General features: G+C 37.2%; 53 protein-coding genes. 11 read left to right on the top strand and 42 right to left on the bottom strand.

The genetic code is table 11. The features are described 5' to 3' along the window. Positions 1-86 precede the first annotated feature (86 nt). Entirely contained in the window at positions 87-872 is a 786-nt protein-coding gene (locus K6V48_RS06380; RefSeq protein ID WP_105126973.1) for a helix-turn-helix domain-containing protein, read from the top strand. Between the two features lie 607 nt (positions 873-1479). On the opposite strand, the gene mutY is transcribed toward K6V48_RS06380, so the two are convergent. From mutY to yjbM, 8 genes are all read right to left on the bottom strand, one after another. Continuing rightward, positions 1480-2631, bottom strand: coding sequence for an A/G-specific adenine glycosylase (gene mutY, locus K6V48_RS06375; protein WP_222368595.1), 1152 nt, complete (start codon positions 2629-2631; stop codon positions 1480-1482). Positions 2632-2796: 165 nt separating this feature from the next. Next, positions 2797-3189, bottom strand: a complete 393-nt coding sequence (locus tag K6V48_RS06370; RefSeq protein WP_061512256.1) for a PaaI family thioesterase — start codon at positions 3187-3189, stop codon at positions 2797-2799. Continuing rightward, positions 3173-4915 (bottom strand): ABC transporter ATP-binding protein, encoded by a 1743-nt coding sequence (locus K6V48_RS06365; protein ID WP_222368593.1) that lies wholly within the window; start codon positions 4913-4915, stop codon positions 3173-3175. Before K6V48_RS06365 ends, K6V48_RS06370 begins: the two co-directional genes overlap by 17 nt. Then, positions 4902-6641 carry an ABC transporter ATP-binding protein gene (locus K6V48_RS06360; RefSeq protein ID WP_222368591.1) on the bottom strand — a complete coding sequence of 580 codons (1740 nt, stop codon included), beginning with the start codon at positions 6639-6641 and terminating at the stop codon, positions 4902-4904. Before K6V48_RS06360 ends, K6V48_RS06365 begins: the two co-directional genes overlap by 14 nt. Positions 6642-6650: 9 nt before the next feature. Beyond that, positions 6651-7631: a phosphate acetyltransferase gene (gene pta / locus K6V48_RS06355; RefSeq protein ID WP_105126977.1), complete on the bottom strand. Its 981-nt coding sequence runs from the start codon at positions 7629-7631 to the stop codon at positions 6651-6653. A 22-nt stretch (positions 7632-7653) separates the two neighbouring features. Then, on the bottom strand, positions 7654-8544 hold the full coding sequence (locus K6V48_RS06350) for an RluA family pseudouridine synthase (RefSeq protein ID WP_105126978.1): 891 nt from the start codon (positions 8542-8544) through the stop codon (positions 7654-7656). Beyond that, positions 8544-9362, bottom strand: coding sequence for an NAD kinase (locus K6V48_RS06345; RefSeq protein ID WP_024397504.1), 819 nt, complete (start codon positions 9360-9362; stop codon positions 8544-8546). Before K6V48_RS06345 ends, K6V48_RS06350 begins: the two co-directional genes overlap by 1 nt. Then, complete coding sequence (gene yjbM, locus K6V48_RS06340) at positions 9346-10017, bottom strand: GTP diphosphokinase (protein WP_024397503.1); 672 nt, start codon at positions 10015-10017, stop codon at positions 9346-9348. The genes K6V48_RS06345 and yjbM overlap by 17 nt, the downstream gene beginning before the upstream one ends. A gap of 86 nt (positions 10018-10103) precedes the next feature. Here yjbM and K6V48_RS06335 point away from each other — a divergent pair, with 86 nt between their 5' ends. The 7 genes from K6V48_RS06335 (at position 10104) to K6V48_RS06305 (ending at position 14937) form a co-directional block, all read left to right on the top strand. After that, the gene (locus K6V48_RS06335; RefSeq protein WP_105126979.1) at positions 10104-10679 is read left to right on the top strand and encodes a CYTH domain-containing protein; all 576 of its coding nucleotides are present in this window, start codon (positions 10104-10106) and stop codon (positions 10677-10679) included. Positions 10680-10799: 120 nt separating this feature from the next. Beyond that, positions 10800-11777: a ribose-phosphate diphosphokinase gene (locus K6V48_RS06330; protein WP_105126980.1), complete on the top strand. Its 978-nt coding sequence runs from the start codon at positions 10800-10802 to the stop codon at positions 11775-11777. Positions 11778-11788: 11 nt separating this feature from the next. Then, the gene (locus K6V48_RS06325) at positions 11789-12904 is read left to right on the top strand and encodes a cysteine desulfurase family protein (RefSeq protein ID WP_222368589.1); all 1116 of its coding nucleotides are present in this window, start codon (positions 11789-11791) and stop codon (positions 12902-12904) included. A gap of 1 nt (position 12905) precedes the next feature. Next, complete coding sequence (locus K6V48_RS06320) at positions 12906-13256, top strand: DUF1831 domain-containing protein (RefSeq protein WP_105126982.1); 351 nt, start codon at positions 12906-12908, stop codon at positions 13254-13256. Then, a complete protein-coding gene (locus K6V48_RS06315) occupies positions 13253-13456 on the top strand; it encodes a DUF4649 family protein (protein ID WP_172071038.1) in 204 nt (67 codons plus the stop codon). Before K6V48_RS06320 ends, K6V48_RS06315 begins: the two co-directional genes overlap by 4 nt. Before the next feature lie 143 nt (positions 13457-13599). Continuing rightward, positions 13600-14238: a redox-sensing transcriptional repressor Rex gene (locus K6V48_RS06310; protein WP_024403852.1), complete on the top strand. Its 639-nt coding sequence runs from the start codon at positions 13600-13602 to the stop codon at positions 14236-14238. A gap of 3 nt (positions 14239-14241) precedes the next feature. Further along, a complete protein-coding gene (locus tag K6V48_RS06305) occupies positions 14242-14937 on the top strand; it encodes a gamma-glutamyl-gamma-aminobutyrate hydrolase family protein (RefSeq protein ID WP_222368587.1) in 696 nt (231 codons plus the stop codon). On the opposite strand, the gene radC is transcribed toward K6V48_RS06305, so the two are convergent. The 3 genes from radC to gyrA all read right to left on the bottom strand — a co-directional run bounded on the left by radC (position 14934) and on the right by gyrA (position 18951). Further along, entirely contained in the window at positions 14934-15614 is a 681-nt protein-coding gene (radC, locus tag K6V48_RS06300) for a RadC family protein (protein ID WP_105126985.1), read from the bottom strand. The two genes, K6V48_RS06305 and radC, sit on opposite strands and share 4 nt — an antisense overlap. A 139-nt stretch (positions 15615-15753) precedes the next feature. Then, on the bottom strand, positions 15754-16503 hold the full coding sequence (locus tag K6V48_RS06295) for a class A sortase (RefSeq protein ID WP_222368585.1): 750 nt from the start codon (positions 16501-16503) through the stop codon (positions 15754-15756). A gap of 3 nt (positions 16504-16506) precedes the next feature. Further along, positions 16507-18951 carry a DNA gyrase subunit A gene (gyrA, locus tag K6V48_RS06290; RefSeq protein WP_222368583.1) on the bottom strand — a complete coding sequence of 815 codons (2445 nt, stop codon included), beginning with the start codon at positions 18949-18951 and terminating at the stop codon, positions 16507-16509. Between the two features lie 187 nt (positions 18952-19138). On the opposite strand from gyrA, the gene K6V48_RS06285 reads away from it, so the two are divergent. After that, positions 19139-20122: an L-lactate dehydrogenase gene (locus K6V48_RS06285; protein WP_222368582.1), complete on the top strand. Its 984-nt coding sequence runs from the start codon at positions 19139-19141 to the stop codon at positions 20120-20122. Between the two features lie 198 nt (positions 20123-20320). Here K6V48_RS06285 and K6V48_RS06280 read toward each other — a convergent pair whose 3' ends face one another. From K6V48_RS06280 to K6V48_RS06240, 9 genes are all read right to left on the bottom strand, one after another. Continuing rightward, positions 20321-20866, bottom strand: coding sequence for a dihydrofolate reductase family protein (locus K6V48_RS06280; protein ID WP_172084326.1), 546 nt, complete (start codon positions 20864-20866; stop codon positions 20321-20323). A 240-nt stretch (positions 20867-21106) separates the two neighbouring features. Next, complete coding sequence (locus tag K6V48_RS06275) at positions 21107-22060, bottom strand: ABC transporter permease (protein ID WP_172016263.1); 954 nt, start codon at positions 22058-22060, stop codon at positions 21107-21109. 1 nt (position 22061) lies between these two features. Beyond that, positions 22062-23123: an ABC transporter permease gene (locus tag K6V48_RS06270; protein ID WP_222368579.1), complete on the bottom strand. Its 1062-nt coding sequence runs from the start codon at positions 23121-23123 to the stop codon at positions 22062-22064. After that, positions 23116-24651, bottom strand: a complete 1536-nt coding sequence (locus tag K6V48_RS06265) for an ABC transporter ATP-binding protein (protein ID WP_222368576.1) — start codon at positions 24649-24651, stop codon at positions 23116-23118. The genes K6V48_RS06270 and K6V48_RS06265 overlap by 8 nt, the downstream gene beginning before the upstream one ends. Positions 24652-24867: 216 nt before the next feature. Next, positions 24868-25929, bottom strand: coding sequence for a BMP family lipoprotein (locus K6V48_RS06260; RefSeq protein ID WP_222368573.1), 1062 nt, complete (start codon positions 25927-25929; stop codon positions 24868-24870). A gap of 81 nt (positions 25930-26010) precedes the next feature. Continuing rightward, the gene (locus K6V48_RS06255; protein ID WP_172018666.1) at positions 26011-26400 is read right to left on the bottom strand and encodes a cytidine deaminase; all 390 of its coding nucleotides are present in this window, start codon (positions 26398-26400) and stop codon (positions 26011-26013) included. Beyond that, positions 26387-27049 (bottom strand): deoxyribose-phosphate aldolase, encoded by a 663-nt coding sequence (gene deoC, locus K6V48_RS06250; protein WP_024392092.1) that lies wholly within the window; start codon positions 27047-27049, stop codon positions 26387-26389. The genes K6V48_RS06255 and deoC overlap by 14 nt, the downstream gene beginning before the upstream one ends. Before the next feature lie 15 nt (positions 27050-27064). Continuing rightward, positions 27065-28342: a pyrimidine-nucleoside phosphorylase gene (locus K6V48_RS06245; RefSeq protein WP_160864290.1), complete on the bottom strand. Its 1278-nt coding sequence runs from the start codon at positions 28340-28342 to the stop codon at positions 27065-27067. Further along, positions 28339-28929 (bottom strand): class I SAM-dependent methyltransferase, encoded by a 591-nt coding sequence (locus tag K6V48_RS06240; RefSeq protein ID WP_172006703.1) that lies wholly within the window; start codon positions 28927-28929, stop codon positions 28339-28341. The genes K6V48_RS06245 and K6V48_RS06240 overlap by 4 nt, the downstream gene beginning before the upstream one ends. Positions 28930-29003: 74 nt before the next feature. Between K6V48_RS06240 and coaA the strand changes: the two genes are divergently transcribed. Both coaA and rpsT read left to right on the top strand, forming a co-directional pair. Next, entirely contained in the window at positions 29004-29924 is a 921-nt protein-coding gene (coaA, locus tag K6V48_RS06235) for a type I pantothenate kinase (protein WP_024392089.1), read from the top strand. A 58-nt stretch (positions 29925-29982) separates the two neighbouring features. Then, positions 29983-30231: a 30S ribosomal protein S20 gene (rpsT, locus tag K6V48_RS06230; RefSeq protein ID WP_012027069.1), complete on the top strand. Its 249-nt coding sequence runs from the start codon at positions 29983-29985 to the stop codon at positions 30229-30231. Between the two features lie 33 nt (positions 30232-30264). Here the strand turns inward: rpsT and K6V48_RS06225 are convergent, their stop codons facing one another. From K6V48_RS06225 to rfbA, 22 genes are all read right to left on the bottom strand, one after another. Further along, entirely contained in the window at positions 30265-31482 is a 1218-nt protein-coding gene (locus tag K6V48_RS06225) for a transglutaminase domain-containing protein (protein ID WP_222368571.1), read from the bottom strand. Between the two features lie 86 nt (positions 31483-31568). Next, positions 31569-32942: a sensor histidine kinase gene (locus tag K6V48_RS06220; RefSeq protein WP_222368569.1), complete on the bottom strand. Its 1374-nt coding sequence runs from the start codon at positions 32940-32942 to the stop codon at positions 31569-31571. Beyond that, complete coding sequence (locus K6V48_RS06215) at positions 32935-33606, bottom strand: response regulator transcription factor (RefSeq protein ID WP_024403838.1); 672 nt, start codon at positions 33604-33606, stop codon at positions 32935-32937. The genes K6V48_RS06220 and K6V48_RS06215 overlap by 8 nt, the downstream gene beginning before the upstream one ends. Positions 33607-33718: 112 nt before the next feature. After that, complete coding sequence (locus tag K6V48_RS06210) at positions 33719-34141, bottom strand: hypothetical protein (protein ID WP_222368567.1); 423 nt, start codon at positions 34139-34141, stop codon at positions 33719-33721. Positions 34142-34370: 229 nt separating this feature from the next. Then, the gene (locus tag K6V48_RS06205; RefSeq protein WP_222368565.1) at positions 34371-35720 is read right to left on the bottom strand and encodes a hypothetical protein; all 1350 of its coding nucleotides are present in this window, start codon (positions 35718-35720) and stop codon (positions 34371-34373) included. Next, positions 35717-37306: a hypothetical protein gene (locus K6V48_RS06200; RefSeq protein WP_222368563.1), complete on the bottom strand. Its 1590-nt coding sequence runs from the start codon at positions 37304-37306 to the stop codon at positions 35717-35719. The genes K6V48_RS06205 and K6V48_RS06200 overlap by 4 nt, the downstream gene beginning before the upstream one ends. After that, a complete protein-coding gene (locus tag K6V48_RS06195) occupies positions 37296-38282 on the bottom strand; it encodes a glycosyltransferase family 2 protein (protein WP_222368561.1) in 987 nt (328 codons plus the stop codon). The genes K6V48_RS06200 and K6V48_RS06195 overlap by 11 nt, the downstream gene beginning before the upstream one ends. 48 nt (positions 38283-38330) lie before the next feature. Beyond that, positions 38331-40796, bottom strand: coding sequence for an LTA synthase family protein (locus K6V48_RS06190; RefSeq protein ID WP_222368559.1), 2466 nt, complete (start codon positions 40794-40796; stop codon positions 38331-38333). A gap of 96 nt (positions 40797-40892) precedes the next feature. Further along, entirely contained in the window at positions 40893-41885 is a 993-nt protein-coding gene (locus tag K6V48_RS06185; protein ID WP_172016249.1) for a glycosyltransferase family 2 protein, read from the bottom strand. Further along, the gene (locus K6V48_RS06180; protein WP_222368597.1) at positions 41878-43110 is read right to left on the bottom strand and encodes a rhamnosyltransferase WsaF family glycosyltransferase; all 1233 of its coding nucleotides are present in this window, start codon (positions 43108-43110) and stop codon (positions 41878-41880) included. Before K6V48_RS06180 ends, K6V48_RS06185 begins: the two co-directional genes overlap by 8 nt. A 5-nt stretch (positions 43111-43115) precedes the next feature. After that, the gene (locus K6V48_RS06175) at positions 43116-44969 is read right to left on the bottom strand and encodes a rhamnan synthesis F family protein (RefSeq protein ID WP_222368558.1); all 1854 of its coding nucleotides are present in this window, start codon (positions 44967-44969) and stop codon (positions 43116-43118) included. A gap of 22 nt (positions 44970-44991) precedes the next feature. Then, a complete protein-coding gene (locus K6V48_RS06170) occupies positions 44992-46215 on the bottom strand; it encodes an ABC transporter ATP-binding protein (RefSeq protein WP_024403829.1) in 1224 nt (407 codons plus the stop codon). Then, entirely contained in the window at positions 46215-47021 is an 807-nt protein-coding gene (locus K6V48_RS06165) for an ABC transporter permease (protein WP_172019566.1), read from the bottom strand. The genes K6V48_RS06170 and K6V48_RS06165 overlap by 1 nt, the downstream gene beginning before the upstream one ends. Before the next feature lie 2 nt (positions 47022-47023). After that, a complete protein-coding gene (locus K6V48_RS06160; protein WP_172104010.1) occupies positions 47024-47953 on the bottom strand; it encodes a glycosyltransferase family 2 protein in 930 nt (309 codons plus the stop codon). Continuing rightward, positions 47950-49098: a beta 1-4 rhamnosyltransferase Cps2T gene (gene cps2T / locus K6V48_RS06155; protein ID WP_172019568.1), complete on the bottom strand. Its 1149-nt coding sequence runs from the start codon at positions 49096-49098 to the stop codon at positions 47950-47952. The genes K6V48_RS06160 and cps2T overlap by 4 nt, the downstream gene beginning before the upstream one ends. Positions 49099-49348: 250 nt before the next feature. Continuing rightward, the gene (locus tag K6V48_RS06150; RefSeq protein ID WP_315863156.1) at positions 49349-49906 is read right to left on the bottom strand and encodes a glycoside hydrolase family 73 protein; all 558 of its coding nucleotides are present in this window, start codon (positions 49904-49906) and stop codon (positions 49349-49351) included. Further along, on the bottom strand, positions 49900-53115 hold the full coding sequence (locus tag K6V48_RS06145) for a GBS Bsp-like repeat-containing protein (protein ID WP_315863155.1): 3216 nt from the start codon (positions 53113-53115) through the stop codon (positions 49900-49902). Before K6V48_RS06145 ends, K6V48_RS06150 begins: the two co-directional genes overlap by 7 nt. A gap of 263 nt (positions 53116-53378) precedes the next feature. Further along, positions 53379-54230 (bottom strand): dTDP-4-dehydrorhamnose reductase, encoded by an 852-nt coding sequence (gene rfbD / locus K6V48_RS06140; protein WP_222368556.1) that lies wholly within the window; start codon positions 54228-54230, stop codon positions 53379-53381. Between the two features lie 52 nt (positions 54231-54282). Then, positions 54283-55329 carry a dTDP-glucose 4,6-dehydratase gene (gene rfbB, locus K6V48_RS06135; RefSeq protein WP_105126637.1) on the bottom strand — a complete coding sequence of 349 codons (1047 nt, stop codon included), beginning with the start codon at positions 55327-55329 and terminating at the stop codon, positions 54283-54285. A gap of 198 nt (positions 55330-55527) precedes the next feature. Continuing rightward, positions 55528-56013, bottom strand: a complete 486-nt coding sequence (locus tag K6V48_RS06130; RefSeq protein WP_222368554.1) for a phosphoribosylanthranilate isomerase — start codon at positions 56011-56013, stop codon at positions 55528-55530. Further along, entirely contained in the window at positions 56013-56606 is a 594-nt protein-coding gene (locus tag K6V48_RS06125) for a dTDP-4-dehydrorhamnose 3,5-epimerase family protein (protein ID WP_105126639.1), read from the bottom strand. The genes K6V48_RS06130 and K6V48_RS06125 overlap by 1 nt, the downstream gene beginning before the upstream one ends. Then, positions 56606-57475: a glucose-1-phosphate thymidylyltransferase RfbA gene (gene rfbA, locus K6V48_RS06120; RefSeq protein WP_024392067.1), complete on the bottom strand. Its 870-nt coding sequence runs from the start codon at positions 57473-57475 to the stop codon at positions 56606-56608. Before rfbA ends, K6V48_RS06125 begins: the two co-directional genes overlap by 1 nt. Positions 57476-57671 lie beyond the last annotated feature (196 nt).

Below are 57671 nucleotides of genomic sequence, written 5' to 3'. Positions count from 1 at the left end.
TTTTCTATTTTGTCAAACATGTTAAACAATATTTGCAAACAGAAATATAAAATGGTATAATTGGTTAAACAAATAAGGAGACAACCATGATACTAGGCGAAATATTAAAGGAATACCGAAGTAAACATTCATTATCAATGGATAAATTTGCGGAGCTATCTGGTTTAACAAAGGGATATATTTCCATGTTAGAAAAGAACCAACATCCCAAAACAAAAAAAGCTCTTTTGCCGACAATGGATACTCTTGAAAAAGTAGCAAAAGGAATGTCCATATCTGTTGGGGAATTGATCGAACAGTTAGACACCAATCAAGACATTGCTTTGACAATAACTCCTGGACAGTTCAAGCTTTTTCAGCAATCTATCCATCCTCAGGTCCAGCTCTTGGATAAAGAGTTACAAGAACCATTTCACAGTCAATGGCTAGCCTATGGTCAAGAACAGTTACTGGCTATGCGGAAAACTAGTCAGACAAATGTTTTACAAATGGATGATTACCGTGATCGGGTTGAGTTAGCCGTTCCAGGTAAAGTCTCTGCTGGTACTGGTTATTGGCAGGATACTGATTTGAATAACCTAGTATCATTCTTCGGTGATGACATTCCCGACAGCCACACATATGATACAATCGCTCAAGTAGTTGGTGATTCCATGGCTCCACAAATTCAAGATGGAGATTATTTATTTATTCGATTAACCCCACATATTCCATTAAATGCCATTGGGATTTTCTCCGTAAATGGGGAAAATTTTGTTAAAAAATTCAAAGGAGATTACCTACAATCACTCAATCCAGACTATGATGATATATATTTTAATGCAGATGACGATATCCGCCCAATTGGTCAAGTGGTTGCAATTTATGAGTAAAAAAAGGAGGCTTACTCGCCTCCCTTTTCTTTTAACGGAAAAGTCTCTCATCTGATGACTGTTGATAATTGATACTCTTTTCAAAACCAAAATGAACCGGTGTCAACTTTTAATCTTGATAGAGTTGATTTAAGATGTAAATTTATTATTTAGCTACCCCTTATGTCGATTGATTGTCCTCTACTATTTTATTTAAAGTGTGGAGATTGCTTATTATTATTGAAAATCACTAGAGGTTTTGATTTTACTATTTCTCAACCTGTCTGCTGAAAAATGAATCGTTATAGTATGAAAATATTAGCCTTCATTTAGATTGAACTGGGTAGCTGGGCTAATGTCAGGTACAAATGCTACGCATTATAAAACACTACATTCCAAATTACATTTGGAAAACCGACGAAAGACTTTTCCCCTACTAGAATCTAAAACTTTTTGCAAAAGATTCAGAATCCTAGTAGTATATACAAACTTACTGAACGCAAATAGACTCCTTTCGATTCTACTAGATGGCGTTCAACATCTTAACTAACTATTTCCTTTTTTCAATTAGATTATACCACTATTGTAAAACGCTTTCAAATAATTATGTGCTCCAAATTCAATTTTTTTAACTTTCTTTTGCTTTTACAAAAGATTCCCACATTTTCTGCTGCGGTTTTGCAAATGGATAGGTTGGAAAATCTTCGACAGAGACCCATTTCAATTCTTTTGAATCTGGAAGTGTGCTTGAATCAGTTATACCTTCTATCAATTCGATTTGCCATTTGCGGTGACTAAAAATGTGCTGTACGGTATCAAATTCTTGCTCTTGCCAATCAACAGTCAGACCATAAAGTTCCGTAAAGCTCTGCCGAATATCTGGCTGAACAACTTCTTCTGCAACTTCAAAGAGAGAGACTTGTTTGCCAACGACTACTCCTTTTTCCAAAAGCGGAAAGGACCAAAAACCTGATAGAAGACCTGCTTCATTATTTTTTTCTAATAAAAATTGATTTTCTTTATTTCTAATGAGAAATCCTTGGTAGGCCACGGGAATCGGCTTTTTCTTTGGTGCTTTGATTGGATACTTATCCATTGTACCATTTAAGTAGGCTGCGCTAAAGGCTTTGACTGGGCTGTCCTGGGGACGTGGATTAACTGGCGATTCAATATCCGAACCCAGATCCATCAGGGCTTGGTTGAAATCACCCGGTCGCTCTGGATCAATCAATAGCTCCATCATCGCTTGGAAAATCTTGCGATTGGCAGGCAAACCAATATCATAATCAACCTCAAATAAACGGCTGAGAACCCGCATCACATTGCCATCTACCGCTGGTTCTGGCAAATCAAAAGCAATACTGGAAATTGCTCCGGCAGTATAAGGACCAATGCCCTTTAGGCTTGAAATGGCTGCATGCGTGGTAGGAAATTGCCCATCAAAATCTTCTACCATTTGCTGAGCCGCCTTTTGCATATTCCGCACGCGCGAATAATAGCCCAATCCTTCCCAGAGTTTGAGAATGACCTCCTCTGGCGCTTGTGCTAAATCACTAATCGTAGGCAAGTGATGGAGAAAACGTTCATAATAAGGAATGACAGTGTCAACTCGTGTCTGTTGAAGCATGATTTCCGACACCCATATAGCATAGGGATCCTTAGTCCGTCTCCAAGGCAAATCACGTTTATTGGCATCATACCAATCTAAGAGTGCCTTGCGAAACGCTTGAATCTTTTCCTCCGGCCACATTTCGATTCCATATTCTTTCAAATTTAACATACATCTAGTATAACACAAAGAAAGAGAGCCAGCTTTTGCCAACTCTCTTATCTTGTTAATAATAAAAATCAAATTAGCTCCACCTTTGGAGGTTGGAAATAGGGCGAACGAAGTTTTTTTCTCTCAATCTAGCCAAGACTGTTTATTTTTGATGTTCGTTGAGTATTATTCTACTTTACCTGTTACAAACATGGTAAAGCTTGCTGAAGCAAGTAGCTGTTTATCTTGATTTTCTATCTTCACTTCAACGACCTTTGTTCTACTTCCATCATGTGTGCAAGAACCAGTGACGGATAAGGTATCACCAAGTTTTGCCGCCTTCATATAATGGATATTGGACTGTAGGGTGACAGAATAAGAACCCCCTGCCACTGTTGTCAAGCCTGCTACTGAATCTGCTAAAGTAAAGAGAAAGCCTCCATGTGCCATACCATATGGATTGAGAGACTTTTCCGTCACCTTTGTAGTCAGTAGCACCTCTTTCTCATTGAGCATTGTAGCTTGATAGTCGTCTAAAACTGTAATCGGTTGTAAGTCTAATTTATCTAACACGTTCATCCTCCTCTGTCTGCTGACTTGTTTGCATTTGATAATAAACGCCTTGTTCAGCCATCAACTCTTCATGATTCCCTTGTTCAACAATTTTTCCATCCACCATGACCAAAATCAAGTCAGCTGATTGAATGGTTGATAGGCGATGAGCAATAATAAAACTGGTCCGTCCTTCCATCAATTTGGCAAATGCTTCCTGTACTAAAATTTCTGTCCGTGTATCAATAGAGGAAGTCGCCTCATCTAAAATCAGGATTTTAGGTATCTTGACAAAGACACGCGCAATAGACAAGAGCTGACGTTGCCCTTGGGATAAGCCTTCTCCTCCATCTGCCAAAACTGTATCGTAGCCCTGCGGAAGCTGACGAATAAAGAAGTCTGCATTAGCTGCCTTAGTCGCCTCAATGACCAATTCCCGCGTGGCATTTGGATAGCCATAGGCAATATTATCATGAATGGTACCAGATTTGATCCAGGTTTCCTGTAAAACCATCCCTATCTGTCTGCGAAGATCCTCACGACTGTACTGGCTAATCGGAACACCATCTAAGACAATCTGACCAGCCGTTACATCGTAGAAGCGCATAAGCAGGTTAATCATGGTTGATTTACCAGCACCAGTAGGTCCAACAATGGCTACCTTTTGTCCTGCTTTGACATCAATGTCCAGATGTTCTATCAGAGAACGGTCAGCACTATATGAGAAAGACACATTGTCAAAGGAAATAGCTCCCTTCAACTCCTCTGAATCGATTTTCCGCTCAGCCTGATCGTCAATGCTATCTAAAGCCAAGATAGCAAACAACCTGTCTGCACAAGCTAAGGCGCTCTGCAATTCCGATAGGACCGAGGAAATATCATTAAATGGCTTGCTGTACTGACTAGCATAATTGAGGAAGGTTGTCAGTGAACCCACTGTAAACTGCCCTGCCATAATTCTCAGCGCTCCAAGTCCTGCAAGTAAGGCATAAATAATAGCATTGATAAACCGCGTGCTTGGATTGACCGTTGAAGAGGCAAAGATAGCCTGTTGGGAATAGGTCGCATACTGGTCATTCACAACTTGAAAACCTTGCGTAAACTGCTCTTGAGCATTGAAAGATTGAACCAGTGTCAATTGACTGATGGACTCTTCCAAAAGTTGAGATTGCCTCCCACGTGCCTGTGTTTGTTTTCTATAATAACCATAGGATTTCTTAGCGATATAGCGTGCAACAAGCAGAGACACGGGAGTCAGGGCAACAACAACCAACATCATCGTCAAGTCAAGCCTAGCCATAGTGAAAATGGTTAGGAAAATGGTCAAGATACCTATGAAAAATTGATTGAAAACCATTAAGAGTCCGTTGGTTAATTGCTCACTATCACTTGAAAAACGAGCTACTAAATCACCAACTGAATGACGATCCAGATAAGACAAGGGCATGTGGTGCAGCTTAACATAAACCTGTTCACGCAAGTCGGACACCATTCCATAAACCAAGCGATTGGTTACTAGTGGGAGATACCATTGCACCAGCGTATTAAGCAAGATAACCATCACCATTTTGCCAATTATCCCTAGCAAGACCTGACCATCCGCTATCAATACTGCATCGACTGCCTGACCAATCAAGATAGGCAGATAAACTGTCAGAAGCACCTGCACCAAAGTTCCCACCAACATCAAGGACATTCGAAGGGGCTGATGTAAAACCAATCTGACCAGTTCCTTAAAACTAGATTGTTTCATGGCTGTCCTCCTCCCTATGTTGTGATTGATCGATTTCTTGGTAAATGGCAGAGCTTCTCAGCAAGTCTTCATGACGACCAAGTCCCACTTGACGGCCTTGATCCAAGACTAAAATCTGATCAGCTGTTCGTAAACTATTGGTTCTCTGAGATACCATTATTAAGGTTTGCTCAGGAAATGCACGACGAATCGCGGCCAATAACCGACTCTCTGTCAGATAATCCAAAGCAGAGGTCGCGTCATCTAAAACCAATATCGGTGCTTTCTGTAAAATAGCGCGTGCAATGGTCAAACGTTGACGCTGTCCGCCAGAAAAGTTCTTCCCAAAGGCTTCGACAGGACTATCCAAGCCACCTTTGTCCTCAATGAAGGACTTAGCCTGTGCGATTTCTAGCGCTGCCCATAACTCACTGTCCAATACACTTTCTAAGCCTAATGACAGGTTAGAACGCACAGTCCCAGCAAAAAGCTGAGCCTGTTGCGGAACGATAGCTAATTGCTGCCGCCACTCTTTCAAATTCCTAGGACTTTTCCCATCAATAAAGAAAGAGAGTTGGCTGGTCGGAATGGAATAAAGTGCCTGTAAAAGGTCTACTAATAAGGTTGATTTCCCTGAACCAGTCCCACCAATGAGACCCATAAACTGTCCCTTACCTAATTCAAAATCAATATCAATTAGTGATTCCTCAGCAGATTTTGGATAAGAAAAGGAAAGATGGTTCACAGAAAAAATCAATTCCTTGTCTCCACTATAAACTACTGGCAAATTGGCATCCACATCTTCAGATTTCTGCTCAAAAACCTCTTGAATACGCTGGGCTGAAATATAGGTCTGATTAAGAGTTGTCACAACCATAATCATTTTCACCAATTCAACTAAAATTTGAAGAAGATAATTGATTAGAGCAACCAGCATTCCTTGCTCCAAACGATTATCGGAAATAGCACTATTGCCTTGCCAGATGAGAAGAATCAAGGTCACATTAACTACAAAAAACGTCAAAGGCGATAAGAGACTGGACCAAAAACCAGCCTGTAGCTGTTGTTTCTTATATCCTTGATTGATCCCTTGAAATGTCTTGATTTCCCGCTCTCTCTGCCCAAAAGCCCGAATCACTCTCCAGCCAGTCACCGTTTCTCGAACCTGTCCTACCAAATCATCTAATTCCTTTCGAATAGATTGATAAATACGACTGGTCAGGACTGAAATCCCTGTTACGATGACCAATAAAAGTAGAATCATTCCTAGAAAATAGATTGATAGACTTGGACTAATATAAAAAGCCATGATCAGTGAACCAAATACGACAATCGGAGCCCGTAGGAATAAACGTAAAAAAGTATTAATACCTGTTTGAACCTGCAACGTATCACTCGTCAATCTGTTTAATAAACTGGCAGATGAAAGTATGTCTCGACTTGATTTTGGAAGAGAAAGGACTTTCTGATACAAATCATTCGTTAATGCTTTTGTCACTCCAACTGCTGCTTTGGCTGAGAAATATTGTGCTGTAATCGAGACAATAATTCCAATACAAGCGAGTCCAACTAGTAATAAAAGCATGGCAACCAGGTCTCCCCGGTTGCCATTTGGAATAATTGTATCTACGATATAGGCGATTATCAACGGAACAAGAAGTTCGAAGCTAGCTTCCAATAGCTTGAAAACTGGACCCAAAATCGATTCATTCTTATAAGGTTTGAAATATTGAAAAAATAACTTCATTTTAAATTATTATGAGATAGATTGGGCTGCAGTAATAATACCTAACTTATAGACATCTTCTGAACTACATCCACGGGAAAGGTCATTAACAGGCTTATTCAAACCTTGTAAAACAGGACCTACTGCTTCATAACCACCAAGACGCTCTACAACTTTATAGGTAATATTACCAGCTTCAATTGCAGGGAAAATGAAGACATTGGCCTGACCTGCAACCGGACTTCCAGGTGCCTTCAACCGAGCCGTATCTGGAACAAGGGCAGCATCCATCTGCAACTCACCATCAATCAACAAATCTGGTCTGAGCTCTTGTGCGATCCGAGTAGCCTCAACAACCTTATCAACACGAGGACCTGATCCAGAACCTTTTGTAGAATATGAAATCATCGCTACTTTTGGATCAATACCGAAGGTCTTGGCAGTTTCTGCTGATTGAATCGCAATCTCTGCTAGGGTTTCAGCATCCGGTTCAATATTAATAGCACAGTCGCCAAATACAAACTTATGTTGGTCCTTAACCATCAAGAAAACACCAGAAGTCCGTTTCACACCAGGTTTTGTTTTAATAATTTGAAGCGCTGGACGGACAGTATCTGCTGTGGAATGGATAGCACCAGATACCATCCCCTCAGCCAATCCAAGTTGCACCAACATAACCCCAAAGTAATTTACATCACGTAAAATTTCATCAGCTTGAGACTCATCTACTTTACCTTTACGAAGGGTAATAAATTCTTGTCTCATTGTATCAAAATTTGCATAGTTATTTGGATCAATCACGGTAATACCAGGGTTTGAGAAACCAAAATCAGTCAACAAAGTATGAACATCTTCTGGTACACCAAGAATAATTGGTTCAACCAACCCTTCAAATTTTAGACGAGCTGCTGCACGAACAACACGCTCATCAGTCCCTTCAGGGAAAACAATTCGCAATCGTTTACCTACGATTTTTTGTTTCATTTCACCAAATAAATTCCGAATTTCCATCTATATGTCTCCTTAAATTTTATTAACTTTTTAACTGATTGATAACAGCCTGAAAATCCTCCGGAAGCACTGCTTCCAAATCAACCCTTTCGGCTGAAAAAGGGTTAGTAAATACAAGATTGTGGCAATGAAGAGCCTGACGCTCAATACCACAATCTAAACTCCCACCATATAAATCATCACCAAGTAGTGGAAATCCAATATGGGAAAAATGGACACGTATCTGATGAGTGCGCCCTGTATGTAGTTGTATGTCCACAAGATGAATATTGCCCCAGGACTGGACAAGCTTATAAGAAGTATGAGCATACTTCCCATTCTGTGTTACACAGCGGGTAATAATACTATCCTCTGGTCGACCAATAGGGGCAATAATGTCCCCTTCTTGCTCTAACTCCCCATCCCCTCGAACCAAAGCGAAATATCTCTTACTAATTTGCTTCGACTGTAATTGTTTATCTAACCGGGCATGGGCATAGCCATGCTTAGCAAACAACATGAGCCCAGATGTATCTCGATCCAATCGCGTTACAATGTGAACCTGTTTGTTTTCATATTCTTGTTCGACTAAATATCCTTTAACGAAATTAGCAATTGTAGAAGAATGCAGAATCGAAGGAATTGATGCATAACCAACAGGCTTGTTGATGGCTAAAAAATGCTCATCCTCATAGACAATATCTAAAGGAAAAGAAATCGGTTTCAAACTTCCAGTGACATCTTCTTCTGGAGGTATGTTTATTGTAACGCTATCTCCAATTTCAAGCAAGTAAGTAGCATTCTGTTCACTACCATTAACCAAAATGCTACCACCAGTATATTTAATTTTTGCCAAAAGTCCTTTAGAAACACCCTGGGCCTTTAAAAAAGTTTTCACCTTTGTGTGCTGATCAGCAACAAAATCAAATCGCATTACTCCACCTCTCCAATAAAGGCATCCTTAACACGATTCCAAAAACTAGTGTGGCTAGGTGTCGCAACAAAATGGATTTTGCTATTGTCAATCTGATACTCAATGCAATCAATATTATCGTAGACAATCGTTTTATTATCCACCGCTATGGAGTAGCGATCACTATGTTTTGGTTCTATGACTATTTTGTCTTTTTTCGGCACAACGATGGAAGACCCAAGTGTCCTGTAAACACGATTGTTTAAACTAGCCACTTCAGCAATTTGCAAGGCCTCAATTGTAGGGTGCAATACTGCTCCACCAAGTGACTTATTGTAGGCTGTTGAACCAGTTGGTGTTGAAACTGAAATACCATCGCCACGAAAACGTTCAAATGGAACATTATTGATAATAATATCTGCTACCATCGTTTTAGACAAGCGCTTGATTGTCGCCTCGTTGAGAGCTTTCATTTCAACGATTCTTCCATCCGTCATTTTCACTTTTACATTTAAAATCGGATAAGAAACACGCGCTCCCGTATCTAATTTTAAATTTTCAACAAGATTTTCAACCTCGAAGTCCCGATAATCCGTATAAAATCCTAAATGCCCAGTATGAATACCGACAAAACGCACCCGATCTATCAACTTCTCATATTTATGAAAGGCCGATAAAAGCATACCATCACCACCGATTGAAATAACAATATCTGGATTTTTAGGTGTTAATATAAAATTTTCTTCTTTCAATCGTGTCCAGAGTTCTCTAGACACAGCCTCACTTTTCGGATTGCGACTGGCAAGCAATGCGACTTTTTTTCTACCTGTATTCTTCATCTGTATCATCGCTATTTCCAACGCCATCATTCAATTTTCTATATCCAGGATCAAATAGAGCCTGAGCTTCTTGAATGTCGTCGCGGATTTTTCGCATCTCCTCATCTAATTGATATGCTATCTTTGCTGTAACTTCTAATCGTTTTTTAATTTCTTCAGGAAAATTTCCTTTATATTTATAATTAAGCGAGTGTTCGATTGTTGCCCAAAAATTCATTGAAAGAGTACGGATTTGAATCTCCGCTAAAACCGTTTCGTTCCCATTAATAGTATCTACTGGATAAGCAATTACGACATGATAAGAACGATAACCGGAGGCCTTCATATTGTTGATATAATCGCGTTCATGAATAATTTGCATATCCTTACGCTTGCGTAGAATGGAAAGCACTTCTTCAATGTCATCAACAAATTGAACCATGATTCGAACACCTGCAATATCCTGCATATCTTGAGCCAAATGCTCAAGCTTAATGTGTCTAAGCGCCATTTTCTCTTGAATAGACTCAATTGGCTTAACTCGCCCAGTAACAAATTCAATTGGAGAATGACGATTGGCTTTGCGGTATTGTTTCCGAATCCCCCTTAATTTAATCTTTAATTCACCCACTGTCTGAATGTAGGGATCTAAAAATTCTTCCCAATTAAATTCCATAAAGCCCCCTTTCTTGTAAAAACTACTAATTTGTATTAAAATAACACAAAGACGAATCTATTATAACATATGAAAGGGTTTTCTGTATGAAAAACCATCTCGAAATTGAGTATAAAACCTTATTAACAAAATCAGAATACAATCGACTCCTCTCTGAATTTTCTGATGTTACCCCCATCTATCAAACAAACTACTACATCGATACTCCAAATCTTGACATGAAAAACAATCGCTTTTCCCTTCGCATTCGTACGTTTGAGGACAATGCAGAATTAACATTGAAAATTCCTCAAGAAATCGGGAATCAAGAATACAATCAATTATTAGACATTCAAACTGCACAGGGCTATATTGACCATTTTGAACTTCCATCCGGTCCAATAGCTGATATTATTACTAAAACTACAGTACCAATAAATCAACTAGCAGTCTGGGGACATTTGAAGACCAAGCGATTAGAAAAAGAAACCTCAATTGGATTGATGGCCCTTGACGAAAATGACTATTTGGGGCAAACGGATTACGAACTAGAAGTTGAAGTATCAGACGCTGAAGAAGGAAAAATACTATTTGATGAATTCCTAAAGAAAAAATCCATCCAATTCAAATACGCTAGTAGCAAAGTTGCTCGAACTGCAGCTCAAAAAAAATCAGCTCAATAAAGCTGATTTTTTTACTTTACTACTGAAAAAAATAGGATTTTTTGATAAAATAGAGTTATCTGTTGTTAAATTACTTTTATGATTTTTCATAAAAAAGCATTAAATAAGGAGTTTCTCACAATGGTTCAACCAACTGGTGATCATAACATTAAACTATTCTCGCTAAACAGTAACCGCGATATCGCTGAAAAAATAGCAGCCGCTGCTGGACTGCCTCTAGGAAAACTTTCTTCTCGCCAATTCTCAGATGGAGAAATTCAAATAAACATTGAAGAGAGCGTTCGTGGCGTTGACGTTTATATTATTCAATCAACTAGTTATCCTGTCAATAACCACCTCTGGGAATTGCTTATCATGATTGATGCATGTAAACGTGCGAGTGCAAACTCAGTAACTGCTGTCATTCCATATTTCGGCTATGCTCGTCAAGACCGCACTGCTGCACCACGTGAACCAATTACAGCGAAACTAGTTGCAAATATGCTTGTTAAAGCAGGAATCGATCGTGTATTGACCCTTGATTTACACGCTTCTCAAATTCAAGGTTTCTTTGATATTCCGGTAGATAACCTCTTGACCGAACCATTGTTCGCATCATACTACATGCAAAAAGGACTCTGCGGTGAGGATGTCGTCATTGTCAGTCCAAAAAATTCCGGTATCAAACGTGCTCGTAATATTGCAGAATTTTTGAATGCTCCGATTGCAATTATTGATTATGCTCAAGACGATTCTGACCGTGCAGAAGGCTATATCATCGGTGACGTAGCTGGCAAAAAAGCAATCTTGGTCGATGACATTTTAAATACTGGTCGTACATTCTCACAAGCCTCAAAAATTGTTGAAGAAGGCGGAGCTACTGAGATTTACGCCGTTGCCAGCCATGGTCTTTTCGCTGGAACTGCTGCGCAATTGTTGGATGAAACGTCTATAAAAGAAATTTTAGTGACTGACTCAGTTGCAAGTAAAGAACAACATCCAAAAAATATCGCTTTCCTAACTGCAAGTGACTTAATCGCTGATGCTATTCACCGCATTCAAGAGCATCGTCCACTCAGCCCTCTCTTTAAATTTACAAATCCAGAAAAAGAAAACTAGGAGTATACTCTTTGATATATTTAGATAATGCTGCTACTACTGCTCTGTCTCAGGCAGCCATATCAAGCATGTTTGAAGTTGCTCAACATCACTATGGAAATCCTTCCAGCATCCACGGATTTGGCCGTGAAGCTACTAAAGTACTCAGAAAAGCACGAGAAGACGTTGCTAGTGTATTTTCTGTCAACCCTGACACTATCATTTTCACTTCTGGTGGATCTGAAGCAGATAATCTTGCTATTCAAGGTTACGCATTAGCAAATATGCATCGTGGAAAACACCTTATTACCACAGCCATTGAACACCATGCTGTGTTGCATACCATGGAATACTTAGAGCAACGATTCGGTTTTGAAATTACATGTATAAAGCCAGAAAATCAAGAAATCACTGCTCAACAGATCAAAGAAGCCCTACGACCTGATACAATTCTTGTTAGTGTCATGTATGCCAATAACGAGACTGGGCAACTGCTACCTATTAGGGAGATCGGTTCTCTCTTGTCTCAGCATCAAGCTGTATTCCATGTCGATGCTGTTCAAGTAGTTGGGAAAATTCCAATCAAACCACAAGAACTTGGTATTGATTTTCTGTCCGCTTCTGCCCATAAATTCCATGGACCGAAAGGGATTGGTTTTCTCTACTCTTCAATCCACCAATTCGATTCACTGATTCACGGTGGGAAACAAGAAAATCAACACAGAGCAGGAACAGAAAATCTCCCTGCAATTGCAGGGATGGCTGCAGCGCTCGTCCATCAATCAACACAAATGATTCAAAATATTGAGTATATCCATGATCTGAAATCCTATACACTCAAAAAATTAAGTGAATTTGATTTTTATGTCAATCAAGCTGGTGCTCACTTACCACATGTACTGAATATTGGTTTTCCAGGACGACTCAACGAACAACTGCTAATGCGATTAGACTTGGCAGGAATCGCTATTTCCACTGGATCTGCTTGCACAGCAGGTGTCGTTGAAAATAGTCATGTACTTGAGGCAATGTATGGAAGTGACTCTCCTCGATTAAAAGAATCCGTACGTATTAGCTTTTCAGAATTGAATACCAAAAAAGAAATAGATATCTTACTATCAGCTTTAAAAATAATTATCGGAGGTTAGCATGGCATTCCAACAAACCGTAGCATTGAAAGATTGCGATTATATTTACCATATTAGTCCAACTGTAAAAAAATATACATTACGAGACAATACCTTTGAGGTAACAAAGGCTGGTCACTACCAACTCACTCGCTTATTAGAAGAGGTCCCAAATTCAAATCAAGGATTTCTACTAAAAATCATCATTAATCAAGATCTAAAAGGTTTTAAAATTAATATCACGGATCAATCTGGTCTCCACTTGGTGAATATTTTTAAACAAGACACTAATAAAGTCATTCAAGAAAAATTCTACTTCCTGATGGATAGTTTGGTAGATCGTGATATCTTCACTAAAGAAGGAAAATTATGATTACTATATCTTATAAAGATGCTTTTCAAATTGAGAGACATCAAGAATTTGACAATCTGGAAGCAGCAAGACTCGCATTTGCAGGTTGTCTCACTTTACCTGATTATTACCCAGTAACTCAAATTCTTAGAGATGGAATTCCATTGGATTTTCAAGGAAGAATTGGGGACCTCTATCAGTATCTACAATCCTTAGATTAGACAGCGGAACTGTTTAATCTTTTTCAATTCAATCTGTTGATTTTTTCACAAACTTACAATAGAATAGTATATAATAAATTAAATGATATACTCAACGATATATACCAATATGGTAACAAAAAAAAACTATCAAGGAGAAAATTGTGAAAAACGATAAAAATACTGAAATTCCACGCGCCACAGCTAAACGACTATCCATTTACTACCGCGTATTTAAACGATTCTATGCGGAGAAAATCGAAAAAGCAAGCTCAAAAGAAATTGCAGAAGCAATCGGAATTGACTCTGCTACTGTCCGCCGAGATTTCTCATATTTTGGAGAACTAGGCCGTCGTGGATTTGGTTATAATGTCAAGGACTTAATGGACTTTTTTGCCGATATTTTAAACGATAACTCGATTACCAATGTTATGTTAATCGGGGTTGGGAATATGGGTCGTGCCCTTCTTCACTACAAGTTTCACGAACGAAATAAAATGAAAATCATCATGGCTTTTGAAGCTGATGATAATCCTGCAGTCGGGACTATAGATGAAAATGTTCCTATCCATGCGATTTCAGAGTTAAAAGATCGCATCAAGGAAGCTAATTCACAAACTGCCATCTTAACGGTTCCAAGCGTTAAAGCTCAAGAAGTTGCTGATGTGTTGGTTGAAGCTGGCGTTAAAGGTATACTTAGCTTTTCACCAGTCAACTTGACCGTTCCTAAAGATGTTGTTGTCCAATATGTAGACTTGACAAGTGAACTACAGACACTACTTTATTTCATGCGCAAAGGATAGAAAATGAGTCAACCAATCATTGGAATTTCCGGAAATCATCATAAAACAGGGGATCATACAGAACCCCTGCTTTCTTATACTCAAACTTGCTTAGTGAATGCTATCGAAGATGCTGGTGGCATCCCACTAATTTTACCAGTCACTCGTCCAGAACTTGCTGTGCAGTATATGAAACTGGTTGATAAATTAGTATTGACTGGTGGACAAAATGTTGAGCCTATTCAATATCAGGAAAAATTACTCATTGATAGTAGCAATTATTTTCCTGAGCGAGATCGATTTGAACTAGCACTGATAGAAGCTGCTCACCATCAAGAAAAACCTATATTTGGCATTTGTAGAGGCCTCCAGATCTATAACGTCGCCCAAGGTGGCAATCTCCATCAAGAGATTTCAGGGCATTGGCAGGAAAATACCGGCAATCAACCAAGCCAAGACCTCTATTTCCCAATTGAAAGCCAATTATCACAGATCTATGCTCAGGAGCCCACTGTTAACTCATTCCATCGCCAAGCAATCAATAAATTAGCTCCCTCTTTGGAAATTATCGCCCTATCCCCAGATAAACAAACCATTGAAGCGGTACAGTCTACAAGAGACTCTCATACCTTTCTGGGTGTTCAATGGCATCCTGAATTACTCTACAGCGAACGAGAGACAGAAAATAGGCTATTTGATTACATCGTCAATCACCTTTAAAACAGCTCACTTTCTTCTCTAAAGGAATAATAATTTTTATTCCCCACAATTAAATGATCTAATAAGACCAGTCCTAGCACCTCGCAGGACTGTTTTAAATTTTCTGTAAAAAGTAGGTCATTCTTACTAGGGTGAACCGATCCCGAAGGGTGATTATGGACAATAATCACTGATGTGGCCATGCATTTGATAGCATGATGTAGGATTTCTCGCGGTTCTGCAATACTACGATTCACACTTCCAATAAATATTGTCTCCTGTTTGATGATTTGATTTTGTGTATTGAGATAGAGCGCAACCAAGTGCTCTTGTTTTTTATCTCCAATTTCTTGGATCATCTTGCGACCCAATTTTTCACTACCTAGTACTTGTTCATTTAGCTGCAAGTGGGATTGATTGATCCGTTTTCCGAGCTCAATCATGGCTTTAATCTCTATTGCTTTTACACGACCAATACCCGTTAAAGTCTGCAATTCTTCGATAGATAAATCTCTTAAACTTGCTAAATTCTCCAATTGATTCAATAATTTATTGGATAAAATAGTGACAGGTTCGTTTTTGGTACCTGTTCGTATAAAAATAGCTAATAACTCTTGATTACTTAGGCGTTCTGGCCCAACTTCAACTAAACGCTCACGTGGTAAAAGTGATTCTTCTTTAAAATCAATGTGATACATAATTTCCTCCTCACACATATATTCGGAAATTAGAAAAAAAGTTGAACACTACATATATTTTTATATAGCGTTCAACTTTTTATTACTTTTTACTGTAAATTGAAATATAACCTATTCTTAAATTGGTGTAATTCCGACTTTACTGACCATAATCATATTGATTATAACCTTTAGAGAATGCATCAAGAATATCATTGGAGGCTTTCTCATATGGAGTAGTAGATTCTAAAATTCCTTTTACGATAATCCGTTGCGTTGCATAGTAATCCGTACACGTAACCAGGGTAACTTCTGTTCGTCCTTCAACATCATCGATAACATAAACACTTTCAGGACTCACCACTTCGACACTATCTATCACATAAGTATAAACTGTATTTTTGTCTGTCAAGTATATCTTCATTCCATTTTCTGCACGGTCCAATGGAGAGAAAAGAACATCTGCAGAGCCTGCTACACCAAAGATATGGTGGCTAGCAAGGGCATAGTTACCTATTCCCATCTCTTGCGTTTCCTTCATCGTTCCTGCACCGTACATTAGAGATGTATTTCCAACTCCTTTAAAGATTGGAAGATTGATTCCTAACTCTGGTATTGCAATTCCACCAATTACAGGCAATTGCTGCGCTTCCCATTGAGCTTTAAGTATAGCTTCAGTCGAAACGGCTTGAACTTGTTCAAAGTCAAATGTCGACTCTACTTGTTTGTTCTTCTCAATTTCCTCGGTTGTAACATTCGTAATTTGATACTTATTTGTATTCCATCCAATAATCAAATTTCTGATTGAAGTATTAAAAATCAAGGCCAAGGAAATAATGATAAGAACAAATGCTAATAGATTTCTCCATAATCTACTCTTCTTTTTTTTCGTTTTTATATGCTTCGACATATTCTAGACCTCATCCTCTTTTTCTACCGCTGCATCTACTAATGCAAAGGTCATAATTTTTGCTTCTTCATCTAGTCGCATGACTTTAACACCCATTGTTGAACGACCGGTTTGTGAGATATTAGCAATACTTGTACGGATGATAACTCCTGTATCCGTAATCACCATAATATCTTCATCGCCCTGTACCGTTGTCAAACCAGCAAGTGGTCCGTTCTTTTCAGCTACTTTCAGAGTGATGATACCTTTACCACCACGACCTTTCGTTGGATATTCAGAGGCTGGTGTACGTTTTCCATAACCATTTTCTGAAAGGACTAACACTTCCTGATCATCAGAAACAATGGTCGCACCGACTAAATGATCTCCTTCACGAAGTTTTATTCCACGTACGCCTGTTGCAGTACGGCCCATATTTCGAACATCTGTTTCTGCAAATCGAACAGAATAGCCAAATTTTGTCCCCATAATAACATCAGCTTGACCATCAGTAAGGAAAACATTGATTAGTTCGTCATCATCTTTCAAATTCAAAGCCTTAAGACCGTTTTGTCGAATATTGGAGAACTCATTTACATTTGTACGTTTAACAATCCCTTGACGTGTCGCAAAGAAAAGATAGTGATCAGCGGCTTGATCCTTTGTCACATTGATAATGGTCTGAATAGACTCATTTTCTTCCAGTTTCAATAAGTTGACAACTGGAAGACCTTTAGCGGTTCGACCATATTCAGGAATTTCATATCCCTTGAGACGATATACACGCCCCTTATTGGTGAAGAAAAGCAGGTGATCATGGGTACTGGTTGATACGAGTTCGCGAACAAAGTCATCATCTTTCACACCTGTACCTTGGACTCCACGTCCGCCACGTTTTTGAGCTTGGAATTCATCTTGTGCCAACCGTTTGATATAGCCTTGGTTAGATAAGGTAATCAATACATCTGCTTCCTCAATAAGGTCCTCATCTTCCAAGGAAAGGACTTCACCAACCATCAATTCAGTACGACGTGGATCAGCATACTTGCGTTTTACTTCTTCTAGTTCTTCTTTGATGATCAAGACAACACGTTCAGGTTTTGCCAAAATATCTGTTAAATCAGCAATCAAAGCAACCAAATCATCATACTCTGACTGGATTTTATCACGTTCCAATCCGGTCAAACGACGAAGACGCATATCCAAGATGGCCTGACTTTGTCGTTCAGACAAGTCAAAACGTTCCATTAATTCAGCTTGAGCAAGTGCATCCGTTTCTGAATTCCGGATAATACGAATGACCTCATCAATGTGGTCAAGGGCAATCAGCAAGCCTTCTAAAATATGGGCACGTGCTTCTGCTTTTTCTTTATCAAATTGCGTACGACGAGTGACGACTTCCTTCTGGTGTTCAATATAGGATTCTAAAATCTGACGGACAGAAAGAATTTTCGGCACCCCGTTTTGGATGGCCAACATATTGAAACTGAAATTAGTCTGCAACTGGGTTTGCTTGAAGAGATTGTTCAAAATAACATTGGCAGAAGCATCGCGGCGAACTTCGATAACAAATCGCACACCCTCGCGGTTGGATTCATCACGAACAGCTGTAATCCCATCGATACGCTTCTCTTGCACCAATTTGACAATGTGCTCTTGCACCTTGGACTTGTTGACCATGTATGGAAACTCAGTAACGACAATACGCTCACGGCCGTTTCCATACTCTTCGATTTCTGTACGTGAACGAAGGGTAATAGAGCCATTACCTGTCTCATAGGCACGGTGGATACCTGATTTCCCCATGACCAAGGCACCAGTTGGAAAGTCTGGCCCAGGAAGGACTTCCATGATTTCCCGAGTTGTTACCTCTGGATTGTCCATCACCAGCTTCACAGCTTCGATGGTTTCGCCCAAGTTATGTGGCGGAATGTTGGTCGCCATACCAACGGCAATACCAGTCGTACCATTAACCAAAAGATTAGGGAAGCGAGCCGGTAGAACTTCTGGCTCACGCTCACTAGCATCATAGTTGTCCGCATAGTTTACCGTGTTCTTGTTAATATCACGGAGCATTTCCAAAGCAATCTTGCTCATGCGAGCCTCTGTATAACGCTGGGCGGCCGCACCATCACCGTCCATAGAACCGAAGTTTCCGTGGCCATCAACTAGCATATGGCGATAGCTCCACCACTGCGCCATACGAACCATGGCGTCATAAATGGCCTTATCCCCGTGCGGATGGTATTTACCCATAACATCCCCTGTAATACGGGCTGATTTCTTATGGGGTTTATCTGGTGTAATCCCTAACTCATTCATTCCGTACAAAATACGGCGATGAACAGGCTTGAGACCATCACGCACATCTGGCAAAGCACGTGAAACGATAACACTCATCGCATAGTCGATGAAGGAAGATTTCATCTCATTGGTCAGGTTTACCGTTACTAAGTTTTTATCTTGCATCTTATGCCTCTTTCAACAGTCATTGTGCCTCTATTATACCATATTTTACGACAAAACTCTTTATTGAAAATCATCATGTAAACATTTTCAAAGTCCCTTTCACAAGTGACAAAATGTACAAAAAGTGCTAGAATGGTAGATGGTTGGGATGATATCATCCCCAAATAAAACTAAGGAGATGTTTAGAATGACTGCAACTAAACAACACAAAAAAGTTATCCTTGTCGGTGATGGTGCCGTAGGTTCAGCTTATGCTTATGCCCTTGTTAACCAAGGTATCGGTCAAGAATTGGGTATCATCGATATCAATAAAGACCGTACACAAGGTGACGCAGAAGATTTGAGCCACGCATTGGCCTTCACTTCACCTAAAAAAATCTACTCTGCTGAGTACTCAGATGCTCACGATGCAGACCTCGTTGTTTTGACAGCTGGTTTGCCACAAAAACCAGGTGAAACTCGCCTTGAATTGGTAGAGAAAAACCTTCGTATCAACCAACAAATCGTATCTGAAATTGTTAAATCTGGCTTCAATGGTATTTTCCTTGTTGCTGCTAACCCAGTTGACGTTCTTACTTACTCAACTTGGAAATTCTCTGGTTTCCCTAAAGAACGTGTCATCGGTTCTGGTACTTCTCTTGACTCAGCTCGTTTCCGTCAAGCATTGGCTGAAAAAATCGGTATTGACGCTCGTTCAGTTCACGCTTACATCATGGGTGAACACGGTGACTCTGAATTTGCTGTTTGGTCACATGCCAACGTTGCTGGTGTGAAATTGTATGACTGGTTGCAAGATAACCGCGATATTGATGAGCAAGGTCTTGTAGACTTGTTCGTATCTGTACGTGATGCAGCTTACTCAATCATCAATAAAAAAGGTGCTACATATTATGGTATCGGTGCTGCACTTGCACGTATCACAAAAGCTATCTTTGACGACGAAAATGCAGTACTTCCATTGTCAGTTTACCAAGCTGGTCAATACGAAGGCGTTGAAGATGTCTTCATCGGTCAACCAGCTATCATCGGTGCACATGGTATCGTTCGTCCAGTTAACATTCCATTGAGCGAAGCTGAATTGCAAAAAATGCAAGCATCTGCTGCCCAATTGAAAGACATCATTGACGATGCTTTCGCTAACCCAGAAATCGCTGCTGGTGTTAAAAACTAATTCTATTTTTAAATAGCAAAAAAGGTGAGTCGATTAGGCCACCTTTTTTATATCCATTTGAAGTAACTTTGATATATCGTCACTTTCGCCTTGCCCTACTCTACGAAAGTGATTTGTTACGTAAGTCATATTTCAAACCTAGAACAGCCAGACATTTTTCTGTTCTAATAACCTGCACCTCAGTTCCTTGTCTGAAAGCTAATTCATTCGACTATCGTTTCTTCGATCATATCTCAACATCGCAATTCCATCGGTTACAGTTGATTCAACCAAGGTTAATTTTTGTTCCTCTGGCAATTGTTGGAATAAGGGAATTCCATCTCCTAAGATGGTAGGAATGATGCCGATGATAAAATGATCAATGACCCCAGCTTTCAAGCATTCTTGAACAAGGGATGCGCCACCAAACAACCAGATATCTCCCCCTTCATCATGTCGTAAGCGCTCAATTTCGGTAAGAATGTCTTTGACAAAACGAACATTTTCATAGTCTGATTTGTCAGCATGGCTAGCCACGAGAAATTGCTTCTCTTGATAGCCCTCAATCATCTCTAAAGGACAATCATCTAAAGATTTACGACCCATAATAACAGTATCACATGACTGAAAAAATGAAGGATTGTCAAACTGCAAGAGGGTATCAAATTGATTTGTACCATGTCCTTCAATCCAATCATAACTTCCGTCTTTTCTGGCAATAAAACCATCTAGACTCATTGCAATATTTAATACTAATCTTCTCATATGTTTCCCTCAATTCAACGTTTTATCGAAAAATTATTATACCACAAGTAGCTAGGAAAAGGAGAAAATGCATCACCAAGAATATAACCAATCAAGTCACAAATATTCCCTCAGATCAGCTGTTTTATATAAGGAAAAAACAAAAAAACGCATAAAATTATGTTCCAAAAACACTGATTTTATGCGTTTTATTGTTAGATTATCTCAATCCTCAAGCCCAAAATGGAGAGTGTATCTACCTTATTTAGATTTAATGTAGTTAACACCGTCTGCTTTTGGCGCTACTGCTTGTCCAAAGAAGGCCGAAAGGGCAATAACTGTAATCAAGTATGGAGCGATTTGGAGATATACTGATGGAATATCTTTCAAACCAGGCAATTGGCCACCAATAACCGCAAGACTTTGTGATAGTCCGAAGAATAGACTAGCAAGCATTGCACCAATTGGGTTCCATTTACCGAAGATTACTGCCGCCAAGGCAATGAATCCGGAACCAACAATCGTAGTCGCCGAGAAGTTGATATTTACAGATTGGGCACTTACAGCACCACCAACACCGCCTAAGAAACCTGCAATCAGTACACCTGCATAACGCATTGCGTATACATTGATACCAAGGGTATCAGCTGCTTGAGGATGCTCACCAACAGAGCGAAGTCGCAAACCAAATTTTGTTTTATACAAAACAAACCAAGAAGCAAATGCTGTAAGGATAGCGACGTACCCCATCAAACTAGTGTTTTTAAAGAATAAATCACCAATAACAGGAATATCAGCCAATACTGGGAAAGAAAACTTACCAAATGACTCACGTATACTGTCTGTTTGACCTTTATTATAGATAACCTTGACAAGGAAAACCCCAAGTGCAGGTGCTAATAAGTTCAATACGGTACCAGAAACTACGTGATCTGCTCTAAAGTTAATAGTGGCCATCGCATGGATAGCGGCAAAGACAACACCAGCCAAACCACCAACAATGATCGCTAAAAATGGTGTAGCTTTACCAAAAGTTTCAGCAAATTCAATGTTGAAGACAACACCAGCAAAGGCACCAATAACCATGATTCCTTCCAAACCAACGTTTACGATACCACTTCGCTCAGAGAATACTCCTCCAAGACTTGTGAAAATCAAAGGTGCTGAATAAATGAGCATTTGCGAAATGAGTAGGGTTAAAATAGATAAGTTCATCTTACTTAGCTCCTTTCGCTACTTTTTTTGAATTCAACAAAAGTTCAAAAATATACTTCACACCAATAAAGAATATAATAGACGCTGTAACAACGTTTATCAATTCTGTTGGAATTTGTGCACGAACCATACCAGGTGCACCTACTGAAAGTGTACCAAACAAGAAGGCTGCAAATGGAATTCCCAGTGGTGAGTTCGAAGCCAGTAAGGCAACTGACATACCATTGAATCCAATATCTAAATTACCACTTTGAATATAAACGTTCTGGAAAGTTCCCAACCCTTGGATTGCACCACCAAGTCCAGCTAAAGCACCGGAAATAACCATTGATAGAATAATCGTTTGTTTAGCTGACATACCAGCGTAGTTAGATGCAGTTGGGTTGATACCCACTGAACGAATTTCAAAACCAAGCGTTGTCTTTTTCATTAAGAACCAAATAACTATGACAGCTATAATGGCAAAGAAAATACCAATATTCATCCGTGAGTTGTTCGTTAGCGCTCGCAACCATTCTGTTTGATAAGAGGCGTTAGCAGAAACGTTAATTGTAGAATCTGTATTTTTCATCAAATTTTCTGAAAATATATCACGAATGATATAGTTACATGAATAGAGAATGATGTAGTTCATCATAATCGTAACAATAACTTCACTCGTTCCGAGATAGGCACGAAGGATACCAGGAATTGCGCCAGCAATACCACCTGCTACCATCGCTATCACAACCGTACCCAAAATCAAAACTGGTCGTGGTAAATCAGGATTTAACAATGCAAACCAACCTGCAAAGACCCAGCCGACATAGGCTTGACCAGACAAACCAACGTTGAAGAAACCTGCGCGACTTGCGACTGCGAATCCTAACGCAGTAAAAATGAGAGGCGCCATTGCTCGGAAAATCTCACCGATTGATTTGATGTTCCCAAAAGCAGAGTAGAATAATTCCTCATATCCCCAAATTGGATCATAGCCAAAAATGAACATGATGATTGCCCCAAGCACTAAGCCACTGATTGCCGCTAGCAATGGGAATAGTATTGTTTGATATTTCTTAAGCATGTACTTCTCCCTCCTCGATATGACCACCAGCCATCAAGACTCCCAATTCTTGTTTGTTTGTCTTAGCAGGATCAACAATACCATGAATGACACCATCGTGGATGACAGCAATACGGTCTGATACATCCAAAATTTCATCCAATTCGAAGCTGACAACCAGTACTGCTTTCCCCTTATCCCGTTCAGCAATAAGACGTTTACGAATATATTCAATAGCGCCTACATCCAAACCACGTGTTGGTTGACTGACAATCAATAAATCAGGATTGCGATCGATTTCCCTTGCGATGATCGCTTTTTGTTGGTTACCTCCTGAAAGGGCTTTAGCAGGTACTAATTCCCCAGCACCACGCACATCAAATTCTTGCATCAATTGACGGGCCTTTTCATTAATCGCTGTGTAATTCAAAATACCATTTTTAGAATTTGGTTCTTTATAGTAAGTTTGAAGAGCAATATTTTCAGCAACGGTCATCGGGAGTACTAAACCATCACGGTGACGATCTTCAGGAACGTGACTCACCTGCATCTCAGTAATCTTACGTGGTGATTTACCAACCACTTCCTCACCTTTAATCGTGATAGAACCAGACTTCACTTTGCGAAGTCCAGTAATTGCTTGAATCAATTCACTTTGTCCATTGCCATCAATACCTGCAATACCCACTATTTCCCCTGCACGTACGTCAAGAGATAGACCTTTCACTGCTGGGATACCGCGGTTTTCATTGACAACCAAATCTTTAATGGAAAGAACAACTTCTTTTGGATGGGATTCAACTTTCTCTGTCTTGAAAGAAACAGAACGCCCAACCATCCATTCAGCCAAATCTTGGTTAGTTGCTCCTTCAACTGCCACAGTTTGAATCGATTTACCACGTCGAATAACCGTTACGCTATCTGCAACAGCACGAATTTCATCCAATTTATGCGTAATCAAAATAATTGACTTGCCTTCTGAGACAAGGGTCTTCATAATCTTCAAGAGCTCTGCAATCTCTGCCGGAGTAAGTACAGCAGTCGGTTCATCAAATATTAGTAAGTCTGCACCACGATACAGTGTTTTTAAAATTTCCACACGTTGTTGTGCACCTACAGAAATATCCGCAACTTTTGCAGTCGGATCTACTTCAAGACCGTAGCGAGCTGAGAGTTCTTTAATTTCTGCAATAGCCTTCTTGATGTCAATAACACCAGCTTTGGTTGTTTCGCTACCTAAAATGATATTTTCAGCAACAGTAAAGGCATCCACCAACATAAAGTGTTGATGAACCATCCCGATACCCAAGTGTGCAGCTTTGGAAGGGGAATCAATTTTCACTTCCTTACCATTAATGACAATCTCACCACTTGTAGGCTCCAATAAGCCTGCAAGCATATTCATAAGTGTTGATTTACCCGCACCATTTTCACCCAAAAGGGCGTGAATTTCTCCACGTCTGACATTCAAATTAATATGGTCGTTGGCAACAAACTCACCAAATATTTTGGTGATATTACGCATCTCAATGACATAATCCTTAGTCATAATCTAGTTCCTTTCTGATTACAGTTAAACGGATTGAACCGACTGCCAACCACCCCTCCCATTTAAGATAATAGGATTTCTAGCAAGTTCATTCCAGCTAACTGTACCATTTTTACCAGTAAAACCTACCAAATTTGATAGGCTTTACTGAGAAAAATCTCAGCTTCTAAAAGGGCGACCGAGTGGTCGCCCTTTCGGAATTCATCAATATAAAACTTATGGTTTTTCTGGTACTTCTACTTTACCATCAAGAATAGCTTGTTTTGCGTCAGCAACAGCTTTTGATGCTTCGTCAGAAAGGTTTGTTTCTGCCAACTCTACACCTTTATCAGCAAGAGTATAACGAACAATTTCACCGCCAGGGAATTCACCATTTTCAGCTTTTGTAGCAATATCTTTTACTGCTGCACCAACTTGTTTCAAAGTAGATGCCAATACAAAGTTAGATTCTTTACCATCTTTAGAAGTGTAAGCACCTTCTGCAGATTGGTCACGGTCAACACCGATTACCCAAACTTTATCTGCTTCATTACGAGTTTCGTTTTCAGCTTTAGCAGCGGCAAATACACCGTTACCAGTACCACCTGAAGCGTGGAAGATAATATCTGCACCTGCAGCATATTGAGCAGCAGCGATAGTTTGACCTTTAGCAGCATCACCAAATGAACCAGCGTATTGAATATCAATTTTGATTGATTCATCAACAGATTTAACACCAGCTACGAAACCAGCTTCAAAACGGTCGATAACTTCACCTTTCATACCACCGACAAAACCAACTTGTTTCGTTTTAGTTGATTTAGCAGCCGCAACACCAGCAAGGTAAGAAGCTTCATGGTCGGCGAAACCAACGCTGACTACGTTATCTTCGTCAGCTACAACACTATCCACGATAACATAGTGAGTATCTGGGTTGTTTGGAGCTACTTCTTTAATCGCAGATTCCAACGCAAAACCGATACCAAATACTAGGTTGTAACCGCCTGAAACTGCTGAATCAAGGTTAGTAATGTATTCTGATTCATTAGCAGATTGGAAATAGTCATAACCATTACCTTTAGAAAGACCAGCTGCATTACCCCACTCTTGAAGACCTTCCCACGCAGATTGGTTGAATGAACGGTCATCAACACCACCGATATCAGTAACAATTGCTGCTTTAATGCTTGAAGCACTATCAGATGATGACGAATCATTCTTTGCAGTACGGCTTCCGCAAGCTGCTAAAGAAAGAGCTGCAACTGAAGCTAGACCAAGGCCAACAAATTTCTTGTTCATTTCTGAACCCTCCTAAAAAAACGTTTTGCAACTATTGTGTTGCAGAATGAAATTGCTACAGTCATTAGACTGCCATACAGACTAAGATAAGTCTGTAAAGGAATATGGAAGTAATTCCCCGACTGTCATCACGACTGTCGATTTATCTTTAGCGACAAGAGTCACTTTTAAATCCTTATCAAAAAATTCCGCCATAACTTGACGACATGCTCCACAAGGAGATATTGGCTTCTCTGTTTCACCATAAATAATAATTTCAGAGAAGTCACGTACTCCCTCGGAGATTGCTTTAAAAATCGCTGTTCTCTCAGCACAATTCGTCAACCCAAAACTAGCATTTTCTATATTCACACCTGAATATAGTTCCCCAGTCTTTGTAACAAGAATAGCACTGACTGGAAAATGTGAATAGGGCACATAGGCATATTTGCTATTGTCTACAACTAGTTCTATTAAATTAGTAGTCTCCATCCGCCTGTGCTCCGTTCATAATGGCTACACCTGACGATGCACCAATTCGAGATGCTCCAGCTTCAATAAAGGCAATAGCATCTTCATAAGAACGTGCACCACCAGAAGCTTTAACGCCCATGTCTGGACCCACAGTTTTTCTCATCAAGGCAACATCAGCAACTGTAGCACCGCCAGTTGAAAAACCGGTAGAAGTCTTCACATAATCAGCTCCAGCTTCTTTTGACAATTGACAAGCTCTCACTTTCTCATCATCTGTTAATAAGCAAGTTTCGATGATTACTTTAACAAGTTTATCTCCACTAGCATCTACAACTGCTTTAATATCATCCAAAACCAAGGCATCATTTCCTGATTTTAAAGCACCGACATTGATCACCATATCAATCTCATCAGCACCATTTGCAATAGCATCTTTAGTTTCAAAGGCTTTAACTGCAGATGTATTTGCTCCCAAAGGGAAGCCGATTACTGTACAAACTTTAACATCACTGTCTTTCAGGCTTTCTGCTGCCAATGAAACCCACGTTGGATTTACACAGACACTAGCAAAATCATATTCTTTTGCTTCAGAAAGAATCTTTTCAACCTGTTCTTGTGTTGTTTCTGGTTTTAAGATTGTATGATCAATATATTTATTCAATTTCATGTTTTTCTCCGTACATTAATAAATTATTTCAATGATTTCTTTCGTCTTTACACTTACTTTATCTATTTTAACATTTTTTTGAAAATTTGTAAGCATATTTTCCGAAATATTTTCATTAGCATATATTGTCGCAATCTGTTCACCTTCTGAAACAGATTCACCTACTTTTTTATGGAAAACAATTCCCGTTTCGTAATCCAATTGATCCGATTTTACAGCGCGACCTGCACCAAGTTTCATGGCAAATAAGCCAAACTCTAATGCTGGTAGAGCAACGATATAACCGTCTTTCTCTGCATAAACAGGAACTTGGTTTGACACTTCTACAGGTCGGTAGAGATCAGATAAATCACCACCCTGTGCAAGCACCATTTCCTCAAACTTCTTCAATGCGAGGCCGTTATCAATATGCTGTTTAACTTCTTCAACGCTTTTTTCAACATTCGCAAGACCTAACATGATATGTCCTAATTCGCAAATAAATTCGGTTACATCCTCGCGACCTCGCCCTTGCAATATTTCAAGGGCTTCTAAAATTTCTAATCGATTACCAATTGAAGTCCCTACTGGTTGTGACATGTCTGTCAGAACAGCGACTGTTTTACGACCAACAGCTTTCCCTAAATCAACCATGGTTTGTGCAAGAACACGCGCATCTTCCACAGTCTTCATAAAGGCACCCTCACCAACAGTGACATCTAGAAGAATCGCATCTGCACCTGCTGCAATTTTTTTAGACATGACAGAACTTGCAATTAAAGGAATAATATCAACTGTGGCAGTGACATCCCGAAGAGCGTAGAGTAATTTGTCTGCTTTCACCAGATTGTCAGATTGCCCAATTACTGCAACACCAGTTTCTTGGACTTGTTTGATAAAATCTTCTTGACTAACTTCAATCTGAAAACCATTAATCGATTCTAACTTGTCTAGTGTACCACCAGTATGGCCTAAACCACGACCGCTCATTTTTGCCACAGGAACACCAAAACTAGCAACCAGAGGAGCAAGAATCAGGGTGACCTTGTCACCAACACCACCAGTAGAATGTTTATCCACTTTTATACCTGGAATGGCCGATAAATCAATCTGTTCACCCGTTGCAACCATAGACATGGTTAAATCTGAAATTTCACGTGTTGACATGCCCTTAAAGTAAATAGCCATCGCAAGAGCAGACATCTGGTAATCTGGAACAGTTCCAGCTACATAACCGTCAATCAACCATTTGATCTCATCTGACGATAATTCTAAACCATCTCTTTTTTTTTGAATTAAGTCAACTGCTCTCATTTGTTCACACTTTCAAGGATATAATACCCTTTATCCTTCCTGATAATTTCACAGTTTCCAAAAACCTCTTCCATCTTCGCCTTGGCACTTGGTGCACCTTGTTTTTTCTGAATCACAATGGTAAGCGTGCCATTTTCGGATAGATGATTCTTAGCTCCTGAAATCACTTGGTGAACAACCGCCTTACCAGCGCGAATTGGAGGGTTTGAAACAATATAATCAAATTGTTTTGTCACATTTTCATAGATATCGGATTGGAAAATGTCGACAGCAACATTGTTTAGTGTAGCATTTTTTTCAGCCAATGCCAAAGCTCTGTTATTGATATCTATCATTGTAGTGTCAACATGATAGACCTTTGCAAGTGTTAAGCCAATCGGACCATAGCCACAACCTACGTCAAGCAAAGACTTCCCTTCTTCTAAATGAAGAGACTTTAAAAGCACCTGACTTCCATAATCTATCATTTTCTTACTAAATACCCCTGCGTCTGTTTGGAATGTCATTGGGGTATCCAGTAAAAGGACACGAAGTTCATGAATATCATGTGCTGTACTTGGATTTTTCTCGTAATACATATTTGACATATATTCATTATAACATTTCCTAAAAACGTTTACAAGAATTTTACTTAAATTCATAATCGTGCTACAATAGGCCTATGAAAAATGAATTTATCAATTTTGAACGCATTAGCAGAGAAACCTGGCAACAACTTCACCGCCATACGACAGCTCCACTCACGCAAGAAGAACTAAACTCCATAAAGAGTTTCAATGATAATATAAAACTCCAGGAAGTTTCTGACGTCTATTTACCATTAATCAATCTCATTCGCATTTATCGTAAAGCTCGCACGGATTTGACCTTTTCAAAAAGTTTGTTTTTACAAAAGAAAATTGAAAAACAACCCTTTATCATTGGTGTATCTGGTAGTGTTGCTGTCGGAAAATCTACAACCAGTCGTCTTCTGCAAATATTACTTTCCCAAACATTTAGGCATGCAAAAGTTGAGTTGGTTACGACAGATGGATTTCTTTATCCAAATGCAGAGCTTCAAGAAAAAGGTCTTCTTGACAAAAAAGGGTTTCCTGAATCTTACAATATGGAACTGTTGCTGAATTTTTTGGATACTATAAAAAATGGCGAATCCTTTAGCATTCCAACTTATTCACACGAAATTTACGATATCGTTCCGGATTCTTATCAAACCATCGAAGCACCTGATTTCCTCATTGTGGAAGGCATCAATGTATTCCAAAATCCTCAAAACCAACGATTGTATGTCAGCGACTATTTTGATGTTTCGATTTATGTAGATGCTGACGTGGATAATATTGAAACCTGGTACTTGGAACGATTCCAAAAATTGTTGAAACTAGCCGAAAAAGATCCGACAAACTATTACCATCGGTTCACACATTTACCATTTGCAGAAGTCATTGAAATGGCTCAACGTATCTGGAAAGATATTAACTTAGCCAACCTAGAAAAGTATATTGAACCGACACGAAACCGAGCAGATATTATCCTGCATAAAGGATTGAATCACGAAATCGATGAAATTTACTTAAAAAAATAAATTTCACTTGTCAAATGCAGTCTTTTCATATATAATGGTATAGTTAGTACAAGAAAGGGTGGAGGTGAAACCATTGGCAAACATTAAGTCAGCTATCAAACGCGCTGAATTGAACGTTAAACAAAACGAAAAAAACTCAGCACAAAAATCAGCTATGCGTACTGCAATTAAAGCATTTGAAGCTAACCCATCTGAAGAGCTTTTCCGCGCTGCTAGCTCAGCAATCGATAAAGCAGAAACTAAAGGTTTGATTCACAAAAACAAAGCAAGCCGCGACAAAGCACGTCTTGCATCAAAACTTGCATAATAAAAAAGAAGTCTATCAAGGACTTCTTTTTTTCTATTCTACTACCAATTCAAATGTTAATGTCTGTTCATTGTACAGATATTGGTAGGTTTCAATCCAGCCCAATACTTCAAATAGTCGATTGGTACCCGAAGCTGCATATTCCACCATTTGATCCAAGGCTGCTTGATTAGAAAATTGACACGCAATCCGGTGCTGACCTGACTGATATAGATTAGAAACAGTATGAACGATTAATTCCTCATCAAAATTCTCAAAATAAGTACCTTGCTGAACGTAATAATTTAAGGCATTGTCAGTACAAGAAGGATAGGCAAGTGGTCTCTCCGTATATGGATATTCTGTTCCCCAATAGCTTAGTAAGTCCACATCAGCAACTCTATTTCTATACAAGATAGAATCTGGAACACATAGATAGTCATAGCTAATAGTAGATTGCGCTTGACTCCCCATAGCTTCTTCAAAGACTGGATCACCCCAGGTTGAATCTACACCATAGTATTGCTGATCAATCTTCACTAAATTCCAAGCGTGTTCAATGGTTTCACCATTTGTTCCAGTCACATTACCAGATACATAGACAGCTTCTATCCCAGCCAACTTACATAAATATTGAAAGGTTCGGCTATACCCTGCACACACCGAGCTATTAGCTAGCAAAACTGATTTTATAGATTGATTGTCCCAACTAATCTGACTATCACTCAAAGCAGCAAGATTATAATCCGTATGCTGAATAATGTATTCATAGAAGAATTTTACAGTATCGTATACAAGACCCTTTGGAGCTTGGCTAACGATGGATTGTGCCAAAGATGCTAATTTTTTACTTTCTTCTTCAACCTGCAACGGATAGTCAGGCTCAGAAAGGTCCTGATAATCAATGCCGTCCCTCATTGCGTCAGTCATCCAGTAATACTCAGGGAAATCATTTGCTACTGAGAAAAATGCACGTGTATAGGTCTCATCGTCTACCCTGTCAATTGCAATCTGCTGTTTGAAGGTACGCAAACCATTCGCTAATTGGAGGTAGACACGGCGTTCCTCATCCGTGTCTAATTGTTGATAATAAAAATAGTCAGCAACTTGCTCCCTCATCTGTTGCAATTCATTTTCAAGGACTTTAGCTTCTTGTGTTGCTTCTCCGCTGATTACCTTGCTAAAATCCTCTATTTGAGGAAAGTATGAACAGCCTGTCAACTGCGTGCAAGCCAATATGATTAATATAATTAAGTAACTCTTCTTTTTCACGACCTACTCCTCTCCTCCATCCTAGTATATCATACTTTCGAACCGACAAAAAAATGATAGGGCACGTTCCTATCATTTTTCTTATTTTATCTTGGTAATCTTACCTCAAAAATAGTTCCTTTAGGCTGATTATCCCGCACAGTGATTGTGCCTTTCAAACTATTGGAAATTTGTAAGGCTAAGGATAAACCGAGACCAAACCCACCCTTGCTCCGAGTACGGGCCTTGTCTACACGATAAAATCGATCGAAAATTTTCTTTTTATCACTATCACTGATTCCCAATCCATTGTCCGCTACCGTAAAGTAAACCAACTTGTCTTTGATATTGGCTGTCACTTGTATAGCGCCATCCTCTTCGGTATACTTCATTGCATTATCAAATAGAATGGTTAGAAGCTGTTTTACCAACACCTTATCCGTCCGAATTGGTTGATGAATCAAATTATTAACCGTGACTGTTTTACCATTTTCATCTGCAATCATCATGTAATTCTCAAAGATTTCATCAAAATAGCTAGGTGGAACGTCAACTATATCTAATTTGAAACCATCATCACGACGAGCTAAGTTCAGTAAATTCGTAGTCAACATACGCATATTACGAACTTCCTCTAGGCTTGATCCTATACTCTCACTACTCTCCAAAATGGTTGCATTTGGATGTCTAAAAAGACCTTCCAAACGATTCTGTAACACAGCTAAAGGCGTTCTCAATTCATGACTAGCATTCTCAACAAAATCCTTTTGTTTTTGATAGCTAATCAAGATAGGACGCATACTCAAATTTGACAGATAGATACTAGCCAAGATGGAAATAAGCCAAGCAGATACCATGACAATAGCCACAGCAGTTTCATACGTCTCAATAGATGATTTAATCTGACTCACGTTCACAAAAATTGTCGCGTATTTAATATCATAGGAAGAATAATACCCAAGGTCATCTGGCGCCAATTCAATAGTAACATAGCGGTAATCTTCTGAACTACCGAATGTAGAATCTACCGATACTTCCTTGATTTCCCCTAAATTTTTCTTGTCTAAAGATAAATCAGTTAAACCAGTAAACGTATCAGGATTAACTACTTGACCATCTTTTGAATATAGCAAGACATGCGTATTAAAACCAAGTTTCAGCTGATCGTCTTTTTTATTCTTTGGGGTGTTTGGAGATGAAGAATCGGAAGTTGTAGTTCCACTCCCATCGGTTATATTATCATCTTGAACAATAAATTCCGAATTGGGTTCATAGGTTCTTGCAACCGCAAAGCCAACTACTAGTGCCGGTGCATCCTTAATTCGGGCTAATGTATCGTCTGAAGTCTGATACATGGTTGAACGCATCAATTGGAAAATAATTGCAGTCATCAAACCAAAGATAAGGGTAAATACTGCGAAATAGCGAATAAAGAAGGAAAATTTATCCGTTGAAATAAATTTTTTAAAACGTTTAGGCATTCTTCAAAATGTAACCGACACTACGAAGAGTTTGAAGATTTTCTCCAAATGCGGTTCCTTTCAATTTTTTCCGAATTTTAGAAACATACACTTCCACTACAGAAATAGTTGTATCACTATCAAATCCCCAAATACGGTCGAAAATCTGTGTTTTAGGAAGAATGACATTTTGATTTTGTAAGAAATATACTAATAAATCAAACTCTTTTCCGAGAAGCTCAACTTCCTGTCCATTAACTGTAGTTGTGTTAGTAGATAAATCAACAGTTACATCTCCAAACGTAAGTGTATTTTCATTAAATTTTCCAGCACGTTTCAATAATGCTTGGATTCGCATTTTTAATTCTTCCAAGTAGAATGGTTTTGTAAGGTAATCATCCGCACCTAACTCAAAACCATGCCCTTTATCCTCTAGGCCTTCCTTGGCAGTCGTAATCAGAACTGGAGTTGTGACACCTTTTTCACGGAGTTCTTTTAAAACTTGGAATCCATCCTTTTCAGGTAACATTAAATCTAAAAGAATTAAGTCATAAACCCCAGTTTCTGCTTCATAGATTCCTTCTTCACCATCAAAAACTTGCATAACATCTGCAAAATCATCTAAAAAATCAAAGACTGAATTGGAAAGGCTCAAATCGTCTTCAACCAATAATATCTTAATCATTCATTTCTCCTTTGCTCCATGAGCTAGTCGTTAGACTAGAAAAGATTCAAAGCTATTTTTTCTCTTCCAAGTTCATTATACCATGGAATGAAAAAAACAAGAATTAATTGACCTATTCTTCCGTCGAACTAGAGTCACTTTCTATCTGAGATTTAATTTCTTGATTTCGTTGTTTCAATGCATTCACTTCATCAGAAGACGAAGAATTCTCATCCGTCGTTGTAGAATCCGACTGCGAAGCCCCACTCGTTGCATCAGGCGGAGTCATACCTTGGCCCCCTCGGCCTGGTGGCATTCCCTGTCCAGCCCTACCTTGTCCTTGTCCACTTGGCATTTGATTAGGATCAAAACTCCCAGGAGCTTGGTCAGTTGCTCCATTCTGATTTTCTGTCGTAGTAGCCTGGCTTTGATTTACAACTGAGCTAGTAGTTCGGTTAATGCTCATTCCACCGGCAAAACCAATTGTAGCTGCTGAAATCCTCACAGTCGCCAATAAAATAAGTGGCTGTTCTTTTAATTTACTTAAGAGTGACATACAATTCCTCATTTCTTTAAATGTTTAATAAGGTAATTTCACGAAATTCTGGAAATCACCCTATCTCACAACTAGTCTAAGAAAACATACTTAATGTAAACTAAAATTGGGAAAAAAGAGAACAAAATTGTCCTCTTTTGCGAAATTATTAAATACTTCCAGTGATAAGTACTAATATTCTTTGGTTTAGAAATAATATAATGTTTATACTTAACTGACTAGAAATGCATTAATGATAGATAACACCAAGTCCACGAATTATATAAAAATCATAAATATAATTCTTGAATATATGGATGCTAGACAAGATAAGTACGCAAATTGAAAAATAAAATACTAATCTTTGAACTTTTGGGTATTTTTTTAACAATCTATAATAGCCAAACATCGTCATCAAACACAATGGTACAAATAATCCAATAATATATCTTCCTTGAGGTTGGTAATCTGTAAAGTAACTCCTATAGACATGTAATAAAACGGTCAGTAACATTGAACCTGCAATTGATAAATACGCAGAAAAATTCCAAACTGATAATTTCTTTTTGATTGAATAATATATACTAAAGATAACTCCAATTAATAAACTATACCAATATGCATTATAAAGAAAATCAGATAAAACGAGTGACATATAACTAAATCTGCCGATAAACGATTGCCAAGTCCAAACAATAAAATCAAAGTTACGCCAGGTTAAAAACTCTACAAAATTTCTTCCATAACTGACAGCCCCGTTTAGCATTGATTCTCCACCTTGTTCAATCCATTTTTGATGAGCAGCTTCAAATGCGCTACTACCAAAAAAATCTCCATATAAAAGAAAATTTCTTATAAAGAATGGTGCAACTACAACTATTAGAATAATTGATAATAGGAAACAATGCTTAGCTATCGTGACCAGATTATTTTTATTTAATTTATTAGTATTATTAATTGCAAATAGAAAATAGAAACCTGCGAATAAGACGAAGCCATATGTATTGATATAACCCAACAAACAGACTATAAAACCTAATGCTAAATAAAGTGTATCGAAATACGTCCATTTACGTGCAACACTTGTCTTTACAGTGACATCAGTAACTAGTGCTACCCCCAATAATCCAATAATATCATTATTGACATAAGAGGATAAAAAGATAATTTGTGGCCAAAGACCAACAAATAAGATTGTAAGTAATCTAAAATACTCACTCTTTGTGATTCGTAAAACAGAAAGTGCGACTACATTTGCTGTCAAAATGCCACTAACTACACTTGTAAATCTAGCTGATAGTAACAATGCCTGATCGCTCTGACTAAACAAGCTAGTCACTTTCATAAATAATGCACTAAATAATGGTGCTAAGAATTGCGAATAAAAACCATAAGACCAATTTCCACCTCTATCAAATAATGTCTCGGCATCATAACCAGTAGGAAGATATCCATGTTTATATATAAACATGGGAATTTTATAGCGTAAATATTCATCGGGTGCACCATCAAAAGGTATGGTTTTAGCCCAAACAATATAAATAATAAATAGAAATAATGTAGAAATAAATAACATGATAGAAAATCGATCTAATTTCATCGTTTACTACTTCCTTCTCTATTCCTAACAAGGATATTTAGAATTGATCTATCGCAATTTAATAGTTTACTTCCAACAATATAAATATTTGCTGCACAAATTAAAATAAGAAAGTATACGTAAGGGATAACATAACGTGACTTTACCTCCCAAAAAATGTGAAAAGAAAAACCACCTATAAGATATATATATGGAATTAAGTTTAAAAACTTATAGTCTTTAATTGTAAATAATAATTGTATCAAAGAATAAATAAAAGAAGAAATATATAGCAGAGTTACAATTACTGACATATATTTATTATAAACTTGATATAAAGTTCCTTCACTATATAGATTCTGTAATAAGTCTGATTCAACAGTTTGACCATACGCCGCTAAGGGACCAACAAAAATTGATTGAAAAGTTGGCTCATTCCAAGTTACATTTAATTTTTTATAAAAAAACTGCTTTGCATATTTTGGATTTGAAGTTAATTTCTCTAGACGTTCATTGAAATCTCGATTGACTACCTGTTCGGTTTCTTTATCATTATAATTGGTCCACTCCCTTATAAAGTTTGTATAACCATCCCAATAACCGGGACTAGAGACTTTATCATTTAATCCCATTACAATCCAAGCTTTCTGAGGAGGATAGGTAATATTCTCTTGGATTTTTGACTCATAGTAATGATGTATAGCACTATTCACTACAAAATAAGGAATTGGTAAAATAATCAAATTTAAACAAACAAAAACTGAAGGCTTCTTTATTAGTTCAACTATATGTAGTAGAAATAGGAGTACAAGAAATATAAGATAGTTTGCCCTTATTAAACAAGCAGCGGTAACAAATATAATTGAAAGCAAAAAGTAAATGATATTCCTATTTTTATGATAAACAAGATAGAAATAAAGAGAAAGTAGAACAAAAAGTAACCCAGGAATATCACCATAAATCCACAATGTCAAAAAAATAGTTGGCAAAAATAAATGCGATAATATAATAACAAGGTTATCAATAATTTTTTTGTCAAACAATAAGTGTGCAATTTTCCATAATAGATAATTTGATATACAAACTAAAAAAATTTGCAACTTAAATAAATTATGTATGTCAGTAGTAAAAAAAGAGTAAATTCTAAATAATGTTAGCAATCCCATTTGACTCGGAAAAGTTGCCATATAATGAGTATGATCAATTTTTTCAAATGAGGAAAAATCTCCACTATTGATTTGTATTGCAGTCTTTAAAACTGCATTTGGATCTGAACGAATAAGCTCGCCTGCATTTTCAGATATAAATAACCCAATAAATAAAAATATACAAGTAAAAAATGTAAACAATAATATCGATGGAATTTTTTCCAAAAATCGAACAATTATAACGAGTAATATACAAACTAAAGACAGGCTAAAATAAAAAATAAAATCTGTTTTTGAAAAAATGGTTGTTTGGGTCATATCCAATTTCATATAACCTGTTGACTTCAATGAAATAAATGAGAGAAATCCAGTAATAACAGCTGAACAAATAAGAATTATATTCTTTCCCAAAAAAAGTAAAATAGATTGAAACCAATTGTACTCCGTATTAATATTCATCAATTTTACCTACCCTCTCACTTACTATATATTTTGGTCTATGCTTAACTTCAAGGTAAATTTTTCCTATATATTCACCGATAATACCTAAACAAATTAACTGTACACCACAAAATAGACTTAAAAGAGTTGCATTAGATGCCCATCCTGATACTGTATCTCCTGAAAAAAATCGAACAAAAATCCAAATTACGACAATAAAACTGATAAAAGCCATTATTAATCCTAGACTAGTTACAAGTCGAATAGGTTTAATACTTAAACTGGTAATTCCCTCGAATGCTAACTGTAACATTTTACTCAGTGGATATTTACTTTTTCCTGCTATTCTTTCGTTACGTTTGTAATAAACAGATGTACTATTAAATCCTACCAAAGGAAACATGCCACGAAGAAATAGGTTAACCTCATCAAATTTTTTAAACTCATGTAAAACTTTACTTGATACCAAACGATAATCTGCATGATTATAGACTGTTTCAACACCTAACCATTCCATTATTTTATAAAATGTTTGAGCTGTTGTTTTTTTAAAAAAAGTATCTGACTCACGATCGTTTCTTACACCGTATACAATTTCAGCACCATTTAGATAAGACTTTATCATTTCATCCATTACTTCAATATCATCTTGACCATCAGAATCAATTGAAATCGTAATATCAGAAAAATTTTTACTTTCCATTAAGCCTGCATATACAGCATTTTGATGACCTCTATTTCGACTTTGTCGCACACCAATAAAATGTGTAGACTCCATAGATAATTTAGTAATAATATTCCATGTATCATCATTACTTCCATCATCTACAAAAACAATTTTACTGTTATTAGCAATCCATTTTTTTTCAATCAACGACTGCAATTTATTCAAAAAAAGTGGAGCAGTGATTGGTAACACAGTTTCCTCATTATAGCAAGGAATTACTATAGCCAAAATTGGTATATTTTTTTTATTTTCCTTATTCTTTTTCATAAAATATAAATCTTCTCTAATATTTAATTTGTAAAAGTAAACTACATGCTACTGCATTTGAAAAAAATAACTATAATTTTTCAAATATGATTTTCCGGAAATAAGATCATACTCAACTAACTTTAAGTCAGTAGCTATCTCTAATTGTTCATTGGTTAGGGCATTTTTATCAACGCTTGCATTTTCTAAAACATCAGTCAGTAGAGCATAGTATGGTGAAACTTTAGAATTTGTATGAGCAAGCAAGGCTGCTGGCAAATCTGTGGAATTTACGATTGGAAATTCTAATTTAGTATTTGAATTATTACTCCAAATAAAATAATCTGTTAAATATTGGTTTTCGGGATCATTTTCAAATGCAGAAACAGGATAAAGTCCTGGTAAATGGTCACCATAGAATACAACTGTTATCTCCTTATCAATCTTAGAAAGTTTATCTAAAAATTCTTTTGTAACAATATCCGTCTTATAAACAAGTCTAGCATAGTTTGTCAAACGACTATTTTCTAAATCTGAAAAACCAATGCCTGACCCTGTGATATATTCGGGTTCATCTATTGTCCATGGAATATGATTTTGATAGGTGATAACTAAGAAAAATTGACTTTGACTTACATCAATCTGATCTAATATATTTTGATAAGTAGATTCATCACTTGGATAGCCACCGTATTTTTCGTATACAGTTGGCTCAGTTGCATTACTATCTGTAGCAATAAAAGTTCCAAAATTTAGACGTCTATAAACATCTTTCCTTGAATATAATTGTGTACCCCCAAGATGGATTACATATTTATTTTGATTTAAATAGAAATCACTAATTGAAGGGATTATTGACATTTTTGGTACTACTTCAACATTATAAATAGAAATAGAATTAGACAGGTTATAAAATGGAAGTCCAATTAACGCTTGAGATTCCATATTAGCAGTTCCACCACCATAGTTGTCTGATTTCATTAGTCCACTAGTTGTTGTAGTTTTTATCATATCAATATTTTTTAAAATATCTTCAGTTAACGTCACTCCTTCTATTCGATTCGGATTTGCAAGACTCTCGCTTAAAATAAATATGACTGTCTCGTCTGAAATATTCTGTTCTCTTGTCCTATTTATTTCTTCAGCACGATTTTGGTATTTTGTAACTAAGTCTTCAATTGTTTTCCGACTATAATTTTCGGGTTTTTCCATCAAAGTTCTAGTCAGTTGTTTCATCCAAACAAACATTAATGACTGGTAACGTGCACTTCTTGTATGCCCTTCAAAAGTAATATTTTTTCCATTATTAATTTTAGAAAGAACAGGCAGACCACTTGCGATATATCCATTTTCTTGATTTTTAAAAATTCCGTAAATTCCACCCAAAATTGAAAATGTTAGTGAAACTAGAACAACCTGTTTACGAATCGAACTGATAATTTTTCCTTTTAAATATCTAGTATTCAAGAATAAATATATCGTGACTAATACAATAATTAACAAAATTGAAAATAATAATATTTTCATATCTAGAAAACTAAAAATCAAATCTATTTGTGTAATCATTGATAGATCGGTCAACAATAATGGTTCGCTACGCAGGTTAAACTTCAAATTATTTGCAATTGTAAATGCAATACCTGAGAACAATATTATCATGGTAGCTAACCAATATCGATTAATGAAAAAATATAAAAAAGTAAAGATTAGTGTTAATATGATAATTTGAAATAAGGTGGCTCCAGAAAAAATAAATTCACCTAAATAATCCTCATTCGCCTTGATTCCAAATTGTATCAAGAGATTAAAAATCAATGAAAAAAATAAGGAACTAATGACAGCTAAAGAAAAGCTTGAGTTATTTTTTCTCACACCTTCAACTGCTTTCCAAAATAAATAGGTAACCATAGCAATGAAGATAAGTATGATAAGTAATTTATATAACAAATAAAAGTAAAAACTCTTTGGATCACCACCATTTGTTAAATATAAAAACTGCTTTAACTTATCAATTAATTTACTATCTTGTAATACAATTAGTGATACTAATGAAGCTAAAAGTACATTTGATGAACCACTATGATTAAAATAAGCCAGATATTTTCCGAAAACATAAACTTTATTTGATAGGTATTTAAGCAAGATTGCTAATACTATGATGACAGCAAGTAAACCAAAACTTCCCAATTCAAAAAAATTATTTTTAATAAATTCAGAAAACTTAAATAGCTCATTATTTAAGTTTTGTGTAAACAATAACAGGTAGGAAATAAACAAATATATTACATATGATATCGTTAATCTTTGAAAGCAAAGTCTATTAATAAAAGCAGTTAAACTGGCTGCTAAAATAACAATAGATATAGCTGCACTTGCCTGTAAAATAAAATGTAGTAATATAACTTTTTGACTAACTGATTCATAATCAATTAAATTCTCACTTAGAATGTATACTCCAATAATTAAAGTAGCGAAAATCAAAAATATATTTATTAACGTATCAGCTTTGATAATTCTCTCAAAATACTTTTTCATTAGCTGATTTACTTACCTCTTTTCATCCATAAATTAATAAAAATAGTAGTCTTCATTAACTATATAAAATTGCTGAAAAAAGACTACCTAGAAATTCTAATTATTTTTCGTTTTTCCTTGATGTTCTAATGAATACATTGAGATGTCATCACCAAGTTTAACCATATTTGCTAATCGAATTCCTCTCCATTTTTCAAAATGAAAAAGAGAATTAACAACTGACCAGTATAACTTTTTCTTAAAAGAATAATCTTTATCTTTTAATATTTTAGGCAAATCTTTTAGTGTTGCTTTCAAACTTTGACGGGTTACATACCACAAACTCATTCTTGACTCTGGAGCACCACTATTCAAACGAACATTGTATGTTTCATCAAAAATACGTTTTTTATAATCTTTCAAGAAAACATCATTCGAATGTTCAACAATAGCTCTACCATTATATGCTTTGTAATATCCAGCATCAATTATATCTTTTCCATATTCATAATCTTCGGAATATTTAACTGGTTTATAACCAATCTCATTCACCAAAAAAAGACGGGGTGCTGCCGAGCATACATCACTATAGAAGGACTCCTTAGTATATGTTCCAATCTGTTCTGAAATTGTTCTTGTCCAAACTGTCACTGCATCTTCTATTCCTTGCTCATTGAATACTGCATTAATATCATACTTCATAGCAGGAAAACAATAATCTCGAGGCTTCTGGCGCGCAAGTACGGCAACAATCTTTTCACTAATTTCAAAAGGTTTCAGCATTTCTGTTAACCAATTTTGATTGTATGGGACAGCATCTTGACTAAGATACACCATATACTCTCCATCTGATATTTCAGCAGCCAATTGACGTGTTCCACCGTGTGAATACTCGCTTTTATCAATTTCTTTCAACGTAAGATTATTGTACTTATCATGAAATTTACGAATAATCTTGACAGAATTATCACTTGAACCAGAATCAATTATGAGAACATTCCATTCAAAATCTGTTTTTTGATTATAAAGAGCAGTTAAAGTTTCTTCTAAATGGTCGTTTTCCCCATTATATACTGGAATAAATACCGTTGCTTTAATTTGGTTAGCCATTTATAACCTCTCTACGAATAATTTTTTCCACTTTTTTATAACTTTCATCCCATGATAAACCAGTATACTTATTACTCATTTGCTCAGCATGTTCATTAATATCACTTCTTTCAACAGCTTCACATAACTTATTTGCTAATGATACTGGATATGCTTCAGTATAAAGGATGTCATCAATATTTCCTAGTACCATACGGTTATTATCTCCATCATTCATAACTGGAACACATCCTGCGACTAAAAGTTCCAAAGGAAGTAATGATACATTTGTTAGTGAAAGAACTAAACACGCTACGCTTTCATGGTATACTTCCGCTAGCTGATCTTTATTTAGAATGCCACGGTCAGTAAATTCAAATGGAATATCGTAATTTGACATGTCCTGACCGAAAAATTCAATATCATAATCAGGATGTTTTTCTTTAAAAATCTTTAACGCCATAACACCGATTTCAAAACCACGTCGTTCAGTATGAGCTCTAGCATAGAAAGATATTTTCTTTTTCTTCACAATTGGAGCTTTAGGTTTATATATATCACTATCTGCACCAAAGTCAAAATAATCGGCTTGCATTCCATATTGACTTACTTTTTCTACAAGCCACCTTCCTGCAGTTATTCCATAAAAACCAAATTTATAGGTTGCTTCAGCTAGCATATATCTAGATCCAACCCCAAAGAAAATCGGCTCGAAATCTTGTACAAAATAGAATTTATGCAATTGATCATCATGTAAATTGAAAACAGCATAAGCAGTTTCCCAACTCGTTGCAAATACTACATCCTGATTTTTGAAGTCATCTAGTTCTTCTACATCAACATCTATACCATAAGAACGTGAAAAAATCTGCTGTGCTTCACCAGCTGATTGCGGAATGGTATTATTGTGATAAATATAGAAAGTAATATGGTGACCTTGACTCTGTAAATACTTCACAAATCGTGAAATAGTCGTATGACCACCTCCACCAGGTCCGACTGGAGGAGAAACCCAAGCAATATTTAATTTATCTTTTGATAGTTTTTCAGGTTTAATATAGGGATGATGAATATAATCAGCCTTAGCTAAATCAGAAAATTGTGGCATCTGGGGAAGTTCATCCATATTTATTTTGGAAGGCGAGTTAACCACAACTTGGTTTTGTCCCAAAAGGTGAGCTTTGATTTTTCGCACGGTTGCTTTAGTTCCTTCTTGACGATAAGTACGAATGGTACTATGGATCAATTTCTTCATTTTTTCTCCTTTCGACCTGTTCTCCATTTAAAATAATTCCATTTGATAATAAATTTTAGCGCTTTAAATGGAACAATAAATAGATTTATAATATTACTATTATTAAGGTCCGACATATTAATATAAAAATCTGGATAAACCGGAATTTTTACTTCTTTTATGACTTCAACTTTTACTTCTTTTATGACTTCAATTTCTTTTATAGTCTCAACTTCTTGATAAACTTTTTGTCGGTTTAATACTTTGTTATCAATAAATGAAGGTAATGATTTTGTATTTTCAATTACTCTAAAATCAAATCCTTTATCCCAAGCGAGGTATATAACAAGTCGATCTATTAGACTCAATAGTTTATTTCTTTTATAGTAGTCATCTTTAATAAGTTGACTAACAGGAATTTTAAGTAAATGAGACAATACATCACGCTTTAGCCAAACAGCTCCACCATAAGGCATAACAAAACTATCAAAAGCGGAAAAATCAATTTTTTTTCTTTCAGATACTTCACTCCACACTTGATTCAATTCTTTCGAAAGCTTATTTTCCATATCAGCGTCAACTAAACGTTGGAATCTGAACGAGGTTGGAATATCTGGAAGTACCACACCTATGTTATTATTGTTTAAAAATTCGAAAAGTATGCTATCGGTTTTTGTAAACATCATCTCAGATAGTTCAGTATAAAATGAACGCCCACTATAAAAATCATCAGAATCAATTATAAAACTATTCAAAAATCCAATATAGTCATAACTACTAATGATATCTCTTATTTGATAAAGAGGGGAGAAAGCAAAAGTTGACTTTTCAACAATGAAAACTTGTGCCTCTATTTTTAATTTTTCCAATTCTAGACGAATACTTTTTTCCATTTTTTCAGTTTCGACAGAAATAATTAAATTAAAAATTTTCAATAATTCGGTTAACTTATCAATAATTACGTTAAAGGCCCATAAATCAGTAAGATGTAAAATTACCGCTCCATTAAAATGTTCATCATAGTTGAACAATACAGTTTCCTTTTTTAATAATTTTTGACTTAGTTTAAAAACTGAATCAGGGTAATAAATCTGTGTTAGATGGTCAAGAATTAAGTCTGTCGGATAATTTGACTGCTTTTTTATTTCTTCTAAAATTGATGGTGCAATAGGCTGATGCAACTCAAAAAGTTTAACTTTTAAGAGAGGTATTCTTTTTTCTAATAGTTCTTTAGGATGATCCAATGAGAAATTTAGCTTCCCTTTATTCTCTATTTTAGTTGTATCTAAAATAGAACGATACCTAAAACCATCATTTAACAATAAATTTGTTAGTTGTGTTTCATAATGATCAATAACATTTTGAACATCTGAAAAATTTACAACATTTTTCATAAAATGCAGGAATATATCTGAATTAATAACAGATTTTTTAAAAACCATGAAATATGATTGTAAATGTTCAGGAATATACGGTTCACTATTTGGGACCTCTGAATGATTTGTCATCCCCCAAAAATCAACATCCTTTTGTTGCTCAAAATACTGGTAGTAACTTTCAACATCCCAAATTGGACCAAAGCAAGTATCGTTCATGAATGTGATTGAATCGAACTCAAGAATTTCCTGACAATCCAGGCAAAAAAGGCCATCTCTCCAAGCTGCAAAATCGAATCCAATATTTTCACGAATAATAGGATTTGAAATATTAAATTTGGTTTGTAAATGTTCAATTATAGATATACTTAATTGACTATTGCTAACAAAAACAGTTCTATCAAAAAGGGGTGTAATCTCACGTAATTGATAATCGACATATTCACTGTAATCATTATATTTATTATAGTGAACATATACTAATAGCCTACTCATTTAACACCTCGGACTCCATATTTTATATTATTTTAAAGGTTCCCTGTCGTTCAAGAATTCCATCAGCAGAATCCACCAATGATAAATCAGTTTGATCAATTTTTCGAACTATTGTTACAATCGGCGACTCATCTAATGGCGTGACCGCTAATATTTCAGATGCTCTATTCTTCACTACCATCACCATTCTCACCTTAATACTATTAAAGTAATCAAGGCAACATTCATAACTAAATGTTTTTTTACCAACCCCTGTAGTAGAAAGATACATAGAGTTGTCATTGTATAAGGGTTGTCCGGTGTCCAAGTCAAAGAATGTGAATGCTAAATATGTATCGTCATCGACTAATTGATCATAACTGATTTCGAATTTTATAGTATCATCTGGTTGATAAATTTTATCTTGAAGCAATACCGCTTTTAAATTTTGAATTCTATGGTTCGTCTCAAGCTCATTTTTTGAAGGTGTTTCCTCTTCAGAACTGGAGTTAGTCGGCGTGTTCGTATGAGTATTATCCAATTGGTATTGCCCAGCTACGTCAAAAGGTTCTCCATAAGCTTTTACCAAACCATTCTCAATAAGCACGGCTTTGTTACAATATTTCTTAACCGCACTCATATCATGAGTTACAAGGATTGTAGTTTTTCCCGATTTTTTCCTTTCCATAAAGTAGTCATTACATTTTCTTTGGAAAGCTTCATCACCAACAGCTAGCACTTCATCAAGGATGAGTACGTCACCTTGAGCCTTAATCGCAACAGAGAAAGCCAAACGAACTTGCATACCACTAGAATAGTTCTTCAATTTCTGATTCATGAATTCACCAAGTTCAGCAAAATCAACGATATCATCATACATATCGTCAATTTCCTTTTGAGTAAACCCTAACATGGCACCGTTCAAATATACATTTTCTTTTCCTGTTAATTCTGGGTTAAAACCTACACCAAGTTCGATAAATGAAACTAACTTCCCGTTTACAGTTGCTTTTCCCTGCTCTGGAACATAAATTTGAGAAATTATTTTAAGCAGTGTTGATTTACCTGAACCATTCCGTCCAACAATTCCGAAAAAGTCACCTTCTTCTACTTCAAAATTGATATCTCTTAGTACATGCTGCTCTTTATAGCCTTTGATCCCTTTAAATCGATTCACAAGAGCTGTTCGAAGGCTTTGAGTACTCTCGGTTGGTAATTTGAAATATTTTGAAACATGTTCAACTTTTACTGCAATATTTTTTGTCATTAAAGAATCTCCGCAAAACGTTTAGAATTTTTCCTAAAGATAAATAGACCAATCCCAAAAATTAAAAATGGAATGATATAAGGCACTAACGCAATCAACTTATTGCCAATTAAGTCCCAGCCTCTTAGATTGCCACTATATACTATAAAGTGTCGAATATCTTGAACTATTTGAGCTAATGGATTAAGCATAAGAAACTTAGCAACCTGTTCCTGTCCTCTATCTAAAAGGTAAGTCAATGAATAAATAATTGGTGTTGCATACATACCAGCTTGCATAATAACTTCCCAAATCGGACCGATATCACGATATTTAACAAATAAACTAGATAAAATAAATGCAATCCCAGTAGCTAATAAAACCAATTCTAAGAATAGAGGTATCAAAACCAAGAAATTTACATTAGGATAAATGCCATTAACAATTGAAAAAGCTAAAACAACAATTAAGTTAATACTATAGTTAATCGCTGCTCCTGCGACAGAAGAAATAACAATAATTTCTTTCGGAAAACTTAATTTCCTAATTAAATCTCCACGTGAAACAATGGATAACATTCCCATATTAGTTGCTTCGGCAAAAAAGTTCCAATTAACCATCGCAAACAGGACACCTACTGCAGCATGTGGAGTTCCATCATCAATTCTTAAAAAGCGAATAAAAACGAGATACATTATTGTGAACAATAACATAGGTTTCAAAATCGACCAAAGGTGACCAATTAAAGAACCTTGGTAACGTAATTTAAAATCTGTTTTAATCATCTCTCTTAAGAGTATTTGATTTTCTTTGTTTAATAAATTCATAACTATTCCTTATATGCAATTTTTGTCACAATCAGTGTTGTGAATACTAATGTATGGAAGGTTTTGTTTTTTCTCAATCCATATTTTCTCAAAATCCTGAAGCGTTCAAGCATTGGTTTATCCATAATGGTTACAAATGCTTCAATTAACTCTCTATTTGACTGAGAGAGAGGCATTTGTAGTAAATGACGGGCTTGTTTTTGACTATTTTTAATCAAGTCCCAATAAACCGCAAATAAAATGTGAGGACGAATCCATTTTTTAAAGCGTTTTGAGAGAGTTCGAGCCCCTAAAACATTATCAGAATGCTGGCGGTACAGTTCCCCTGGTTGATCAATAAACACCAAATTTCCAAAGGCTGAAGCAAGTAAGGCTAAGTACCAATCGTGCATGAGTATATCATCCGTCTCTTGCCACATTTCAGCCAGAGTATGATTGATCATGGCAACCCCACCTGTTACCGTGTTTTCGGTCAACTCTTGAACTAATTCAGTATTAGCATGATGAGATTGAGATTTAACCATGCTTTCAGTCATAATCTCTAAATCTTGATTGACCACTTTTAAATCCATATAAACCATTAAGGGAAGTTCAGCTGGATTGTTGTGGGCTTCCTTTAGACTGAGTTCCAATTTATTTGGCAACCAAACATCATCCTGATCACTAAAAAAATAAAAGTCAGCCCTATCATGGTTCACTAGTTTGTGAAAACTTTTTATAACTCCAAGATTGTCACTCTTATCACTATCAATAAGATGAATTCGACTATCTTGACGCTCAAAACCCTTAAGGATTTCTTTTGTATTGTCACTGGAACCATCATCACGGATGAAGAGAGTCCAGTCTGTGTATGACTGTTCTTGAATAGAACGAATTTGCTCAGCCAAGAACCGTTGACCATTATAGGTCGACATCAAAATATTGACTTTCATCGTAAAAATAATTCCTCGTACTCACGTGCGATTTTTTCCCATGTATAGGCATCTTGCATGTGTTGTTTTGCAGCTTTTCCAAGCTCAATGGATTCCGCTTGTCCATCTATTTGATCAATCAAATGAGCCAAATCTCCTCCATCTTTACTCCAATAACGAGCACCTTGCAGGGCAACTTTTTTATTAAAATCAACACCCAAAACCAAATTTTCATTGGTTTGTGCCAAGGCCTCGAGTAGACCAGGATTTGTTCCACCTACTTCATGTCCATGGATATAGGCACGACACTCCTGTCGAAGATACTTAAGTAGTTCTTGATCGTACACTGTTCCAACAAATTTGATACGTGGATCAGATGCAAAATCTGTCTCTTCTTTGAGCTGTTGGAAATAAGCAGAGCCTTCATGATTGGCTACAATGACCAAATCGCGTTTTGTCTTGCTGGCCATAAATTCCTTGATAGCTGTTACATAATTATTTTCTGGAACAAAGCGACCAACTATCAGGTAATATTCTTTCTCTTTTATTTCCCACTTTTCAAAATAGTGACGAACCTTCTCTGATTCGTTCGTCAGAGTTGTCGATGTTAAATCTGTACCATATGCTATAAAAGTTGTATTTGTAGCCGAGTATTCAGACTGAAGGTAATCTTCGATACCTTCATTGTCAGCGACAATCAAATCCGCATAATAGACCATCATTTTCTCAGAAAATTTTAGATAATGTTGAACTGGTTTAGCCCATTTTGCACGTTTCCACTCCAAACCATCCGGATTGACAAGTAAAGTACCACCAACAGAGTGAATCATTTTTGCAAAAGGTACTATGAAGCCACCTATGGTATTTCCCAAGATATAGAAAATAGGTCGCTCTATCTGCTGTTCCTTAATGATTTTAAGGGCATATGAAATTGCCATCATATCATAAGCAATCACGCGAGCTGGTCCAAATTTTGGTGGATTAATGGTAAAGCAATCTGCCCCCAGGTAGGTTGAATGTTGATGATGACTTGTATCAGACAAGCACGCTACATGATACTGAATCTCCTCAGATTCCTGATGGCTGACCAATTGTTGGACAAAGGTCTCAAAGCCACCATATTTCGCTGGCAGTCCACGACTACCGATAATAAAAACGTGTTTCATGAATCCTCTCCATCAAATAGCAGTTCTTTTCATTATACCATTTTTTAGATTAATTTTCTCAATTCTACCTGTTGTTTTGCAGAATGTAAGGTTTAAATATATCATTATATATTCTATGCATTTACAGTTATGAAAAACCTATGTCACTTTCACAGTATAGTGGCTAATCAAAAAAAGATTCTAGTAGGACTTGACTACCTTCTAGAATCTTTTTGTACAGTTGAAACTTTTAGGATTAAGCTAATATACATCAATCATACTGATATAATCTATATCTCTGTATTAATGATATTAGTTTTTCAGCATATATTGGATCCGTTGCATAACCTGAAGCTTGGAGATTGCTTACCGCTGATTGGTAATCCTTCGCTTCTAAAAATTTAGCATAGTTTTTTGTTCTCCATGGAGTTGATGTAAAAAAGTTACCATAGTCAGTTATGCTTTCAAAAATTGTTTTGTAGGCACGGAATTTTCTTTCAACAGTCACCGTTTTACCATTCCCAACTTCTTTTGTGGAAACGGTGTAACTATTACCATTCCAAGTCGTATCAGCCTTAATCCCAAATATATTATTGGCATTCGTAGCTAATTGAGATGTTCCCCAAGCACTTTCTAAAATTGTTTGAGCTAACATGACACTCGTAACAATCCCTTTTTTCTGCGAAACTTGCTGAACTGTTGGTAAAATCTTATCAAAGAATTGCTTCTGAGCAGTTGTCATCTGAACAAGCCCTGATTCTGCAGTATTACTATTAGTAGTACCAGCACTTCTCAATTGTGTTTGACTTGCTTGCTCAGATTTTACCACTTTCCCCCGACAGCACCATACCAATTGTCAATTCCCTCAGCTAGAGCTTTAGCTAATTTTGTATGATAAGAATCTTGTTTTATCGTTTGTAATTCAGTAGGATTATCCATAAATCCTAATTCAACTAAAATAGCAGGAATAGCTGTTTCGCGTAGAACTGCGAAGGTCTCTCTCCGAACTCCCCGGTTAACTGCTCCTGTCTCGCTAATCAAACTGGATTGAACTTGTTTAGCAAGTATTTCACTCTCTGCTAAACGAGTTGGGTCATTGTGTTTATCTTTGTTTATCTTAGGTTGATACTCCGGATCATATTGATACCAATAGGTTTCAATTCCACTAGTTTTTGTTGTACCAAGTCCAGTAGCATTAAAGTGAATACTAATAAATAAGTCAGCATTACTTTGATTAGCCATTCGAGAGCGCTCAGTTTTGAAATCAACATTATAATCTGCTGTACGGGTCATTAAAACCTGATAACCCATTTGAATCAAATTGTTTTTCAATTTGTTGGCAACAGACATGGCTAAATTTTTCTCCTGAATTCCACCATATGTTGCGCCTGGATCTACACCACCATGTCCTGGGTCAATGTAGATTGTATAAGAACGAGATGATGGCAGATTCACAACAGTAGAATCTATATAATCTTTGTAATCAGCATATACGAAGTAAACAGAGACTTGATATTTACCATTAAAATTATTATGATTCTTTTTATCCACTTTAACAAAGTAACTTCCATCATTTTGTATTGTAGCAAAATACGACTTTTTATTACTGCCGTTTGATTGATTTGAAACAACTACTTCGACTCCAGTTAAGGTCGGAGAAGCAACTATATTTGACACTTTTAGACTGAAAGTTCCACTTTTTGCATCTAAAGATGAGACAGAAAGGTTCCCTGAGGATTTCGAGGATGCTAATTTAGTAATAGTTTCTCCCGCAAATGTTAAGTTACCTTTAGTATCACGATAATAGACGTGAATATTGTAAGTTCCTGTTTCAAATTTATGTTGATTTTTATTTACAGTAATCAGATAACTTCCATCAGACTGACGACTGGCTTCATACCACTTGATATCATCCTGACCTCCAGACTCTGTCCAAGTTGGAATAAGAACCTGACTTAATGTATTGGGCGCAATTATATCCGTAATTCGAACTTTAAAACTCCCCTTAATTTCGTCTTTTTCTACAATTGAAATATTGCCATAACTTTTTGACTCAGGTAAATTTAAGACAGTTTCGTCAACATAGGATAAATTTCCATCTTGACCTCGATAATATACATGAATATTATATTTACCTGTTTGGTTTTTATGTTGCGCTTTATTAACTCTTACGAGATAACTACCGTCTGTTTGTCGTCTACCTTCATACCACTTGATATCATCCTGACCTCCAGACTCTGTCCAAATTGGAACTAAAACCTGATTCAAACCTTTAGGAGATCCTACATTTGTAATCTTTACACTAAAACTACCATCCTGAGCATTTATATCAGACACTGAGACTTTACCCGATAATTTTTGACTTGGTAAATTTACTACAGTCTCTGTTACATATTGCAAAACACCATCATTGTTTTTATAATACAAATGTAAATTGTAGTTGCCTGTTTCGAATTTATGATTTGAATTATTTACATTGATATGATAACTACCATCCGACTGACGAAGTGCCTCATACCATTTAATGTCATCCTGACCTCCAGACTCTGTCCAAGTCGGAATAAGTACCTTATTCACACTTTTTGGCAACGAAATATTTTTAACACGGATCTTAAAACTGCCATTTTTTGAATCCACGTCAGAAACAACCAAAGTTCCTGAGACTTTATTAGCAGGTAACTGAGCAACAGTTTCAGCTATGTATACTAAATTTCCATCACCATCTCGATAATATAAGTGTAAATTGTAATCACCAAGGCCATCTTTATGATTTCTTTTATTTACTGTCAATTTATAACTTCCATCAGATTGACGACTGGCTTCATACCATTTAATATCATCCTGCCCCCCTGATTCTGTCCATGTAGGAACATATACCTTGTCCAAACCGCGCGGTGCCGATACATTTGTGATGTTTACATCAAAAGTTCCAGATGTTGCATTTACATTAGAAACAGAAATTGATCCTTCAACTTTTACATCTATTGACAGTTCATCCAAATAAACCATCTTACCATTACGGTTTGCGTAAGTATGAATCTGATATTTACCGTAGTCACGATGCTTTCTCAAGTCTGCATAAGCTGCACCAGTTTGGTCTGCATTATACCAAATAATGTCATCTTGAGAATTTTTTTCTGACCAAACTGCAAATTTAATAACTTCACCATTGTTAATCGGACGAGTATACTTAATTTCTAGCAGTTGGTCTTTTTGGACAACTTTAGTAACTGTCGAATCAGCCGAAGATGAACTAGTGTTTGTTTGGGCCGACGATTGTGAAGACGTACTTGAGCTTGTTGCAACTCTCATAAGTGACGCAGATCGCAACTGTGTACCAATAGAACTTGAAGACTGAACACTGCTCGGTTCCGCCTGATATGAGCCGTCTGAAACAGTATTAGCAATCTTCTTTGCCAAAGAATCATTGGATGATATTACCTCTTCAGAAGGATTAGTCGATACCTCTGTTAGCGTTGTGCTACTTACTTCTGTTGATGATGAAGTCGTTGTAGAACTTGAATCACTGGTTTCATTAGAGTCATTAGTAGATGTCGAAGATGTTGAATCCACAGTCTGTGCTGTTGCTGATGTTTCAATTGTGTTTACATCGCTTGAACTCTGTTGTGTTTCAGCTTCTTTTGACCAGGTGAAATGATAGTCACTCATAGCATGTGAACTGCCATCCACCAGATTGACAACCAAAGCCAAAGTAAATGCCTGGTCTTCATCAGAAAAACTTGTTCGGTCTAAATAAGCAACATATTGCCCCTGAGCATCAATAGTAAATGCTACTGCTTTACCAGCATTTGATGCCGATTTAAATTGACCTGTGACGCCAACAATTTCTCCAGTGACGTTAGAAAGAACTGCTTTCATTTGGCCAGCTTCTTCAACAACAGACAATTGGCCACCTGTATTAGGAAGACTAGGCACACTAACTAACTGACTGGGAGCCTCTAAACTATCCGCTTGCACAACATAACCGCTCAAAGTCATTGCACATACAGATAAAAAGAATATTGTTCTCTTTTTCACATTTTCCTCCTCAATATAGTTACTAAAATAATAGACTCAACTGCATTTTACGATTTATCTTAAACATATATTAAAAATACAATCTGCAACTTAAATTATAGCATAGATTTCAAAATATGAACAAAATTCTTCAAATTTTTCTTATTTTCATTCGGAAAAACATATCCAAAGACTGATCACCTTCATATATTGTACAGAAAAAACGATTCCCAGATTTTTGAGAATCGCCAAAATAATTTGAATTAATTAATCGACTACAATTTCTACTGTTTCCCTTGCTTATAAAACTCTTCCAAGGCTTCTTGCCATGTCGGGATGACAAATCCTGTCGCCTTTGCCTTATCCAAGCTCATGGTTGAGTTGAAAGGACGCTTAGCCTTGGCTGGGAACTGGCTAGAATCCACTGGCAATACCTTAGTGTTGGTATCCTTGAGGATCTCTGTCGCAAAGTCAAACCAAGTCGTATCTTCTGCCGCATCGTTTGACAAATGATAGTAGCCAAATGCTTGCTTAGTGTCCACTAAGTATACCATAAATTCTGCAAGAGTACGTGTCCAGGTTGGACGGCCATGTTGGTCATTGACTACTGTTAATGTGTCTCGTGTCGCGGCCAGGTTTTGCATGGTGAAAACAAAGTTTTTGCCATAGTTACCAAAGACCCAAGCCGTACGAACAGTGTAGAACTTGTCTGCAAACTTCTCAACTGCTTCCTCACCCAAGCGCTTGGTACGACCGTATTCAGATTGAGGATCTGGTTGATCATCTACTTGCCATTCTTGACCTACCGGCAACTCACCGTTGAAGACATAGTCTGTTGAGATATAGACAAGGGTCGCACCGTATTTAGCTGCTGCCTTGGCAACATTCTCAGAGCCTGTTACATTAATCTTGTAGTTTAGCTCCTTGCCTTCATCTTCAGCCATATCAACTGCTGTATAAGCAGCACAGTGGTATACAACCGTTGGCTTTACTTCCGCAAAGAAGGCATCAACCTTTTCCGCATCCGTTATGTCCATTTCTGCTACGTCAGCGGCAACATACTCAACACCACGCTCATCCAAGAGATAACGCAATTCTGTACCCAACTGACCATTTGCACCTGTTATTAAAATCATGTCTACTCCTTATTTTAAGAAAGGCTTGGACAAAAGCCCAGCCTTCCATTTCTTATTTAAGCACTTCTTGTGTCTTCGCATAGTTAGCTTCTACAGCTTCTTTTTCAGCCTTCCACCAGTCTTGGTTATCTGTATACCACTTGATTGTTTCTTCTAAACCTTCAGAGAAGTTAGTAAACTGTGGTGTCCAACCAAGCTCATCGCGAAGTTTGCTTGCGTCAATAGCATAGCGCAAATCGTGTCCTGCACGGTCAGTCACGTGGTCGTAAGCATCTTTTGGTTGACCCATTTTTTCAAGAATCAATTCAAGCACTTCTTTGTTGTTCTTCTCACCGTCAGCACCGATTAGGTAAGTTTCACCCATACGGCCTTTCGTCAAGATAGCCCAAACACCAGTCGAGTGGTCGTTGGTATGAATCCAGTCACGGACGTTTTTACCTTCACCATAAAGTTTTGGCTTGATACCTGCCAAGATATTAGTAATTTGGCGTGGGATAAATTTCTCGATGTGTTGGTATGGACCGTAGTTGTTTGAACAGTTGGAAATCGTTGCTTTAACACCAAATGAACGCACCCATGCTTTAACAATCAAGTCTGATGCAGCCTTGGTTGATGAATAAGGAGATGAAGGGTTGTATTTTGTTTCAGATGTGAATTTCTCACCTGGACCTTCCCCATGACCAGGTAAGTCTTCGCGCAATGGAAGATCACCATATACTTCATCAGTCGATACATGGTGGAAACGGATGTCGTATTTACGAGCCGCTTCAAGAAGAGTATAAGTACCGATAAAGTTAGTATGGATGAATGGACTTGGATCATTGAGCGAATTGTCGTTATGGCTTTCTGCCGCATAGTGAACAATGGCGTCTGCCTTAGCAGCCAATTTGTCAACCAATTCAGCATCTGCAATATCACCAACAACAAGCTCAACTCGGTCACCAAGGATAGCTTCAATATTAGCCTTATTTCCTGCATAGGTTAATTTATCCAACACAGTCACGTGGACTTCTGGATGATTGTTATAAACATAGTGTACGAAGTTGGAACCGATGAAACCAGCTCCACCAGTTACGATAATATTTTTAAATTGAGACATTTTTTTCTCCGAATTTTTTCTTATTTTGATAGTTTCCTTAGGTAGTGGGGACGCCAGCAAACCTTCGGTTTCATGGCTAAATTTTGAACCTAAGGTTTCAAAATTTCCCTGCAAGATTACGTAAAACGTAATCTTGCTTTCACTACCGCGGAAACTATCGCTATTGGCTCGCTTTGCTCGCCCTCTTGCATTACAAGACTACTTCAATACTTCTTCCAAGTAAGCAATCTTGGTAAAGTCTTTTTGATTGTTATTTTCTGCTCGGTAGGAATCTTTTGAAGAGGCTTGATAGATTTTCAGGTATTGTTCAAGTGTCGGTAGGTAATAGCGAACACCTGCTGTTTCTAGTTCTTCCAAATCTTCTAGCTCTACACCAGCAAATTCAGGCAGTGAATGTAGGCCTCCGAATTCAACAGATAAGCCATCTTTATGAAATTCATGTTCATGACGGTCAACCAGGACATATCCTAGTTGGTTCATCATAGAAATCAAGGCGTCCGCCTGATAAATCCGTTCATCGTCTGGGGCTTCCCAGCCACGTGGATCACTAGGAACATGAATATCAAGGTCCCTTGCCTGCCAATCTCGTCCTGTCCGCCTTTCCAAACCAACTGAGCCCATTAACAAGGGAGTGATTCCTAACTTGTTTAACTGCTCTGCTATTTCCAAAAAGGCTTCAAACATTAGAGGTCCTCTTTTCTCAAAGGCTTGACGTCCTTGAGGAGTGGGTGGTTTTTATCTGCTTCTGAGACTTCTGCTTCTTCTAGGTTTTCCCACTTGATGTCGAGACTAGGGTCTGCGTAATTGACAAAGGCATACTTCGGTTTGAGTTCCAATGCCCAATAGTCATTAACCAAGTAACTGTATGATACAAAGTCTGATAAGACTTGGAAACCATTGGCTACGCCACGTGGAACAAAGATCCCTTTAGAAGCATCTATAACGGTTTGGTAGGTATTCCCAAAAGTCTCACCCTCTCGAAGATCGACCCAAGTTCCCAAGACCTTACCACCGTCCGCCACAGAGATGTATTTATCCCAAGGCTCAGCGTGAAGACCACGAAGAACGTTTTTGCGGGAGAAGGAAACATTATTTTGTAATTTTCCTTCTGCAAAGAAGCTTTCTGGGAAGCCGAGTGGCAACATTTTTTCCTTTTGGAAGTTCTCCTTGAACCAGCCACGGTTGTCGCCATGAACTGGAATGTCAAATTCTAACATCCCTGGAATGCCTTCAACTGGACGGGCTGCGAGTGTTTTACCGAAAAAGTTTTCTGTCATTAAGCTTCTCCAATCAAACGGAGCAAGTATTGTCCGTATTCATTTTTCTTAAGTGGCTGTGCCAATTCGTACACTTGTTCTTTTGTGATGTAGCCCATGCGGTAGGCAATTTCTTCCAAGTTTGCTACTTGAACGTTTTGCAAACGTTGAACTGTTTCGATGTATTGAGCTGCTTCTAAGAGACTTTCATGTGTACCAGTGTCCAACCATGCAAAACCACGTCCCATCAATTCAACTGATAAATCACCGCGATCTAAGTAAGCCTTGTTTACATCAGTGATTTCCAATTCACCGCGAGGAGATGGTTTTATATTTTTCGCAATCTCAACGACATCATTGTCATAGAAATACAAACCCGTAACCGCAAAATTTGATTTTGGATTCTCTGGTTTTTCTTCGATAGAGATAGCATTCATATCTGCGTCAAACTCAACAACACCAAAGCGTTCTGGGTCTTTTACTTGGTAACCGAAGACAGTCGCTCCCTTTTCTTTGCTTGCAGCACGTTGCAACATCTTAGTCAAGCCATTTCCATGGTAAATGTTATCCCCTAAGATAAGCGCCACATGGTCATCACCGATGAATTCTTCACCGATAATGAAGGCTTGTGCAAGTCCGTCTGGACTTGGTTGTTCTGCATAAGAGAGAGAAATTCCCAATTCAGAACCATCACCAAGCATGTCTTTGAAACGTGGTAGATCCTGAGGAGTAGAAATAATTAAGATTTCTTTAATCCCAGCCAACATGAGTGTTGACAATGGGTAATAAATCATTGGTTTGTCATAAATCGGCATCAGCTGCTTAGAAGCTGCGCGTGTCAATGGGTAGAGACGAGTCCCAGACCCACCTGCCAGAATAATACCTTTCATATAAGAGTACCTTCCATCAATTAATATCAGTTCATTATACCATATTTTTCATCATACTGTCATAAGAAAAAAGCCTGAGTTTGTGTCAAGTTTCTCTCGGAAAGTTTCTCAAAGTCCTAGATCCATTTCTTGAGTTGACCAATTGGAGTGCTGGTGGCACCGTTCAAAGTAATACTTGCCCGAGGTACTCTATGTG

This window comes from Streptococcus suis (assembly GCF_019794555.1).
GTDB classification, from domain to species: Bacteria; Bacillota; Bacilli; order Lactobacillales; family Streptococcaceae; genus Streptococcus; species Streptococcus suis_AB.
This window is presented reverse-complemented; position numbering and strand designations above follow the sequence as displayed.

Excerpts from the sequence above, each read along its gene's own strand:
- K6V48_RS06185 (WP_172016249.1), bottom strand. The coding sequence starts at position 41,885 with ATGGCTAACCAAATTAAAGCAACGGTATTTATTCCAGTATATAATGGG.
- K6V48_RS06280 (WP_172084326.1), bottom strand. The coding sequence starts at position 20,866 with ATGAGAAGATTAGTATTAAATATTGCAATGAGTCTAGATGGTTTTATT.
- K6V48_RS06270 (WP_222368579.1), bottom strand. The coding sequence starts at position 23,123 with ATGCTTAAGAAATATCAAACAATACTATTCCCATTGCTAGCGGCAATC.
- K6V48_RS06190 (WP_222368559.1), bottom strand. The coding sequence starts at position 40,796 with ATGAAAAAGTATTTTGAGAGAATTATCAAAGCTGATACGTTAATAAAT.
- rfbB (WP_105126637.1), bottom strand. The coding sequence starts at position 55,329 with ATGTCTCAATTTAAAAATATTATCGTAACTGGTGGAGCTGGTTTCATC.
- K6V48_RS06160 (WP_172104010.1), bottom strand. The coding sequence starts at position 47,953 with ATGAAAGTCAATATTTTGATGTCGACCTATAATGGTCAACGGTTCTTG.
- K6V48_RS06170 (WP_024403829.1), bottom strand. The coding sequence starts at position 46,215 with ATGACAAAAAATATTGCAGTAAAAGTTGAACATGTTTCAAAATATTTC.
- rfbD (WP_222368556.1), bottom strand. The coding sequence starts at position 54,230 with ATGATTTTAATAACAGGTGCAAATGGTCAGTTGGGTACAGAATTGCGT.
- K6V48_RS06255 (WP_172018666.1), bottom strand. The coding sequence starts at position 26,400 with ATGGAGACTACTAATTTAATAGAACTAGTTGTAGACAATAGCAAATAT.
- K6V48_RS06125 (WP_105126639.1), bottom strand. The coding sequence starts at position 56,606 with ATGACAGAAAACTTTTTCGGTAAAACACTCGCAGCCCGTCCAGTTGAA.
- K6V48_RS06330 (WP_105126980.1), top strand. The coding sequence starts at position 10,800 with ATGGTTCAACCAACTGGTGATCATAACATTAAACTATTCTCGCTAAAC.
- pta (WP_105126977.1), bottom strand. The coding sequence starts at position 7,631 with ATGGAAATTCGGAATTTATTTGGTGAAATGAAACAAAAAATCGTAGGT.
- K6V48_RS06200 (WP_222368563.1), bottom strand. The coding sequence starts at position 37,306 with ATGAATATTAATACGGAGTACAATTGGTTTCAATCTATTTTACTTTTT.
- deoC (WP_024392092.1), bottom strand. The coding sequence starts at position 27,049 with ATGAAATTGAATAAATATATTGATCATACAATCTTAAAACCAGAAACA.
- K6V48_RS06215 (WP_024403838.1), bottom strand. The coding sequence starts at position 33,606 with ATGATTAAGATATTATTGGTTGAAGACGATTTGAGCCTTTCCAATTCA.
- K6V48_RS06295 (WP_222368585.1), bottom strand. The coding sequence starts at position 16,503 with ATGTCGAAGCATATAAAAACGAAAAAAAAGAAGAGTAGATTATGGAGA.
- K6V48_RS06335 (WP_105126979.1), top strand. The coding sequence starts at position 10,104 with ATGAAAAACCATCTCGAAATTGAGTATAAAACCTTATTAACAAAATCA.
- K6V48_RS06210 (WP_222368567.1), bottom strand. The coding sequence starts at position 34,141 with ATGTCACTCTTAAGTAAATTAAAAGAACAGCCACTTATTTTATTGGCG.
- K6V48_RS06380 (WP_105126973.1), top strand. The coding sequence starts at position 87 with ATGATACTAGGCGAAATATTAAAGGAATACCGAAGTAAACATTCATTA.
- K6V48_RS06265 (WP_222368576.1), bottom strand. The coding sequence starts at position 24,651 with ATGACTAAGGATTATGTCATTGAGATGCGTAATATCACCAAAATATTT.
- K6V48_RS06205 (WP_222368565.1), bottom strand. The coding sequence starts at position 35,720 with ATGAAATTAGATCGATTTTCTATCATGTTATTTATTTCTACATTATTT.
- radC (WP_105126985.1), bottom strand. The coding sequence starts at position 15,614 with ATGTATCACATTGATTTTAAAGAAGAATCACTTTTACCACGTGAGCGT.
- K6V48_RS06370 (WP_061512256.1), bottom strand. The coding sequence starts at position 3,189 with ATGAACGTGTTAGATAAATTAGACTTACAACCGATTACAGTTTTAGAC.
- K6V48_RS06165 (WP_172019566.1), bottom strand. The coding sequence starts at position 47,021 with ATGAATTTATTAAACAAAGAAAATCAAATACTCTTAAGAGAGATGATT.
- K6V48_RS06220 (WP_222368569.1), bottom strand. The coding sequence starts at position 32,942 with ATGCCTAAACGTTTTAAAAAATTTATTTCAACGGATAAATTTTCCTTC.
- K6V48_RS06285 (WP_222368582.1), top strand. The coding sequence starts at position 19,139 with ATGACTGCAACTAAACAACACAAAAAAGTTATCCTTGTCGGTGATGGT.
- K6V48_RS06360 (WP_222368591.1), bottom strand. The coding sequence starts at position 6,641 with ATGAAGTTATTTTTTCAATATTTCAAACCTTATAAGAATGAATCGATT.
- rfbA (WP_024392067.1), bottom strand. The coding sequence starts at position 57,475 with ATGAAAGGTATTATTCTGGCAGGTGGGTCTGGGACTCGTCTCTACCCA.
- K6V48_RS06320 (WP_105126982.1), top strand. The coding sequence starts at position 12,906 with ATGGCATTCCAACAAACCGTAGCATTGAAAGATTGCGATTATATTTAC.
- K6V48_RS06305 (WP_222368587.1), top strand. The coding sequence starts at position 14,242 with ATGAGTCAACCAATCATTGGAATTTCCGGAAATCATCATAAAACAGGG.
- K6V48_RS06345 (WP_024397504.1), bottom strand. The coding sequence starts at position 9,362 with ATGAAGAATACAGGTAGAAAAAAAGTCGCATTGCTTGCCAGTCGCAAT.
- K6V48_RS06275 (WP_172016263.1), bottom strand. The coding sequence starts at position 22,060 with ATGAACTTATCTATTTTAACCCTACTCATTTCGCAAATGCTCATTTAT.
- K6V48_RS06195 (WP_222368561.1), bottom strand. The coding sequence starts at position 38,282 with ATGAAAAAGAATAAGGAAAATAAAAAAAATATACCAATTTTGGCTATA.
- K6V48_RS06175 (WP_222368558.1), bottom strand. The coding sequence starts at position 44,969 with ATGAGTAGGCTATTAGTATATGTTCACTATAATAAATATAATGATTAC.
- K6V48_RS06260 (WP_222368573.1), bottom strand. The coding sequence starts at position 25,929 with ATGAACAAGAAATTTGTTGGCCTTGGTCTAGCTTCAGTTGCAGCTCTT.
- cps2T (WP_172019568.1), bottom strand. The coding sequence starts at position 49,098 with ATGAAACACGTTTTTATTATCGGTAGTCGTGGACTGCCAGCGAAATAT.
- gyrA (WP_222368583.1), bottom strand. The coding sequence starts at position 18,951 with ATGCAAGATAAAAACTTAGTAACGGTAAACCTGACCAATGAGATGAAA.
- K6V48_RS06130 (WP_222368554.1), bottom strand. The coding sequence starts at position 56,013 with ATGTTTGAAGCCTTTTTGGAAATAGCAGAGCAGTTAAACAAGTTAGGA.
- yjbM (WP_024397503.1), bottom strand. The coding sequence starts at position 10,017 with ATGGAATTTAATTGGGAAGAATTTTTAGATCCCTACATTCAGACAGTG.
- K6V48_RS06245 (WP_160864290.1), bottom strand. The coding sequence starts at position 28,342 with ATGAGAGCAGTTGACTTAATTCAAAAAAAAAGAGATGGTTTAGAATTA.
- K6V48_RS06240 (WP_172006703.1), bottom strand. The coding sequence starts at position 28,929 with ATGTCAAATATGTATTACGAGAAAAATCCAAGTACAGCACATGATATT.
- coaA (WP_024392089.1), top strand. The coding sequence starts at position 29,004 with ATGAAAAATGAATTTATCAATTTTGAACGCATTAGCAGAGAAACCTGG.
- mutY (WP_222368595.1), bottom strand. The coding sequence starts at position 2,631 with ATGTTAAATTTGAAAGAATATGGAATCGAAATGTGGCCGGAGGAAAAG.
- K6V48_RS06365 (WP_222368593.1), bottom strand. The coding sequence starts at position 4,915 with ATGAAACAATCTAGTTTTAAGGAACTGGTCAGATTGGTTTTACATCAG.
- K6V48_RS06315 (WP_172071038.1), top strand. The coding sequence starts at position 13,253 with ATGATTACTATATCTTATAAAGATGCTTTTCAAATTGAGAGACATCAA.
- K6V48_RS06350 (WP_105126978.1), bottom strand. The coding sequence starts at position 8,544 with ATGCGATTTGATTTTGTTGCTGATCAGCACACAAAGGTGAAAACTTTT.